This window comes from Clostridium sp. AF34-10BH, from assembly GCF_003478095.1.
In the GTDB taxonomy this organism is placed as follows: domain Bacteria; phylum Bacillota; class Clostridia; order Lachnospirales; family Lachnospiraceae; genus Acetatifactor; species Acetatifactor acetigignens.
The window spans coordinates 115344-173014 of sequence record NZ_QUEC01000003.1; the positions used below are offsets into that span (position 1 = coordinate 115344).

The window sequence follows — 57671 nt, forward strand, 5'->3', positions numbered from 1 at the left end:
GCTACCGCCGCAGACTTCCTACCGCACTGTTCCATATGCTGATATTTACTGAGACGGTCTGTGGATTGATCGTAGTCATGGAAGCTGCCATGAATACGACTTCTTTCCTGGCCACAACCTATTTTCTGCCGCTTCTGGTGGTATTGTACATGCTCCATGCCAACGCCTACGACCCGAAGACCGGTGCCCTGGGTTCCGCATCCTTGGATGAATATCTGCGCCAGCAGCGACAGACCGCTCAGGATACCTACTACCTGTGCCTGCGCTTTGACATGGATTTCGAATACGTCATGACAGAGGAAATGGGAAAGCTGTTCTACAGCTTCTGGACGGATTATTTTCGAAAGGGTATGTTGTTCAATCCTTCCACCAGCTTCTTCGTACTGGCAGTGGACAGCCACAATATCCCGGATGCCACAGAAAGGGCAGTATCCCTGATTAAAAAGGTGTTCCAGAAATATTATGAAGAATATAAGCTTCCCTACAAGCTGGTACTCTTCGACCATCTGGACTTTTGTGAGAATCTGGAACAGTTCTACGAGGTATTCAATTACTTTTCCGAAAAAGTAGCGCAGAATTCCTATCGTGTCTTCGGGGAAGAAGATTACCAGACTTATAAAGAAATGCATTATATCAAGTCCCAGTTGAAGGATATTGCGGAACACGGCTCCTTAGATGACGAACGCGTTCTGGTCTATTGTCAGCCGGTACGGAATGTCCACACGGGTACTTACGATACCGCAGAATCCCTGATGCGTTTGCGTCTGCCACAGACAGGACTGGTATTCCCGGATCGTTTTATTCCTCTGGCAGAAAAATACGGCTACATCCACCGCCTCAGCATGATCATTCTGAATAAGACCTGTAGGCAGATCAAGCAGATGCAAGATGAGGGCTATCAGATCTCCCGTGTATCCGTAAATCTTTCTGTGGAAGAGCTGGGCGAAAAGGACTTCATGGAAGAATTCAAATCCATCGTACGAGCCGCCGGAATCGACTTCCACACCATTGCCGTTGAGTTTACGGAGTCCCAGAACGATACGGAATACGAACTGGTACAGGAATGCGTCAGTGAGTTCAAACAGTTGGGGGTATGTACTTATCTGGATGATTTTGGAACCGGTTATTCCAATTTCGACCGGATCTTAAGCCTGAAACTGGATGTGGTCAAATTCGACAGAAGCCTTTTACTGATGGCGGATCAGGATGCCAATTCCCGCTTCATGCTGGATTACTTCTCTACCGCCTTTGAGCGTCTGGGTTACAAGGTACTGTACGAAGGTGTAGAGACCGATGCCCAGGAAGAACTGTGTATCATCAGTCATGCAGATTATTTACAGGGCTATAAGTTCTCCAAGCCGATTCCCATTGAAGAATTGCCCCGGTTCCTTACGCGGGGCTGATATTGCGATTGCCGCATCTATTATTATTCCGGACACCGCTTCTGCGGTCCCCGCATACACAATAAAAATCCCGAAGGCCTTTCACAGTCTCCGGGATTTCTCTTTGCTTAACTTTATTTATCTTTTGTATCTTGCGCTTATATTAAGCAGCCTTCTTAGCCTTCTTCTCTTTCATCTGCTTAGCGAAGGTCTGTGCACCTTCCACTACCAGGAAGATTGCCAGCACTGCCATTGCAGTTGCGAAGAACAGCTGGAACCAGTCACCCCATGCAGCGGTGCCGGCGCCGATAGCCTTACACTTGTTGATTACAGTGATCACCAGGCTGGTCAGGGTTGCAGCAAGCATGAATACCATAGGGAAGTAGAACATCTTGTTGTTCTTACCAACTTCACCCAGCCATGCAGCTACTGCCATCAGTGCGATACCTGCCAGCAACTGGTTGGCTGCACCGAACAGACCCCAGATCTGGCTCAGAGACAGACCACCCAGGATACAACCGATCAGTACCATAGAAACAGTACCGAACAGAGGATGAGCCAGCACTTTACGTGCGCCCTTGGCATCCTTGTAGGTAGCCTCGCCTTCCTTCAGGAACAGCTCGGAGAACATGAAACGGCTCAGACGGGTACCGGTATCCAGACTGGTCAGCGCGAATACGGATACAGACAGAGTTAATAGTGCGTAAATGGTGCCATATGCCTTGGAAGTCTCGGTACCGAACATGGATGCGATACCTGCAGCGAATGCAGCTGCGGGAGATCCGAACTCACCGTTTAAGTACTTCTGATATACTGCACCGACTGCTACCAGAGCGATGATACCCAGAGCAGACTCGATTAGCATGGAGCCGTAACCGATTGCCTTGGCATCCTTCTCGTTCGCTAACTGCTTGGAAGAAGTACCGGTAGCGATCAAGCTGTGGAAACCGGAACATGCACCACATGCTACAGTGATGAACAGCATAGGGAACAGGGTCTGTCCTGCCTTGGGCTCCCAGCTGGTGAAAGCTGGAATATCGAAAGCAACAGTACCGGTGAAAGCACCTGCAACCACACCGATGAATGCCAGACCGATCATAGCGTACAGCAGGAAGCTGGACAGATAGTCACGGGGCTGTAACAGGATCCATACGGGAACCAGGGAAGCTACAGCGATGTACACACCTACGAATACGATCCATGCGATACGGTTCATTGCAAAACCAACGTTCAAGCCAAGAACAGTGATCAGTACGATACCGATGATGCCACCGATGGTAGCGGGCAGAGTCTTGACACCCATTCTGTTGGTCACATAACCATAAATAACAGCCAGAACGATAAATAACAAAGAGATCATAGCGGTAGACTGGTTACCGGTAGGATTGGTCACAAAACCGAAAGCGGTCTTGCCGGCTTCGTCTGCCACAGTCAGGAAAGTACCTGCCACGATGTTAACGAAGGAAGCGATTACCAGAATCAATACCAGAAGTGCGAAGATGATGAAAAGCTTCTTTGCTCTGGATCCCATGGAATCCTCGATGATCTCACCTACAGATTTACCGTCATGTCTGATAGATGCGAATAAAGATCCGAAGTCCTGCAGACCGCCGAAGAAAATACCACCGATAATACACCACAGGAATACGGGAACCCATCCGAAGATGGAAGCCTGGATCGGTCCGTTGATCGGGCCTGCTCCGGCGATAGAGGAAAAATGATGTCCCATAAGTACGGCGGGCTTTGCTGCAACATAGTCTACACCATCCTCCTTCTCAATAGCAGGAGTCTTCTTGGTAGGATCAATGCCCCACTGTTTTGCCAGCCAGGAGCCATAGAACACATAGCCGATAAACAATAATACGATAGCGGCCAAAACAATTAATAATGCTGTCATTTGTGTTTCTCCTTTTCTTATACACAGATTTAATTTTTCGCAAATACACGAATTGCTCCGCTAAAATCCGCTCTCGCAATTCTAAAACTGTTCGGAATCCGTTAATTTACTTTGTAAATTACTGCTTCCTCACATGTCCCTTGTATTTACTGTATTGCCTTTTTCACGAGCTTCTTCAGAATCTGTCCGTGGCGGTTGTGGACGATCCGACCCGAAGATAACTCGGCGACAATCAAACGGTAATTACTCCAGCCATGAAATCCCCAGAGGTAACTCTGATAATGCTTGCACTTTTTCACCTGTGTAAGCGCATCCTCCTCCGCATGACCGGTCAGAATGATCAGGACAACATCGCTGTTCCGATGATTGGATGAGGGCTGCACGTTGGCAGTTCCCCGTTCCCAGGCGATGGAGTCCAGTTCCAGAAGGCGATCCTTTGATAAAGATTCCTCTGTGGCAAAATACACAGTCTCGTTGGTGTCAATATCTGCCACCTTAGCTTTCTTGATCAGAAAGTACTGCTCATTATGGGATCCGAAGATTGCTTCGGCTGCGAATGGCGGTTCTACAGCCTCTGTTTTGATATTGTAGTAGGTCTGATAAGATCGCAGGACGCGTTCCAGCGCTTCCCCGGGAGTAAGTGTCTTTTGTAATTCCATTCTGCTTTCCTTTTAAGCATGCGTAATCGATTACATTTACGTTCATGCTATCGATAGCTTTAGCACGTCGAAGTGTCAAATGCAACGGTTTTTTTAGCATTTCTTTACACTTTTTTATAAATACATACTTTATCGTTATATGTTAGTCCTCTGACAGCTTTTTTCCAAGGTGCAAATTTAACCTATATACCATTACAAATTTAATCTCTTTATCTGGATAAACTTATTGACTTTTGTTGGGTAACCGGAAATCATTCTAAAAAAAAAGCAGCCGATTTTCATCAGCTGCCGATTTTTAGGAATGATTCTTCTCTTCCTTGATCTCCCAATGGATCAGGAAAGTCAGTGCCGCACGAAGTCCGATGATACCGGCTACAGTAACGATCTCCTTCCAGTCTCTGACAATAACGGTCTTAAGGATCTCACTGCACAACTTGAACTCCAGCCCTACAGCAAGCCCCTGCGCCAGGGTGATCTTCATATCCGGCACCCGCCGCACATAATTATAAAACCCTTTCAGACCGGAGAGAATAATAACGATCACTCCGACAAATTCAAAGAACAGTATTGCCACCTGGACAATATTGTTCATCACGTTTTCCAGGAATTCAATGATAAGCTCTATGTGGAACATGCACAGCCCCCCGCTTTTCTTACACTTCTTTTTTTCATTGTAGCGTATCCAAAAAGGGCGTGCAAGATGTATCTTTATCTTTTTATCAGCTATTTTTCTTCTGTTTTCAATAATTCCTGCATAGTATGCCAGCCAAGCACCGCGCATTTTACCCTGGCAGGCATGTGGGCGATATCCTGCAATACGGAGGCTTCCTCCAGTTCGTCCCGCTCTTCCTCGGTAATACTTCCCTTGATCATCTTGAGGAACAGGTCTGCCAGATGCAACGCTTCCTCCTTGCTTCTGCCAATGACCAGCTCCAGCATCATGTCCGCGGAAGCCTGGGAAATGGCACAGCCGTCGCCTTCGAAGGCACCGTCAACTACCACACCATCCTCCACTTTCAGCTCCAGAAAAATGTCATCACCACAGCTGGGATTAACGCCCTCCAACACCAGATTCGCATCCTCCAGCTTGTGCTTGTGATACGGATGCAGATTGTGCTCCGTCAGGATTTCATTATAAAATGTCTTATTCTCCATAGCCCATCTGTCTCCTTATCTTTGCAAGGCTTTCTAAAAATGCCTGAATCTCTTCTTCCGTATTGTAGACACCCAGGCTTACTCTGGTGGTGGACAATACTTTCAAATGTTGCAATAACGGCTGGGCACAATGATGTCCCGCCCGGACCGCGATATGATCCGCATCCAAAATAGAAGCCACATCATGGGGATGCACACCGTCCAGTTTGAAGGTCACAATGCCGTGATGGTCTTCTGCTTTCTGTGAGCCCAGAATGTGTACTGCGGGAATCTCTTTCATGCCATCCATCAGCATGGCTGTCAGCTTCGCTTCTCTCTCTTCGATAAAGTCAAAACCGATCTTCTGCACATACCGGATTGCCTCTGCCAGTGCATAGGCTCCGGCACCGTTTACCGTTCCTGCTTCGAACTTATGTGGCACTTCCGCCCACACGGCTCCGGTACGGCTGACGGAATCGATCATTTCCCCGCCGCACAGGAAAGGAGGCATCTGCTCCAACAGTTCTCTCTTCGCATATAACGCACCAATTCCCATGGGAGCATACATCTTGTGTCCGGAAAATGCCAAAAAATCCACATCCAGATCCTGTACATCCACTGCCATATGGGGAACGCTCTGGGCTCCGTCTGCCACGAAATAAGCGCCTGCCTCATGTGCCAGCTGCGCAAAACGCTTGATATCATTTTTGCAGCCCAGCACATTGGATACCTGGGTCATAGCAACGATCTTCGTTCGTTCGCTCAGTGCCTCCTTAAAAGCTTCCTCGGTATATTTTCCGTCTTCGGTGCACTCCAGATACTTCACCACTGCTCCGGTTCTGGCTGCCGCCTGCTGCCAGGGCAAGAGATTGCTGTGGTGCTCCATAATGCTCACCAGGATCTCATCTCCCGGTTTCAGTACCAGTGAGCCGAAACTGTAGGCCACCAGATTCAAGCCTTCCGTGGCATTGCGGACGAAAACGATCTCCGCCGCCTCTCTGGCATTTAAAAACTCCCGGACCGTCTCTCTGGCTTCTTCGTATTTTTCGGTTGCCGCCTCTCCCAGCTCGTATAATCCGCGCAGGGGATTGGCATTGTATTTTTCATAAAATGTTCTCTCTGCCTCCAGAACACAGGACGGCTTCTGGGAAGTCGCCGCCGTGTCCAGATAAATCACATCGTTACTCATAAGCAGAGGAAAATCCTTACGGATCTCGCTGATTGAAGTCGTCATACTTCCTCCTGTTATCTTACTCTTCCGCTTCCTCTTCTTCCCCGGCTCTGCCAAGGAACTCCTGTACCTTAGCCCGTGTAGCTGCATCAGGAATCTTGCGGCAGACCGCATCCACCTTGGCCATAGCCATCATCTCATAGATCTGCTCTCTGTTCATGCTGCGGCTCTCCAGGTAGAACAGCAGCTCATCGTCCAGTTTGCCAATGGTGGCGCCGTGATTACCTTCCACATCTTCCTCCGCACAGAGGATCAGGGGAATGGTCTGGTTCACCACATCGTTGGATAATAACAGTACATCCTCTTTTTCATTGCCTACTGCGCCTTTAGCCCCCCATTTGAAATCAATGGTGCCACGATACAGCTTGAAAGCATGATCCCGCAGAACGCCGCCGGCCTGCATATTGCTCTGGGTCTTTTTGCCTTCATGCACAGCTACATAGTTCATATCCAGTCTTCCGTCACCGCCCACGATATAAGCGGTGTCGGCATTCAGGCTGCTCTCTCTGCCCTGTAAGGTAGTCTTGCATCCAAGGTAAGTATTCTTTCCGCCGAGGATCAGCTGGATCACTTCCAGGGAAGCCTTCTCTTCACACAGGGCTCCGATATCATTCATAAAGGTAAATCCATTGCCCAGTCTCTGAATCTGGATCAGGCGGATCTTCGCTCCCTCTTCCAGATGCAATCTGGTGGATACTGCCGCCTGCCCTGACGCCTCCCTGTCGGAAGCAAAGTCCTCGATCACGGTGATTTCACTGTTTTTCCGGGCTCTCACTGCTACGGCACCGGCCTGTAAACTATTTTGTACGTAGGTATAATCCAACAGCAACGGCTGTGCTTCTGTGGTTTCCTCAGACACCTCATAATGCTGTGCCTTCACTCCCGCTGCTGTCAGAAGACCGTCCATGTCCTCTCCCATGCCGGATGGGATGCCTGCAAAATCCGCATTCCAGGGCTGGGATCCCTCATTTTCTACTGTTGTTATTTTTTCCGGCAGGCTTACCTTTACCCCTCCTGCCGTAGGTACTTCTATCTTTTCCAACTGCGTCTCGTTCATGCGAAGCCAGTTCCAGGTCTTCGCCGGCAGTCTGTTAATGGTCATATTATATTCTTTTTCCATACTGATCTCCATTCCTCCTGCCACATTAACCGATGCTGCCCTTCATCTCCAGACGGATCAGATTGTTCATCTCCACCGCGTATTCCAACGGCAGCTCCTTCGATACATTGTCTGCGAATCCGCTGACGATCATGGCTCTGGCATCCTCTTCTGAGATACCGCGGGACATCAGATAGAACACTGCTTCATCGCTGATCCGGCCGATCTTCGCCTCGTGTCCAATATCGGCATCCTGGGTACGGATATCCATGGCCGGGATGGTGTCGGAACGAGACTTGTCATCCAGCATCAGGGACTGACAGGATACGGCGGATTTGCTCTTTGCCGCACTGTTCTTCACCACTACGGAACTTCGGAAAGTACTGATACCTCCATCCTTGGAGATGGACTTGGTATTGATATAGGAAGTGGTCTCCGGTGCATTGTGGACCACTTTGGTGCCGGTATCCAGATTCTGTCCGGCTCCCGCAAAGGTGATACCGGTGAATTCCGCTCTGGCCCCCTTACCGTTCAGCACGCTCATGGGGTACAGATAGGATACGTGGGATCCGAAGGAACCGGATACCCATTCTATGGTACCGCCTTCTTCCACCAACGCCCGCTTGGTATTCAGATTGTACATATTCTTGGACCAGTTCTCGATGGTGGAGTAACGCAGTTTTGCATTTTTCCCCACGAACAGCTCCACACAGCCGGCATGGAGGTTCGCCACGTTGTACTTCGGGGCGGAACAGCCTTCGATAAAATGCAGGTATGCACCCTCGTCCACAATGATCAGGGTATGCTCGAACTGTCCGGCTCCCGGTGCGTTCAGTCGAAAATAAGACTGCAAAGGGATCGTCACAGACACTCCGGGGGGAACATATACGAAGGAGCCGCCGGACCACACAGCACCGTGCAGCGCTGCGAATTTGTGGTCTCTGGGGGGCACCAGCTTCATAAAATGCTTCCGCACCATATCCGCATATTCCCCATTCAGGGCACTCTCCATATCGGTATAGACTACACCCTGGGCTGCCACTTCTTCCCTGACATTGTGATATACCAGCTCGGAATCGTACTGGGCGCCCACACCGGCGAGGGACTTCCGCTCCGCCTGCGGGATTCCCAGCTTCTCAAAGGTATCCTTGATATCCTCCGGTACCTCGGACCATTTGGCGCTCATATGGGTATTGGGTTTTACATAGGTTACGATATCTTCCATGTTCAGACCCTCAATAGAGGGACCCCAGTCGGGGACTTCCATCTCGTTATAGATCTGCAATGACTGCAGACGGAAATTCGCCATCCATGCGGGATCGTTCTTCTTCGCGGAGATCTCTTCCACAATGGCGGGCGTCAGTCCTTTCTGAATGCGGTAGACGTCTTTTTCTTCATTGCGAATATCATAAATGCTTCTGTTGACGTCCTCCACATAAGTCTTTTCTCTTTCACTCATTCGGATCGTCGACCTCCTTTACGCTTCCAGAAAACGTTCAAAACCATGCTCGTTGATCTCGTCTACGAGAGAAGCATCGCCGGATGCCACGATCTTACCATTCACCAGTACATGGGTCTTGTCCACATGGAGAGACTCTAAAATTCTGGTGCTGTGGGTAATGATCAACAGCGCACCCTTTTTGTCCTTCTGGTACTCTTCCACGCCCTTGGATACGGTACGCACTGCATCCACGTCCAGGCCGGAATCCGTCTCATCCAAGATTGCCAACGAGGGTTTTAACATAAGTAACTGTAAGATCTCCGCCTTTTTCTTCTCACCGCCGGAGAATCCCACGTTCAGATCACGGTCACCGTAGGAAGGATCCATCTGTAAGACTTCCATAGCTTTCTCCAGTTCCTTTTTAAATGTCCACAGCTTGATACGGGAACCGCTTCTCTGTTCCACGGCATTACGAATGAAATTCCGAAGCGATACTCCGGGTACCTCCAGGGGATTCTGGAAGGACAGGAAAATACCATCCTTGGCTCTCTGGTCTGTGGTCTCCTCCAATAATTGTTTTCCTTTGAACAGGATCTCACCACCGGTCACCTCATAACGGGGACTTCCCATGATGGTGTAACCCAACGTGGATTTGCCCGCACCGTTGGGTCCCATGAGGACATGGGTCTCTCCGGGACGAACCTCTAAATCTATTCCATGAAGGATGGGCTTGTCCTCTACACTTACGGACAAGTTACGCACCTGTAATAATTGTTCTGACATATACTTCCTCCTATCTCTAGCGTCCAACTAGGAATTACTATATCATTATATACATACATCTGCAAATATGCAACATATAATTCCTACAAAAGTACCGTACATTCCGTTCAAATTGTATTACATTTTTTTGTATTACATTTTTCAGTTAGCAGCAGCTTACTACAAAAGAAAACACAAGCCATTGCGAGGAATTCTCTTTTTCTCTCACAATGGCCTTTGCTTTTTCTCTTTTTATGCTTCTTCTCTTTTTATGCTTCTTCTCTATCCAAAAGGTTCTTCATGCTCTTGGTGCTGATCCACAGGGTAGATGTATTATGCAGAAGAGCGGACGTAGTGGGAGGAATGATACCTGCCACACCTAAAATGATCAGTCCGGTGTTGATACCTACGATCATGCGATAATTTTTATGGATCCGCTCCATCAGGGAGTTGCTCAATTCTTTCAGGGTCGCTACTTCATACAGATTGTCCGCACCGATGGTGACATCGGCGATCTCTCTGGCGATCTGTGCGCCCTCGCTGATGGCAATACCAACATCTGCCGCAGACAATGCCGGGGAATCGTTGATGCCATCACCGATCATAATGACCTTATGGCCTGCCTGCTTCTCCTGCTCCACGAACCTTGCCTTGTCTTCCGGCAACACCTCGGAATAATACTCATCCACACCGACGGTACCCGCAATTGCCCCGGCGATACGGTCGCTGTCTCCTGTCATCATGACTACCTTGTGGATTCCGAGACTCTTCAGCTGTCGGATGACCTCCGGGGCCTCTTCTCTGAGAGGATCCTCGATGCAGATCACTGCAGCCAGCTTGCCGTCAATTGCCATATACAGGCGGGAGTATTCCTCAGGCAGCTGATCGAACAGTTCCTGCCTGCCTTCCGGAATCTGTGCCTGTTCATCCTCGAATACGAAGTGATAACTTCCGATAATGATCTTCTTGCCATCCAGGGTAGAAGAAATACCGTGAGCCACGATATATTCCACTTTGGTATGCAGTTCTTCATGCACCAGCTCCTTGCGGGCTGCCTCACGTACCACTGCCTTTGCCATGGAATGAGGGAAATGCTCCTCCAGGCAGGCAGCAATCCGAAGCAGCTCATCCGCAGACTGCCCGTTAAAGGATATCACATCTGCCACCGTGGGCTGTGCCTTGGTCAGTGTTCCGGTCTTGTCAAATACAATGGTGGTGGCATCTGCCATAGCCTCTAAGTATTTGCCGCCCTTCACCGTGATCTCATAGGTGCTTGCCTCACGGATCGCAGACAATACCGCTAACGGCATAGACAGCTTCAATGCGCAGGAGAAATCCACCATCAGCACGGATAATGCCTTGGTCACATTCCGTGTGAACAGCCATACCAGACCGGTGCCTAAGAAAGTATAGGGTACCAGCTTATCTGCCAGGTGCTCTGCCTTACCCTCCAGAGAGGATTTCAGCTTCTCGGATTCCTCTATCATGGTCATGATCTTCTCATATTTGCTGGAGCCGCCGTTTTCTTTCACACAGATAGTCAGCTCACCTTCTTCTACCACAGTTCCGGCATAGACAGTTCCACCGGGAATTTTTCTCACCGGAACGGATTCTCCGGTCAGAGATGCCTGATTCACCATACCTTCTCCATCCGTCACTGTACCGTCGAAAGGAATCACATTGCCCATGTGGATCCTTACCAGATCTCCTGACTTAATGGATGTGGACGGCACCAGGATCTCCTGTCCGTCGCTCACAACCCATACCTTGTCAATGTTTAAGGACATGCTCCTCGCCAGATCACCGACAGACTTTTTGTGCGTCCACTCCTCCAAAATCTCACCGATGCCTAACAGGAACATCACAGAGGCTGCGGTGTTGTAATCACCGCGCAGCACAGATACACCGATAGCAGTGGCATCCAGTACCGGTACTTCGATCTTGCCCTTTGCCAGGGTCTTGATTCCATGCCAGAGATATTTGAAAGATTTTACCGTGGTGATCACGGAACGGATATCCATGGGTAAAAACAGCCTGATCCCATAATGCATTACCACTTTATTGATCAGCTGATCCTTATATTCCCGGTTCATCTCCCTGCCGGAATTAGCAAGATAATTCTCCGGTACTTCCGTACCCTGATACGTAAAATTCTCCAGTGTCTTCAGTGCCTCCTCCCTGGAACCGGTATAGACTACCGTGACATCCAGGGTGCGCTCCTGAATTTTGGCACTGACAATATTATTCTGTCCGTCCAGATAGTATTGCAGTGTATCTGCCTGCGCAAAGCTCATGCGGCTCTGCAGAATGTGAACCCTGAGTCTCCCCTTTATCTCATGTTTGATCACAAATCTCATAATTTATGCCTGCTTTCATGAAAACACCTGCGATGCCGGAGCATGCAGGTGTCATTTATTCTGTGTTGTAAGCTTCGATGGATTATTCAGCATCTGCTGCAGTCTCTGCTGCTTCTGCCTCAACCTCACCGTCAAACTCCTGAGCTGCCTGTGCTGCTCTCTCCTCGTTGATCTGCTGAGCTTCTGCGTAGATGTCCTCTGCGTTCTCCTGAATGGTGGTAGCCGTCTTCATTACGCACTCTTTTGCACGCAAAACAGCTGCGGTGCAGTTGGTGTACAGCTTCTTCGCATCCTTGCTGGACAGTACTTTGATACCTGCGGTTCCGAACAGAACGCCTGCTGCGAAGATACCGGTTTTAGCTTTATCAATCTTTTTCAAACATTTCAACATAATTCATTTCCTCCTGTGTGAAGTCTTTTGTTTATTCTATTTATGAATGAATATTATAAGCACCTGTTTTTCCTATTTCCAGCTTTTTTCGTTTAATGAAAAATTTTATCATTTATCAAAAAACACAAAAGGCCAGTGGATCAAAATCCACTGACCTTCTTGTATTCCTGTAATTTTTCTTTTGCTGCCGGGGTCAGATTCTTAGGCACCTGAATCTGGATCACGACATACTGATCGCCGTGGGCATTTTTATCCTTCATGGATACCACACCCTTGCCTTTCAGACGGATCTTACTTCCGGACTGCGTACCTTCCTTCACTTTGCACATGACATCGCCGTACAACGTGGGTACACGGATCTCGCCGCCCAGGGCTGCGGTAGTATAGGGGATATTGACCGTGGTATACAGATCCTGTCCTCTACGCTCCCAGCCCGGCTTCTCCTGTACCGTCACCTTCAGATACAGGTCACCGCTCTCACCGCCGGAGTAACCTTCACCACCCTTACCTTTCAGGCGGATACTTTTACCGGTATCGATACCTGCCGGAATGTGCACCTGCACGGATTCGGACTTGCCGGTAGCCGGATCTCTTAAAGTAAAGGTCTTGTCGCAGCCATGCATTGCTTCGTCAAAGCTGATGGTGATGCCGGATTCCACATCCTGACCTTTGCTGCGGTAGTTCGCCCGGCTGCCCCGTCCGGAGCCTTTCTGTCCCTTGAAATACTGACCGAACAGATTGTCAAAAATATCCTCATCCCCGCCGAAGCTGCCGAAATCACCGGTACCGAAACCGCTTCCTCCTGTACTGTAATGGAACGTGCCGTTGCCAAAGCCGCCGAATCCATCGGTGCCGAAGCCGCCGGTACCTCCATTGTAGTGGAAACCTCCTCCGTTCTTAAACTGCTCCTGATACTGTCTGGCTGCCTCCTCGTTAAATCCCTCCTGGAAAGCGGCAAAACCGTAAGTATCGTATAGTTTCTTCTTTTTTTCATCCCCCAGCACATCGTAAGCCTCGTTGACTTCCTTCAGCTTCTCCTCTGCCACAGGGTCTCCTGCATTGGTATCCGGATGGTATTTTTTCGCCAGTTTCCGGTATGCTTTTTTTATCGTTGCGGCGTCCGCTGTCTTGCTGACACCCAGTACTTCATAATAATCTCTTTTTGTTGTCTTCGTCATATTCCCTCCATTCTGCCCAACCGGTGAGCCACACAACCAAGACGTTCTCCATGTAAAAATCAGCCACACAGTTCCCTGCGCGGCTGACCACTTCACATCTCTTTTCAAACAATTGTCTGCTGCTGCAGTCGCTTGTTGCTTTTACAGAGATTATATTATCACTATAGATTAGCACTCGCAAGTCCAGAGTGCTAAAAAATATATTAAATAATCATAAAATCCATAAACCGGCTATTACAATTTACCACCCTTAGAACCGCCAAAGCTTGCGGAATTCAGGATATTGGTGTCAAAGGTAAAGGTCAGTCTCTCCTCGGTGCGGGCTCTCTTCAAAGACAGCTGGATCATACGGTCCAGAAGCTCTTTGTAAGGAACGCCCACCGGATCCCACAGATAGAATGCCAGTGATCCGGGGATGGTATTGATCTCGTTAAAATACAGCTTACCGTTGTCCTCATCGATCATAAAGTCGATACGGGACACACCGTTACAGCCCAGTGCTTTAAAGGATCTGACTGCCAGCTCCCGGACTTCCTCTCTCTTCTCCGGTGACAGCTCTGCGGGAATCTTGCGGGATACGCTCGCCATGCCCTTGGAACCACTGCCCTTGGCATTGCTGACATATTTGTCTTCATAGCTTAAGATATCTTTGGTATGCAGGGGTTCTTCACACTCAGAGGCGATGGCATCATTCTCATCTCCCAGTACGGAGCAGTTGATCTCCCGCAGATTCGTAATGGCATGCTCCACCAGTACCTTAGTGGCATACTTGAAAGCATCGTCCACGGAATGGGTCAGTTCCACGCGGTTCTTTGCCACGCTGATACCTACGCTGGAACCTAAGTTGACAGGCTTTACAATCACGGGATAACCCAGTCCCTTTTCCACTTTGTCAAGAAGTGTCTCCATCTCCGCATAATCTGCCAGAGTATACAGCTGTGCATCCAGTACCGGCACATCGCATTCCTTTAAGACAGCTTTCATAATGTATTTGTCCATGCCGATGGCAGATGCGGTCACATCACATCCCACGAAGGGGATACCCATGGTCTTCAGGTAACCCTGGAAAGCGCCGTCCTCTACGTTGGTACCGTGGACTACGGGGAAAGCCACGTCGATCTCTACCGGCTTCTTCCCGCCGAACATCTTCACCGGGAACGGAGTCAGGAATACCTTGCCGTCCTCGTTGGTCATGATGACTCTCTGGGACTTTTTCAACAGTTCATCGATATTTTTGTAGGATTCGATCTTGCCGATCTCCTCACCGATGTACATTTCATTGCGCTTGGTCATATAGACCGGGATCACTTCGTATTTGTCTGTGTCCATATTCATGACAGCCTGAATGCCGGAGATCACTGATACTTCGTGTTCTACACTCTTGCCGCCAAACAGCATTGCTACTCTTGTCTTCATTTATTTTCCCTCCTGAATTTTACTACTCTCTGTCAACTATCCGGAACCACTTTCGCGAAATCGCCTCTGAGTCGTCTAATAGTTATCCGTCAGGTCATTCTCTAATAAAATATACTTATGTCCCTGCCCTTTGATGGCATAGGCGTAAGATACAGCTTCCTCCAGCTTGTCGAATACAAGGCATTTCTCTTCCGGGAATCCCTTCTCCAGCACGCCCTCCCTGATGGGCTCGGTGTGCCGTCTGCCCACTAACAGGATGTAATCGCAGCAATCCGCTGCGTAGTTACCGAATTTATGATTGTATTCCGCTTCCTTGTCACCCAGCTCCACCATGCCCGGCGTGATCAGGATCCGGATACCGTCAAACATAGCCAGCGTCTCGACCGCTGCCCTGGAACCTACGGGGTTGGAATTGTAAGCATCATCGATGATCGTCACCAGACCGTGCTCCCGCATCTGCATACGATGGGGCACCGGCTCGATCCGGCGTACCGGGATCCGCAGTTCCTGCAGCGTCATGCCCATTCTATGAGCAACTGCGATAGCCCCCACCACATTGATGACATTGTGGGCCCCGATGAGACGCATCTGGAATCTCTCGCTCTCGCCGTCCGGGGTCACTACCGTGAACTCCGTACCTAACTGGGATACCTTCACATCTTTGGCACAGTATCCTGTCCCTTCCGTTTCGGAATAATAGAAGATCTTCTCCGGGGTCTGATCATACGCGGGAGAAGCTGCCTGCTGCTGAATATAATCGTTGTCACCGTTCAAGAACAGCATGCCGCCTTCCGGCAGGGCATCCGCCAGCTCGAACTTCGTCTTCTGAATATTCTCCATGTTAAAAAAGGTCTCTAAATGCTGCGGTCCGATAGATGTGATCACACCGTGATCGGGATGCACCATATCGCAGATCTCCTTGATATCGCCCACATGGCGGGCACCCATCTCACAGACGAAGATCTCCGTGGTGGGCTTCAGGGAACCGCGGATGGTCCGCACCACACCCATAGGCGTATTGAAACTCTCCGGCGTCACCAGTACGTTATATTTTTCCTGTAAAAGTGTCTGCAAATAGAACTTCACACTGGTCTTGCCGTAGCTGCCGGTCACACCGATGACGGTAAGTCCCGGGACGCTTTTCAGCTTTCTCACAGCGTCATTGATATAATGCTGATTGATCCCCGCCTCCATGGGATGATTGATGACATTAGCCACAATATCCAGAAACAGATTCACAGATACCAGGATCAGGCACAGCCCCGGGATCCGCTTCATTCCGCCAAATCCACACACCAGAGCGAATACCGCAGCCGTAAGGATCAGCTCCGTAGCGAGCAATCTCTTGACCCGGGCAGTATACACCAGCTTTTTCTTCGTATTCATCCGCTTCATGGCACGATATACCACGATGATCACGAACAGTACCAGATACTCGAAGATTTCAAGGGCAAGGTACGGAAACACACAGGTTACAATGCCCAGTGCCAGACCAAAATAGAGAATCCATTGCAGCCGGAACTTCTTCTTCAGCCAGTGAAGGTGTTCTTTATTCTTATAGCCGTTCTGCTGGAACATATGAATGTTATACCGCATGGTATAAAAATATGCCGGAACAGCAAGCACGACCGCTATCAGCACACGTATGATCATTGCAAATATGCCTCCATAATTCCCCGGAACTGTGCCGGCTTCTCAAGGAAAGAAAAATGACCGGTTCCCGGGATCACTGCCAGACCGCAGTTGGGTATCTTCTCTTCCATAATATGTGCATCCCGGATAGGAGTTGCCGTATCCTGATCTCCCCAGATCAGCAGCACTTCCTGACGGATCTTCGGAAGCAACTCCGTCAGATCCTCATTCACTGCCTTCACCATACACTGACGCATCATGGGTGTCGCATTGCGGTAGTCTGCCGATCCCTGTCGGCTCCTCCAGTCATCGATCACCTCCGGGAACATAGCATAGATCAGCTTCATGTTCAGGAATTTCTTCAGGATCTTGTACTTGCGGATCTTCCATTTCTGTGCAGTAGTACGCACCGGCAGGACACCTGCGCTGTCGATCAGGATAATGTTTGTGATCTCAAAAGGGATGCTCTCTCTGGCTGCCAGCTTGATGATCACGCGGCCACCGTAGGAATGCCCGATGAGGGTGGCCTGCTTTACCTGCATTACTTCCATAAATCTGCAGAAAAAATCCGCAAATCCGTCTACATCCCAGGGTTCCTTCGGTTCATCGCTGCCGCCGAAGCCCGGGAAATCGAACTGGATCACACGGTACCTGCTGCCGTCTATCACACCGGCTACGGAATCATACACTCCCAGATCCGTACCCCAGCCCTGTAAGATCACAACCGTCTTATCGCCGGTACCGGTTGTTTTATAACATATATTATATCCGTCTACTACTATATTCATGATAATCCCCAATTCCAAGCCGTTGCCGTTACAATCTTTTATTATAATCGGAATCTGCTACAATGGCAAGCCATATCCTAAGGATTCCGCATTCCGCTTTCCAATTTGACAACCGCTTTCATAATTCCATAAAATAATAAAACTACCGCTTTGAGCTGACGGTCTCATCAGTCAGCCCAAAGCGGTAGCTAGTTTATCCTTTATTTTATAATGAATTAGAATCGGGATTTCACACATTCTGCTTACTGCAGTTAGGGTATTCAATTTTCTGATGCAATAAAATATTTTGCGTTGAATTGCCTACACATATTTCAAAAATTCCGGGTTCCACACAAAAATCATGTTTCTTCTCATCATAAAATGAAAACGCCATACTATCCAAAGTAATCTCTACTCTGCATACACTCCCCGCTTTCAGCGTAATGCTTTTGAATGCCTTTAACTCTTTTTCTGGTCTGATTACTGTACACTCCTCATCCCTCACATAAATCTGTACAATCTCTCTTCCGTCTATTTGACCTACGTTTTCTATATCAAACGATATGCTCACTCTGTCTTTTGCATCATTATCTTGTTTCACCTGCAGATCGTGATACGCAAATTCTGTATAAGAGAGTCCATGTCCAAAGCAGAACATCGGCAAAATATCATTTTTCTCATAATGACGATATCCGACCATAATTTCTTCTTCATAACAGACCATATTATCTCTCCCAAATTGTCCGTTATGACCTGTCGGTGTATCTTCATAAACACGAGGAAAAGTTTCTGCCAGTTTTCCACTGGGATTGATTCTTCCGGTGAGGATTCCCGCTAGGGCTGTGCCACTCTCCATTCCGGCATAATAAGACCACAAAATTGTACCTGCTTTTTCTTCCCATGGCATCTCCACCGGAGATCCTCCTATCATAGTTACAATTGTGTCCGGTCTTACCTTTAATAATTTTGTAATCAATTCATCCTGATGATACGGAAGTTTCATGCAGGGACGATCCTCTCCCTCAATGTCATATTCATGATCCAACCCTCCTACAAACAGAACAATATCGCTCTCTTCAGCAAGCTTCAGAGCTCTTCTGTGATATTCTTCCTCAATTTCCGATAGGTCTGAATAAAATGCCTCCTTTTTTAATCTTCTTTTTTCTTCTCTCATCCTGCGGATCTGTTGTTGTATTTTTTCTTTGTCATCCACACTGGAAGCCTGCCAGTTTTCTCCGTTAAGCTCCTTTTTTTCCGGAATATAATACCCCGGTTCATATACTATTTCTGCATTACCTCCAAATTCCATTTTGATTCCAAGAAGCGGTGATATTTCATACAAAGCCTTAATTTCTGCACTACCTCCACCGCCCGAGTGAATTCGGTCTGCGTTACAACCTATGACTGCAATTTTCTTATGATATGTATTTCCAAGTGGCAATAATTTACTATCATTTTTCAATAAAATAACAGATTTTTCCGCTGCTTTTTTCAACACCTGCCGGTGCGCCATAGTATTATAGGAGCCGTTTTTTCGATGTACCGCTTCCTTTCCAATCATTTTTAACTTAAACATTACTCGCAAGATGTTACGTACCTTTGCATCCAGACACGCCATATCTACTGATTCATCCAAGATCCTTTGTTTCAAAGGTTCTGCCAGACAATATTCGTCGAAATTATCAAATACTGACATTTCAATATCAAGTGCTGCCTGCCCCGCATCTAACGTATTATGCACTGCTCCCCAGTCACTGATTACAATTCCTTCAAATCCCCATTGATCACGCAATACTTCCTTCAGCAACAGATTATTTTCACAGCAATAGGTACCGTTTAATCTGTTATAGGCTCCCATAACCGAATAAACATCTGCCCTCTGCACAGACTGTCGAAACGCCGGGTAATATATTTCCTGCAAGGTTCTCTCATTTACTTTAGTGTCCACATGCAGTCGATTAGTTTCCTGATTGTTTGCCACAAAATGTTTTACACAGGCTGCCACATCATTCTGCTGTATTCCCTTTATCAAAGCAACTGCCATCTCTGCTGTCAGCACGGGGTCTTCACTCAAATATTCATAGTTTCTCCCACATAAGGGACTTCGTTTGATATTAATTCCCGGCGCCAAAATCATGTCTTTTCCTCTGCCTCTGGCTTCCGCTCCCAGGACCTTGCCAACTTCATATGCAACATCGACATCCCATGTAGATGCTATAGCACTATTACTTGGAAGATAAGATACATAATCATCAGTATTGCCCAGGGGAATCCATTTATCATTTTGAAACTCATTCCGAACACCCATAGGTCCATCTGAAAATTTCATAGAAGGTATTCCCAGTCTTTCTACCCCTTTATTCTGAAACAATCCATTTCCATGAACCATCCCGATCTTTTCATCCAAGGTCATCTGTTCCAATAATTCAGTTATTATTTTTTCTGTCTTCAATGTAAAAATACGCCTTTCTCTTCTGCTTCTTTTTGAGTTTTCTGCAACATTTTTCTCCTTTCTTTTATAGAAAATGGAGATTTCATGCCACTGTCCGCTACCTGTTTCACTAATTCGTAATCAAACTTCTCTCTTACCTGCCATTTATCATTGTCGATAACCATATAATTTTCTGTCTCTTCTGTACAGGCCGGCCAAGCAATCGTTTCATCAATGAATGGAATTCCTGTTTTAGCAAAATTCACCCATGCCTTGCACATTTTTTCTTCTAGTTTATCCGTGACTCCCGGCATATTAGCCACGGGAACCTTATCTGTATTATGAAATACAAAAGCCAGATCAGAACAATGCCATGCCGGCTTTCCATCATCCAGAGGAAATTCAACAGCAAAGACATATGCATATATATTAGATTGTTTGTATGTCTTTCTCTTTTTCACAAAATCAATTACCGGTTTTCTGAAAAAAATATCATATGTAGTTAAGTCTGCAATGCTTCTTCCCGGGTATGCCTGCGCGTATGCCTGAATCACAGACTGAGTATGTTCACCAAATCGTTTTTCGACAATCCTGATCAATTCCTCTTGTGTCATTTGATTCCTTCCGATCAGCCCGGGTGCAAATCCCATCTCTCCGAACACACTTCCTATTAACACCGGCACCTTTTGAGCATATTCCGAAAATCCAATTTTTAAGGGATCCCCCATGTAATAAGAGTTCCGAATCGGATGTCCTCCTATATAACCACCTTCAGCCAGTACTTTATCGGATACTTTATTATAAGCATCTGCCAGCTCTCTGTAAGGCATATCCTCCCATTTCTCAATATCCGATTCTTCCATATTAAGCTCCTGCAGCATTGCCCGGATCAGTGGTTTGGCATCTGTATTCTCTTCATCAATAAAATCTTCCAATACGCCGCTCTGAATAATCGCTTTATGATACAAGCCATCAGCCTCCGGTGTCTGCATCAGCGTCCATATTTTCATGCCTCCTCCGGATTGCCCGAATAACGTTACATTTTGAGGATCCCCGCCAAACGCTTCAATATTGTCTCTAATCCAGCGCAATGCCGCTACAATATCAGCATTTCCAACATTTCCCGAGTTCCAATATTTTTCTCCATATTCTGACAAATTCAAATATCCCAAAAGATTTAATCTATGATTCAATGATACTACAACCACATCCCCAAATTGGCTTAAATTTGTACCGTCATATGCTATCTGTTCGATAGAAGATCCTGCATAGAATCCACCTCCATGAAGCCATACCATAACCGGTTTTTTTGCCAAAGTATCCAACGTCTGCGTCCAAACGTTCAAATACTGACAGTGTTCATCCATAGGCCAGTATCTATGAGGAACCATAATTTCACCGTTGGGAACATCCTGGGTTAACAATGGACATACATAGCCATAAGAAGTAGCATCTTTTATCCCATCCCACGGCTGAATTTCCTCCGGCATCTGAAATCTTTTTGCATTTGCATACTTAATCCCCTGAAATGTATATGTTGTATTCCACAAATATCCCCTTATTTTTCCTGCTTTTGTTGTCACAATCGGTCCATTTCCCGAACATTCAAAATAACTACTCATTTAATTTCTCCTTTGCTTTTTTTCTATAATCTTTCGGACTACATCCCAACACTTTTTTACATAATCTGGAAAAATATGAAAAGTTATCATATCCCACTTTCATAGCAATTTCATTAATAGAGATGTCACTGTATTGTAACAGTTCAGACGCCTTCTTTATCCTCATACGAATAACATAATCGGTAATAGAGATTCCTTCTTCTTTTTTAAAAAGTCTTGCCAGATAATCTGCATTTAAATATACAATTCCTGCCAGCTCATTTCTGGAAATTTCCTCATTATAATGTTCTTCAATATATTTTTTAACTACCTCTACAATAGATGTATTTTCTCTTACGTAGGCAATATAGCTATATGCTTTTTGCAATAAATATTTACAAAATTCCATATAGTTATCATAATTCTTCAATGACATTTTCCGATAAGTTTCATATTCCGTATTTACAAATAGCTCATGGGCTTCGATATTGTTTTTCATCAACACAGTATTCACCATCTGAATCAGATTCACCTGCATAGCTTTTAATTCATACGCTGTTAACCCATGATGTCTCTTTTTCTCTGAGAAATAGTGATCGATTTCATCTAAAATCTTATTCACCGCACCTGTGTTCAGATAAATCTCCCATTCTCCAATAGCACCGAATGAATATGTATTTTCTTCCCTTTGGTATGTCCGCGCCCAGAATATCTGTACATCGTTGCTGATATTTTCATTCCAAATATGAATCAACCTTTCAAAACATTCCTTTACGGCGGGCAGAGGACATTCAAGATCATAAAATACACGCATTCGACAATTAAGATGGATATCACACTGCATAATCAATTTCTTCAGTACCATCTCCGCATTTTCTTTTAGATTACGGGTTACAATCACATAGGTATCCTCTCCATACTTCACTATGGTCTCCATATTGCACATATCGCTAAAAATTTCTGTAACGACATTTTTAATAATAAATTCGCTCATTGTTGAAGTCAGATTCTGAAAACGTTCCTCTTCTTCATATGTATGTAGCAAAAAAACATCAAACAACTGCTCAGTGTCATATTCCAAACGATTGTCTTCAATCAATGCATTTAAAAGTTCTTCATCCGGAATTGCCAGCGGAAACATGATATGCTCCCAAAAATGTGCTTTTCTGTTTTTTACATCATCCAACCAATACACGCCATACTGATAATATGTTTTCTTCCTGCTCTCTTGTCTGACTTTTTCTACAGCCCTAGATATTATTTTTTCAAAATCGTCAAAAGAAATCGGTTTCAGATAATAGTCAAAACATTGAAGTTCCACAGCCTTTTTGGCATAATTAAAATCTGCATAACACGTGCAGAATATAGTAACCACGTCTAAATTCTGTGTTTTTGTCCATTTTAACAATTCAATTCCCGATTCGTTTGGCATTTCTATATCTGTTACCATAATATGGATCGGTACATTCTTAAGTATCTTTTTGGCATCCGCAGCATTTTCAGCAACGTAAATCTTTTCTATTCCCAGTGACGAATATGCAACCCCAAACTGCAGACTTTCCAGCACATTCACATCATCATCTACTAATAGAATATTCACTCTTTTCATCTCCGTTTTGATACGGAATTATTATTATAACTTCCGTTCCCAGGTTTTCACCGTTACCTATCATGAGACTTGCTTCCGCCCCATAGAGCAGTTGAAGCCGATCTTTTGTATTGCGTATTCCAATTTGGAATCTGTCATCATTTGCTCCAAATTCATTCTTTCGAAATTTTTCTAACACATTCTCAGGAAAACCCGGACCATTATCCGCTATACGAATTCGTATTTTTTTCTGTTCCTCATCCAGAAAGCTTCCTTCAATGCTAATTTCTATCTTTCTTTTGCTTCCTACCGTGTACTTCACGCAGTTTTCCACAAAGACTATCATTATCAACGGTGGAATCATTGCCTGTTTCACACGCTCATCTACGCAGATATGACACTTGCAATCATAGCGGTATAAAATATTATGGATTTTTACATAATTTACAATCTGCTGTAATTCTTCATCCATTAAGATAGGCTTCGTTCCTTTGCGGAAAATAGATCTCATATATCCGGATACATACAATGCCAGTTGCTGGATTTCTTCTGTATGTTTCAACTGCGCCATACTGTATATGCTATTAAGACAGTTAATATAAAAATGGGGCCTGATCTGTAATTGTAAATAATCTATTTTAGTTTTCTGTTTTTCCAGCTGTTCTTCATATACCTGAACTTTTAATTCCTGAATTTCTTTTTCCAGATTTCTCCAGATTTCACCTACATTTTCGAATTCTTCATAATAATTATTTTGCTCTAATTCTCCAGTTTCCTGAAATTTTCGTAGATTCTCTTCAAAAATGTATAACGGTTTTTGTACATAGTGCCTGAAATAATAAAAAGCTCCAATACACATAAAGCAAATCAATACTGTGGTAATTCCCATCAGTATTTCATAGGTTCCAGCACTTTTCTTTATTTTGTCGCTGACATCTATTCCTATAGATACATTTGCATTTTCAAATTCGTATTCCCAATAATGCGCGCTACTTATTTCCTGAATGTTTTCATTTTTCTGAAACATACTTCCGGATGCACTGCTATTCTCCAAATAATGTACTCCGGTGCTCAAATCCCGAATAAAAAAGGAAAGTGTATCTTCCTGTGTTTCTCGAAAAGAAGCGCATATTTTCTCAGGCCGTATCCAACAACCCACATAATTATTTTTCAGGCAAAAGGTAGTTGTAAGAAACAACGTTCCTTGAACATCCTGCACAAACCATTTTCTCTTTTCTGTTATAGGAATCCGTTCTTCGGAAGCCACTGTCCTAATATATCCTTTAAAAAGTTCCTTTTGAAGGTATTCATCGTCTCCCGTAATCAGAAAAATATCTTTGTCTTTGTTATAAAACCAAAAATGGTATTCGTCCCCATAATTAATTGCCATTGCCTGAAAATATTGTTTCAATTCATTTTGCTCCGCAATGCTGTAAACCACAGAGTTATCCTCTGTGTTTAAATCCATCTCTTCTATTTCTCTGATAGATTTATTATTCAACAACGTGTTTACAAGCTGCGTATTAATGCCATTCATTTTTTGATCCAATTCATTCCCGTAGAAATCAAATGTCCGGCTGGCTATATTTGCTATCTCTTTGACATATCCACGGAATAATATCATACCAACACCGTATACAACAACAATTGTCCCGATTAATGCGCACATGATCAGAGTAATATTTTTTCTCAAGACCTTCTTATGTTTTCTCGACATTAATCGGGACCTCCTATATTTATTTATTCCTGTTATTCACAGCCACATTATAACACATTACTTTTGATTTTCCAGCCACTCGTTCAATTGTTTCTGCTTCTCGTCCATTACAGTCTGAAGACCGGCTGCGTATAACTTCTCATTAAACTCCGGAATGGCCGTGGCAGGATCAGCTGCGCCACAATCGATAGAAGCCGAATACTCACTAACCACATTGTTTAGTGCTGCAATCTCATTGCTGACAGATGTACTATCAAACATGAAACCTAATGCTTTTGACTTATTTGCAGTGGCATTCATCTCTTTCTGCGCATCCATAATCTTTCTGGAGCTTCCCTCCCATACATGGATCTTGTACTGGTTCGGAAGTTCCCATCCCATATTCAGATTGTATTTTGCATTAGAAGCATCTACCCCATCCGGGAATCCAATCACATCATTTTCAGCATCTTTTACGACATAATGAACACCTTCAATACCCCAGTTAAACAGATTCATTAATTCCGGATCACCGTACATGTAGTCCAGCACTTTCATTGTCATCTCCGGATTTTCACAATTCTGACCAATTCCCCATGTAATTGCGGCAACAGCATTGGTATAGCAAAACGCAGGAGTAGGGTTGATTCTTACAGCCACCAGTTCATAACCGGTATTCAGACTTTCCTGTTCCGCAACGCCCGGTTTATAAGGAGTGGCAAAGCAGAATGCATTTCCGGCCTTCAGGATTGTGGTTCCGGCATCTGTAGATGTTGCCATATCCTTGTCGATATAACCTTTTTCATAATAATCATGAACCGTAGCAGCCAGATTCTTGTAGTTATCCGTCTCATAGTAATTCACAATCGTAGTATCAGCACCGCCATTATCCAATACTCCAAAGCGATCGGAAAGTACATCGGCAAAATATATGTTACCGATCAAACCATCTTTAGCGCCTACAATAATTTTCATATCAGGTTCATTTTCATGAATCGTTTCGAAAATAGGTGCACAATCAGCCAAAGATTTCACATTAGACACATCCAAATTATATTTGTCCAAAATGTCTTTTCTCATTACCAGACAGCTGTCTGCATACCATTCTTTTTCCACCGGCACACCATACACATAGCCATTCATATTAGCAATTTTGAGAATATCTTCACCCAAAGCTTCTTTCATATTAACGCCATACTGGTCAATCAAATCAGACATATCCAATACCTGACCGCTGTTTACATAGGTACTCACGTTATTATACATTATAGGGACCAAATCCAGTTTTTCCGCACCGGATAACATAAGTTGTAACTGCTGCTGATATACTCCCCATCCCAATGTGATTACATCAATTTGTGCACCAACCTTTTCCGCCAGGATTTTATTCATTTCTGCTTCTACAAGATCCATGTCCTCCTGATCATTTCCAATCACAGCCATTGTGACCGTATACATATCTTCCGGATTTTTAGGTGTTTCTGTAGAAGCTGCTCCACCGGTTTCTCCACCACTACTTGGGTTACTCCCGCATCCCGTAAAGCAAGCTACCGTCAACACCATACTGAGTAACATTGATAAAATTTTTTTCTTCATTTGTTATCCTCCCATATATTTATTTTATCTTGTAAGGGCAATGTATTAACCCTTTACTGCTCCTAATGCAATTCCTTTTTGGAAATATTTCTGTAAAAACGGAAATAATACAAATATCGGCAGCATTGCTACAACCGCAATCGCCATACGTACACCTACTGTAGGTAATTTTGCCATTTCCGAAGAGGCTTGTGAAGCCATGGACGAATTAGAAGACAATACCTGTATATCTGTAATCATTTTATTCAACAGATTCTGGATACTATAATATTTAGTATCCGTAAGGTAATATAAACCATTTGTCCAGTCATTCCAGTAACCCAGACCGGCAAAAGTTCCCATCGTTACAATAATGGGTTTAGACAAAGGAATCACCAGTTTAAAAAATACTGTAAATTCTCCTGCCCCATCTACCTTTGCAGCCTCAAACAATGCTGATGGTATACTTGTTGATATATATGTACGTATTAATAGCACACTCATTGCCGACAGCAACAGGTTAGGAACAATTAAAGCCCAAATTGTATTTTTTATATGAAAATAATTACTGTACAACAAATAGGATGGTACCAATCCACCGCTAAAAAGCATCGTAAAGAAAAGGTAAAAAGTTATTGCTCTTCTTCCAGGCAATTGTTCAAGAGATAACGGATAGGCAATCATTGTTGACAGCATAACATTGACAGCTGTTCCAACTACTGTGACCAAAATTGTAATTCCATAGGCCCTCATTATCTTAGACGCATTTTTCCATATGTAAGCATAGGCTCCCAAACTGAATTTTTCCGGAAAAAATGAATATCCGTTTCTTATCAGTGTACTTTCCTCCGTAAAGGAAGACATAATCAAAAGAATAAAAGGGGTAATTACAAATATGGTAAACAGAATCAGTATAAAATTCGCTAAAATCTGAAACCGCATATTCGATTTTGAACGGATCATTTTTCTCCTCCTAAAACAGTGCGTTTTCCTTACTTACTTTCCTAACGATCAAATTAGCGGTGAGAACTAAAACAAATCCTACAACCGACTGATATAGGCAAGCAGCAGAAGACATTCCAACATTTCCCAGTTTAATCAGTGCTCTATATACATAAGTATCAATTACATTTGTCGTAGAATACAATGTTCCGGAGTCCAACGGTACCTGATAAAACAATCCGAAATCAGAATAGAAAATTCTTCCAATCGATAACAAAGTAAGCGTAATCACCGAAGGGACTAAGGATGGAAGCGTAATACATCGAATCTGTTTCCACTTACCTGCTCCATCTAAATTTGCAGCTTCATAGTAATCTTTGGGAATACCATTGATCGCCGAGATATAAATCAAGCAACCATATCCGACTCCCTTCCATACATTCACAAGTGTCAAAATAAACGGCCAGTATTTTGGTTCCGCATACCACGAAATCGGATTTTTCCCGAATGGAATCAGCAGTGAATTATTCACCATTCCGTTTTCTGTTGAAAGAAATGCGAAAACAATATAGCTAATAATTACAATTGACATCAGATAGGGGAGCAATACCGCACTTTGATAAAGCTTTTTTAATTTTTTGCTCACAACGTCGCATATAAAAATTGCAAGAATAATTCCAACCACTGTATTAATCACTATAAAAGCAAGATTATACAATAACGTATTCCTTGTAATTACCCAGGCATCGTTTGTGGCAAACAAAAATTTGAAATTTTTCAGTCCTACCCAATCACTCCCCAAAATGCCTTTCTGGTAATTGATATGTTTAAAGGCAATAATTGTACCAAACATAGGAATATAATTATTGATAAAAATATAGATTAATCCAGGTGCCATCATCAAGTAGAGCGGTAGCCATCTTTTCCAATTGTGTTTTTTTGTTTTCATCTCTCCACCACCTTTTCTATGTATTTCCATTATATCAGTTTTCAAGATTCTTTCTTGCATTCAGGCGACTTCATAATGGCACTGAATGGTATATCTTCCATCATATAATGTTATGTTTCCTCCATTCCTTAATCTGTTCCTCGGAATGTTTCAGTAACCCACAGAATATTTCCTCATTATGTTGTCCGAGTGTTGGTGCCGGTTTACTGATCTCAGGCATATTATCCATCAACTTAATAGGATTGCCATTTACTTTCATTTTCCCAATCACAGGGTGTTCTATCTCCACAAACATTTCACGTTCTATGGCGATATGTTTATCTTCTGTGATCTGCCTTACATTATAGATGGGGCCTGCCGGAATTCCTTTTGCCAATACATTTTCTACAATTTCATTCACAGTATATTGCGTTGTCCACTCTTCAATATATTTCTTTTGTATTTCGTTATTCTGTACTCTCAAAGAAACCGTAAGAAAACGTTCATCCGTTATCATCCATGGCATATGAAGAACTTCGTTGCAAAGCTTCTCATATAGCTTTTGATTTCCACATGCTATAATAACCTGACCATCCTTCGCCTGATAACTATCATAGGGTGCAATAGATGCATACGCATTTCCATTTCTTACAGGAAGTTGCCCCGACTCAAAATATCTTGTATATGCATTCTCCAGGCTGGCCACTACAGAATCTACCAATGATACATCTACCTTTTGTCCTTTTCCGGTGAGTGTTCTTACGTTCAAAGCCATTAAAACACCAATCACAAGATTCATACCGCCCAGTATATCACCCATGGCATTTCCGGAACGCGTAGGATCTCCGTTTTTTGCACCGGTAACGCTCATAAGACCTCCCATTGCCTGTGAAATAATATCATAACCCGGTCTGTCAGAGTACGATCCATAGCAGCCAAAGCCTGACACTGCTCCGTAAATAAGGCGTGGGTTTTTTTCTCTCAAAACTTCATATCCCAATCCCAATCGTTCCATAACCCCAGGTCGATAATTTTCCAAGAGAATATCTGCCTTATTCACCAGTTCCAGGAAGATTTTTTTCCCTTCTTCCGTCTTCAAATTCAATGTAATTCCTTTTTTATTGCGATTCAGGTTCGCATAGTAAACACTTTCTCCATTTCTGTAAGGACCATAGCTTCTGGCATCATCACCTTTTTCCGGCACTTCGATTTTTATTACTTCAGCACCGAAGTCTCCCAATATAGAGCCTGCATAGGGTCCTGCTACTACCCGGGTCAAGTCAAGAACTACCAAATTCTGTAGTGCTTCCACTTTTTCTAATCCCATAAGGTCTCACCTCCGATCCCCTTATAATTCCTCATCTTTTACGTGAATCTTTAATCTCATAATGGCACTCCCCATAGATTTTCCAAGGCTGTCCAACCGCAAGCTCATGGTTGCACCACCTCCAAGTGCATGTTTGAGTACAAAATTAAATCCACCAAGGCTGGGAACTTCATATCTTATAATTTCGCCCTTTACCATGTCGCCGAAAAAATTGTGTAGTCTTTCGGGCGTTACTTCTCTTTTAATAATTTCATAATATTCAGGTTTTCTGGCAAATACACAGATATTGCTGGTATCTCCCTTGTCACCGCTTCTTCCATGAGCGATATCATTCAATAATATTTCTCTCATAATCTTGTCCTCTCTATGCAAAACTATATTGTAATAATATGGCTCTTGATCTCTACTGCCTCTCGTGGAACAGATGTCGGCCACAGTGCCATAACTTCCTGCACACGAGCCCTTCCTCCGAAGAAAGATGCTCCGGGAGGTCCGTTTAACTGCATAGGGCTGATTTCCGGGATGATCTTCGCACATTCATTCTTATCCTCTGAAAATACAGCAATGCGCATTACACACTCGTTCAGATTTTTCAATGCTTCTTCACTCATATCAGCCACATTAAGATGAAGGCTGTTCAGACCAATAAAACTGATATGAACATCATCCGCTTTCATTCCCTTTTGCTTCATTTTCTTCATGATAATGTCTGCACAATATCGGGCTTTTTCATAAGCATCAGGCCATGCAAAGCTCAACATTGAAACCGTCTTCCACCCTTTATGATACCCAACACACAATTTCAAAGTATCCGGTTTCTCTTTACCATGAATATGATCAATTCTGACGCGATTATCACCAACCTGTGTAATAGTAGCATTACTAATATCCACATTTACATCAGGAGTCAGATAATTTGCCGGATCTAGCACTTCATATAAAAATTGTTCCTTACAACTTTGCTCGCAAATGACTCCTCCACAATCAGGGGCCTTAGTAATTTCAAATGTTTTATCTGTCAACTCTGCAATAGGAAATCCGAGATTTTCCATCTGAGGTACGCTACGCCAATCATACATATAATTGCCGCCTGCTCCCTGTCCACCACATTCCAGTAAATGTCCTGCCATAATTCCTCTTGCAAGGTTATCCCAGTCATTGTCTTTCCAACCAAATTCATAAGCCAACGGAGCCAGGAAAAGTGCGCTATCAGCTGCTCTTCCGGTGACTACAACATCTGCTCCGTCTTCAATTGCACTTTGAATGCCTTCATGACCAATGTAGGCATTGCAATTATATATTTTATCAACAATATCCATGAAATCGCCTTCGTAGTCAAAATTCGGAAATGTCCATCCATCCTTTAACAGCTGCGGGATTTTTGATTTAATGTCGTCCCCTGTTACATAACCGATTTTATACCCTTTCATATTTTCTTCAGTTGCATACTGTCGAATAGCATCTACACATCCTGAAATATTCATGCCACCTGCATTTGTCAAAATTTTAATATTTCTTTCCCAAGCAGTTTTTCCTGCTGCTTTCAACAATCTTGTCACAAAATCAGGAGCATAACCTTTTGATGGATCTTTTAGTTGTTGCTTTGCCATAATGGACAGCGTCAGTTCTGCCAGATAGTCACATGCAAGATATTGAATATCTGCATTGTGAATCATATGGATAGCAGCATCTGGAGAATCTCCCCAAAATCCCTGTCCTCCGCCAATTGCTATTTTTTTCATCCGTTTCCTCCTTAACGTGCCTTGGTAATGCGGCTTTCTATGTCTGTTTATTTTTCATATTCTAATTATAACAATTCTCCACATTCTTTCTTGCATTCATCCGACTTAAAAATGTCACTCAGCGGTATATATAAAAATCCCTAAAAGTTAGTTTTTGCCTAACTTTTAGGGATTGCTATATATAAACAGTTAATTATTCTTCCATGGCATTCAGGCGGTCCACCAACTTCTGTACATCTGCCATGCTGACTCCGCCGCCGAAACTGACCGGTCCGCGCAGGGGCATATACTGAAGCATCGCTGCATTCATCTCATCGCTGATGGCTTCCTTCGCGGCATCGCCGCCTTCGCTGACCTCGCTGTCATGACCGAACATTCCTTTGCTCAGAACACTCTGTACCAGTTTCCAGGCCTCCGGGCGGCTCATGATGTCGCCCATTGTCGTATCTGTGGTATAGTGGAAGGGAATCTTCACGGTGGATTCTACAGTCACGGTATCTCTGAGAGCAATGTCTCTGGAAGATGCTCCTATAAGGATCTCGAACTCTCCGGTCTCCACCTGCCAGTCATGGATCTGTACATCATAGTAAGCAAAGGCTCGCTTTCCAAGCGTAAAAGTTACTGTCTTTGTCTCTCCGGGTGCCAGTTCGATCTTGACAAAATCCCGCAGCTCTTTCACCGGTCGGATCACAGTGCTATCTTTATCCGCCACATAGAGCTGTACAACTTCCTTACCTGTTCTGTCTCCGGTATTGGTCACATCCACAGACACCGTCAGTTCTTCTGTGTCTTTCATTGTCTTTTTGTCCAAACACAGATTGCTGTAGGCAAATGTGGTATAGGACAATCCGTAGCCGAAGGGGAACAATACATCCATTTTCTTCTTATCATAATAGCGGTATCCCACGAAAATGCCTTCCCGGTATTCCACGTGGTCGCCCTCACCGAAGCCGGCAAGATAAGAAGGATTATCTTCCAACTGCTTCGGGAATGTCTCCGGAAGCTTCGCACTGGGATTCACCTTGCCGAAGAGGATGTCATACTCGGCACCTCCCACAGCCTGTCCTCCAAGATAGGCTTCCAGAATACCTTTCACACGATCTGCCCAGGGCATCTCCACCGGTGCACCGTTGTGCAATACGACTATGGTGTTAGGCTGTACCGCTTCCACTCTTTCGATCAATTCGTTCTGGCAATCCGGCATCCGCATATGTTTACGATCAAAGCCTTCGGATTCAAATGCATCCGGCAGTCCTGCGAAAATCACGGCTGCCTTTGCCTTTTTAGCTGTCTCCACGGCTTCTGCCAGTAGTACCTCATCCGTCTTGTCTTCTTTGTCATCAAATCCCTGGGCATACACAATATGTGTATTGCCTGCTGCCTCTGCCGCATCCAGGGCTCCTGTGATCTTATGACTGTTGATATGGGAACTGCCGCCGCCCTGATATCTGGGCTTTTTCGCATATTTTCCGATAAAGGCGATCTCTTCGCCCTCTGTCAGCGGCAGCACATTCTCATTCTTCAACAATACAATGGTCTCTTCCGCCACTTTCTTCGCCGCCTCATGGTCGTGATCCAGATTAAACACCGCTTCGGTATCTCGGTTCTCGGTATAACGATATACGATGTTCAGAATACGTTCCACTGCGGTATCCAGTACCTGTTCCTCCAGTGTTCCGTTCTGTACCGCTTCTACGATCAGCTTATCATTGACTCCCATAGAGGAAGGCATCTCCAGATCGAGACCTGCTTTTAAGTCTTCCACACGGTCATTGACTGCGCCCCAGTCACTCATGACATAACCGTCAAATCCCCACTTATCTCTCAGGGTCTCTGTGAGATATTTGTGATGAGCCGCGGCATAAGTACCGTTGATCCTGTTATAAGAGCACATAACTGTCCAGGGTTTTGCCTTCTTCACCGCTCCCTCAAATGCTGCCAGATAGATCTCGTTCAGTGTTCTCTCGTCAATGATCTCATTCACGGACATTCTGCGGGTCTCCTGATTATTCGCCAGAAAATGCTTTAAACTGGTTCCCACATGCTTGCTCTGCACACCGCGGATCAGAGAGCCTGCAGTCTCACTCGCCACCAGGGGATCCTCTGAATAGTATTCAAAATTACGACCGCACAGAGGAGATCGTTTGATGTTCACAGCCGGCCCCAGAATGACACTGACGCCTTCTGCCTGACACTCATTGCCCAGTGTCTCGCCCATATGATACAACAGATCTCTGTTAAAGGATGCAGCGGTTCCGCATCCTGCCGGGAAACATACTGCTTTAATACTCTCATTTACTCCAAGATGATCCGCCTTGTCATCCTGCTTGCGCAGACCGTGAGGACCGTCGGATACCATACTTGCGGGAATCCCCAGTCGCTCGCAGCTTTCAGTATGCCAGAAATCTGCTCCGGAACACATTGCCGCCTTTTCCTCCAATGTCATTTTTGCTATCAGATCTTTGATTTTTTTCTTTGTCATGTTGCTATAACCTCCTGTCATTCAACCTTGTCCACTTGCTCTTTCTGTTTACCAGTTTAGCAATTTTTCACATTGATTCCTATATCTGATTATGACTTCTTTTTAGGTCAATATTGACTTTTTCCTTCTTTTTATTCTATGATATAAATATATCGCGGGAAATAATATAATTTCAGAAGGAGGCTTTGCGATGCCGCAATTTCCACACGAAGAGGTTGCTTTTGAAAGCGGAATCAACGTCCGTTTTGCAATCTATAACAGCAATAACGATTACATACCGGAACACTGGCATCGAAGCATGGAAGTTATCTATATCTATGAGGGTTCCATGGAACTCATTGAGGGACAGCGGGTTCTGTTGCTGCATGCCGGAGATTATCATGTGGTAAATTCCGCCGCCGTCCATGCTACCCGGACCACGACACCGTCCCGGGTTCTGTTATTACAGATTCCTTATGCGTTTCTCATAGGTGCCATCCCAGAATATGAAAGCATCCGTTTTCTGTTCTCCCGCAGGGATTTTTCTGCCGATGCGCAGATTCAGGAGATTCTGACTTCCATGGGCGATCTCTATACAAAAAAACCGCAAAGCTATACTTTGCGGTTTTCCGGTCTGCTTTATGATTTTTTATACATCCTTATGACCCACTATAAGGTCACCGTCGACAATACTTCCCGGATTCAGAGTCAGAAAAATCTGCATCGCCTCGAACCGGTGATTCAGTACATCCAATCCCATTACGCCGAAGCCATTTCTCTGGAAAATGCAGCCTCCCTGGCTCATCTGAACCCAGAATATTTCTGCCGTTTTTTCCGACGGAACATGGGAACCACCCTCACTTCCTATATCAACAGCGTGCGTCTGACGCATGTCTGCAAGGATTTAAAAGACACCGATCTGAGCATCAGCGAAATACTGGATCGGCACGGAGTCACGAACTATAAATTATTCCTGCGCACCTTTAAGCAGGTATACGGCTGTGCTCCGAGGGATTTCCGGAAGCAGTGAGGAATGCTTCGTCTCTTGTAATGTATTCCATGTTATTACCTCCCTGTCCGGGCAAGCGTTCCTCGCAGCCGTAATCACCGTCAAAAATCTGTCGGATCTACCATGTCGCCATCATCCTCTTCTGTATCAATCCCCAGTCCCTGCATCAGAATACGATTCCACTCTGCATTATTGCTTTCCAGTTCTTTCTTCTGCATAATGCGATTGCGGTCACTTAAGATCGACAGCATTTCGTCCGCGATCTCCTCCGGCGGCAGATCAGAATAATGACACAGATAACCGATCATACGGCTCGCCGTAAAATCCGTATTCAGATTCTTCGTCACCAGATCACAGAACGATTCCGGGTAGCCGCGGGATAGGAGCATTTTATATAATTGCATACTTTGGGGAGATCTTGGTTTCATTCTGCCTTTACCCTTTGCATCCTATACTTAATATCAATTTCATAACAATTCATTAATCATTTTTTCAACTGCTGCGATATAATCGTCCATTTGTTTTCTCTTATAGACACATATATATGATGGATGATGAATTGGAACATAATAGGTTCCATTACATTCTGTATAATGATATTCGAAATCATTCCACTTTTCAAAATCTAAATGTAAATGCCTTGCGACAGAAGAATAAACTTTTTCTCCCAACAAAAATACAATTTTAGGTGACATCGCATTAATTTCACTTACTAAATTGTCAAAACATTTATCCATTTCTTTTTTGCTGGGATAACGCAATTTCTGTTGTTCCGTAAGCGGAAGACACTTTACCAGATTGGTTTTATAAGTACTCACTTCATTACACATCTCTTCTATCTTTTGTATCAGTTTTCCAGTATTTGTCTGCTCTGATAAAGGTGTTTCCTCTTCAGATGTAATTTTTTTAGCAGACAGTCCAACCCAAAAAACCTGACACGGTCTTTCCGAATCCAACAATGGTCTTTGATTATTGCATAATCCGCATTTACTACACATCCGTATATCTTCAAGCATTTCCTTCCCCTATCTCTTGTGTTTTGATAATATATTGGTTCAAAATTTCATCTGAAACTTCGCTATAGTTACCAAAATCAAAGTTAAATTGGTTTCTTCCCTTGAATTTACTTATTATGTCATTAAATTCACATTCATGGACAATTCCCTTCTCAGACACAATGTCATTATACAACTTTGTTCCATGATATGGTCTGAATTGAAAAACACTCGTCCTAAAATTGCCCTCTGTTGTCTGTGAAATATTGCTAATTTTTCTTGCCAGTTCAAATGTTTGTTGGAAATCACATTCCGTCTCTTGTGGAAAACCATAAATGAAATATCCTTTTAAGTCAATACCCTCCTGCAAAATTTTTTGAGCCACTTCTATAACATCTCCAATACTTCCTACTTTGTTGATCTTTTTTCTCATGGATTCTGATCCGGATTCTATTCCCATAAATAGTTCTCTGCAATTAGCCCCTTTCAGTTTTTCTATATCATCTAAATTTGGCTTTAAAGAAAGCACATGCGCCATTCCTCTCCAACTCAACTGCGGATATTTTGAAAATACATGTATTGCCTGTTTAATACGCTGTTTATTACTCAGAAATAAATCATCCAAAACCCTGATACTTTTCACCTCCGGATACATCTTTAATATATCGTTGATTTCATTCACAATGCTTTGTTCTGATCTAATTCTGACAGGAATCCCTCCGTTCACACTTCTTGCCCCTCCGCAAAAAGCACAGTTGTAAATGCATCCTCTCGATGTTACCATTGCTATTTCTCTTTCGCCATAATGATTTTTTATTATTTCATCGTGGAAAAATTTTCTATTCAATACAATATCTGAAATATCTCTTGGAAAAAATTCTGATTCTGCATCTACTCTAAAAACTTTTATATTTTCAATTTTTTTAATTGGTTCTACCTTTTTGTTATCTAAAATAATTGTTGGAATAATATATTCGCCATCACCTATAATAATATTCATTCTGTTCTTAAGATTCCATTTTACAATTTCCTCATAAATGCTGCCCACTACCAGTCCACCAATAAACCACTCACATTTCACCTTGGTCTGCTCGCAAATAGCCTTTACCAATTTATAGTTTTGGGTAAAAATATTTATTCCGACATAATCCGGCTGTTTCTCCTCTATATATTTAACAATATCTTCTACCGACTTTCTTTGTTTCACAGCATCCAGTATTTCAACCTGAATCCCGGCCTTCTCTACATATGTAGCTATATATCCAAGTCCAAGCGGTGAAAGATAGTTTTCTCCTTCTGCGGCAGCATCCCAAAATATAGGCGAATTAATAAGAATACATTTTTTCATTTCCTTTTCACCTCTTTTACAATATGTTCAACGATAGTATCTACATTTTTATCCAATTCGGTACAGTTATTTATTTCTAAAACCGATATTCCATTTTTCTTCAATATTTCTATTCCTTTTTCCATATAATACAGTTCTTCATCCGATCGATTATTCTTTTCAAACCTTGTTAGTTCAGCACGATCAGATAATCTTTTCTGAAGAGTCCCCACATCAGCCATAATCGTAACTTGAAGATCCGGACGTATTATCAGTGCGTTTAAATCCATTATATAATCAGCATTCACTCCATCCATTCTTTGCAATATCAATGATGATAAAATATAACGGTCTGTAATGACAATGTTGCCATCATAAAGCATAGGTTCAATTTCATTTTTAATATGTTCGTATCGATCTGCCGTTACCATACATGCAGTGCTTAATCCCTTGTGTCCTTCTGCATATTTTCGCACAAATTCTCCCAATATAGAATTTGTCGGTTCCCTCGTCACTTTTACTTTATACCCCATCAAACCCAGTTTTTCTGCTATTGCATTAATTACTGTGGTCTTTCCACTTCCATTAGGTCCATCTACTGCCACAAAATAACCAGTATTGTTCATTCTGCTTTGCATTAAATTTTCCTCCTTCGTTAATGTACTTATATAATATTTATGGCTGAATATCTGTAATTCTTACAAATATTGCTTCCGGTCAAATAAGGTCATTTTTCAATAAAAGTTGGGATTAAAAACTCGAATCATACATATATAAGAATTAATTAGATGCATAAAAAAACTTCTATGCTTTATATCCACAATAGCATAGAAGTTCTTTGATTGCAATTACATTTATTGGCAAATTATGCCTTTTTAATATGAAAGATCACGCCGCTCTTGGGGTAGATCCACTCGTCCTTGATCGCAATGTCATAGAGTCCGGCTCTCTGGATGCAGGCTCCGACATTGGCAGTGCTTTCCTTATTGAGATAGGAATACATAGTGACATCCATTCCATTCTTGTATTTCAGCTTGATATGGGGCTCCTTGGTCGGATCCACCAGAGTCACCTCGAAAATAGAGTTCCATACCCGGGGCATCTTGAAATAGATGCTGACCAGATGCTCCCCGCTTGCCTCATTCCGGTCAAAATCCAACTTGAATTTCAGGATAAATCCGTTGCTCTTTCGCTCTACTTCGAACTGCGCTTCGTCGTCATTATCTCCGCTGTTGTCAATTCGCAAAATCGGCATGAACAGGTCATTGATCACATCCCGGACCTTGTCCGCGGGAATACTGTTGATGAAGTCCACGGCTTCCGGTTCCACCACCAGATCCTCATTGAAAATGCTCTTGGTGAAATCCGCATCCTGTCCGGTCTCCAGCAATCCACCATCCAGACTCTTTTTATCATAGGCGAAACCGAGTCTGATCACATCGCCCGTGTAGTTCTCGTCTGTTCCTCCCAGACACTTTACGCTGAACTTCAATTCCTCATCGATCAGGTAATACTTTCCGTCTATGGCTCCGGGGAAACCGGCTTTTACATATTCCTCTGTCAGATTCGGCTCCAGATTGATCGTGTAATCGAACATTTTCCGAATCCTGGCGCCTCTTGCCCTGTCAAAATATTTCTCCATATTGGTAGATAGCATATCCACCGCATCTTCATCCTTTATCATGGAGGTAATGGTGGATTTCAGGAAAGTCTTTTTATCTTCATCGCTGAAAGAATCCAGGATCTCCGGCTCTCCCATCAGCGTCTTGGTGATCTGCTGGGAGGTCTCTCTGGCGTAGGCATCCTGGGTCAGCTTGTTGTTCAGTATATCGAATAACAGAAATGCCGCCAGCACACCGATGAGATTCCCCACGATATTGTCGATCAGGTCATCCAGCGTGTAACCGTTCTTCAGTGCCAGATACGTATATCCAACAAACACCAGCAACAGTGCGATCAGCACCAGTACCATAGTGGCGGACAGCGTGTCCATCACACTTTTTTTCTTCTTTTGTTTCTGATTATCCATGAATTTCCTCCCTCGTAAATACGCCCTCATAGATTGCGGGCTTCCGCATGTAATATGCCCAGAACCGGTCACCGTAATCATAATGCCACCATTCCGACGGCAGATTGGTAAATCCCGCATCTATCATAGCATAATAAAGCAGACGGCGGTTTTCACGAACCTGCTCGTCCAAAGCACTCTGTACATGCTCCGGTGCCTCAAAATACGCTGCACAGGTCTTATCCGTAAAAGCATCGAATCCACATCCCATAGGAAGCTCTCTGCCCTCCGGATCCAGAAGCGTCAGATCAATGGCTCCTCCGGTGGTATGGGCGGGAGGCACCTTTGTATCCGGTACCGGGTCCGAGACAAATTTGCAGATCGCAGCTCTCCTTTTTGCCTCCGGCAACTCTTCTAAATGAAAATCCCGGATGATGTCCACAGAATACTTTTCAAACAATTCATGCTGCAGCGCAAAGGGGCGCCAGGCATCCCAGATGCGGAACCGGTAACCATCCGGCAGATTCCCCGCCGCCTTCACCAGCCTCTCATACATCTCCTTACGGACGAAGCACTTCTCTTCCGCATGGTCCATATGCAGGATCGGATACAGCATTTTCACATCCCACAGATCACAACTTTTCAATTCTATAAACGCGGAATCCACAAACGCACTGTCTATATAGCGCTCCGGATCCCCGATCACCGGTATCGGCCTCATGGGATCAGCCTCCTTATTATTTATATTTATCATAATACCCCTTTTCCAATAAATATGGCAAGTGTCTGGTGCATCAAAAAAGAGACTGCATATCAAAATAGCAGTCTCTTTTTTATGTTCGTTTACAGATTTTCACCGTTCGATTCAATCACCTCGCGGTACCAGTATGCGGAGTCCTTAAGGATCCTCTTTTGAGTGGTGTAATCCACATAGATTAGTCCGAATCTCTCCGTATAACCGTTGTTCCACTCCATGTTATCGATAGCTGACCAGGCAAAATAACCCCAGATATCAGTTCCCTCCTCTGCCGCTTTTTTCAGACAGCTTAAATAGCGGTGCATAAAGTCGATTCGCATAGGATCATGAACCTTACCGTCCAGGAATACCCAGTCGGGACAGGACAGTCCGTTCTCCGTAATTACGATGGGAAGTTTGTATTTTTCCTGCAGGAACTTCGGTACATAATACAGACTCTCCGGTGTCACCTGCCACTTCATTGCAGTCACCGGTGCTCCGCAGGGATTCTTCGCCTCGCGATATCCCCCCTGACCATCCGATTCCACTCGTCCGCTCTGGTAGACATTGATTCCCAGGAAATCCAACGGTTCCGAGATCAGTTTCAGGTCTTCCGGATTCCGTAACTCCTCCGGGCAATTCTCGCCATAGGCTTCCATGCCTTTCTCCGGATAATGTCCTAAAATGACGGGATCCAGCCACCAGGAGACTGCCCACAGGTCCTTCGTATCTTCCCGCAGGGTGGCAATTCTTGCTGCTTTCACATCCTCAGGTTGGTTGCTTACAGGCACCGAACTTCCGAAGCAGAATGCCACACCGATCTCGGGCTTTTTCTTCGCGTATTTTCGGATGACCTGCACCGCTCTGCCGTGGGCTTTCAGGTGATTATGGATTGCCAGCAGATACTCCGGCTCGGTGAGCCGTAACTTCGGAGCACAGCTTCCCTGCACGTGTCCGATAATCAGATGGCACTGGGGCTCATTTAACGTCATCCAGTGGGACACTCTGTCGGAGAGTCTGTCCACGATTACCTTCGTATATTCTGCAAACCACTCGGGGCTCTCGGGATTCTGCCATCCCCCGCGAATCTGTAATTGCTGGGGAAAATCCCAGTGAAATAAAGTAACCCAGGGTTCAATTTCCGCCTCTAGCAAAGCATCCACCAAATCACTGTAAAACTGCAGTCCTTTTTCATTCACCCGTCCCGTACCGTCTGGCAATACTCTGGACCAGCTGATGGAAAAGCGGAATGCTTTCAGTCCCATATTCTTCATTCTCTGAATGTCTTCCTCATAATGATGGTAAAAATCACAAGACACATCACCTGTCTCTCCGTCTAAAATATTCTGTTTTCCTTCTGGGTTCTTACGCGTGTCATGGCAATGCACATCCCAAACGGATTCTCCTCTGCCGTCCTCATAAGCGGCTCCTTCAATCTGGTAAGCTGCTGTTGCCGCGCCCCAAACAAAATCTTTGCGAAAGCTCATTCCGTTTCCTCCTTATTTATCCTTTTACTGCTCCGATGACAATACCTTTGACAAAGTACTTCTGGAAGAATGGGTAGACACACATGATAGGCAGTGCTCCCATAACCGCCACTGCCATACGAATGGAAATGGAGGGCATCTTCATGGTACTTGCTCCGGCTGCGGAAGCCTTTTTTATCATCTCAATATCATCCATCATCTTCTTCAGCAATACCTGAATACTGTACAGATTATCCCGGTTCACATAGTACAGACCATTCAGCCAGTCATTCCAGTAAGACAGTCCGATCAGCAGTACCAACGTCACGATAATGGGTTTTGACATAGGAAGCACTACTTTAGTGAGGATGTAGAGTTCTCCGCCACCGTCGATCCTTGCCGCTTCGAGGACTTCCTCCGGGATGTTTGTCGTAAAGTATGTACGCATCATAATGACATTAAATGCGTTTAACAACAAACCGGGAACGATCAGAGCAAATATCGTATTTTTAATATGGAACATCTGTGTCCACATCATGTAGCCAGGCACTAGTCCACCGTTGAACAACATGGTAAAGAAAATATAAAAGGCAAAAATATTTCTTCCTGGCAGATTTTTTCTGGACAACGGGTAAGCGTATAAAGTAGTCAGCATCAGGCTCGTCAGTGTTCCCACAATTGTCACGAAAAAGGATATTGCGTAGCCTCTGACAATGGAGGTACTGTCCATCAGCAAATATTTATAGGCGGACAGGTCGATCTCCGTGGGCCAGAACCGGTAGCCTGTCTTCACCAGTGCTGTCTCTGAAGTGATGGAAGAACTGAGCAACAGTATAAACGGCATGACACACATCAGAGACAATATAATTAATACGGTATTGATCACGACCTGGTATTTGGTATCTTTTATAACCATAATCTCATCTCCTTAAAACAGTGCATTTTCACGGCTGACCTTGCGGACGATCATATTGGCGGTCAGTACCAGAATGAATCCAACGATGGACTGATAGAAGCCTGCTGCCGCCGACATACCCACGTTGTTCAGTGTTGTTAGTCCACGATATACATAAGTGTCGATCGTATTAGTCACATCGATCAAGGCTCCGCTGTTCATGGGTACCTGATAAAACAGGCCGAAGTCTGAATAGAAAATACGTCCGATGGACATCAGCACCAGCGTGATGATTGTGGGTTTCAGACTGGATAGTGTCACATATCTGACCTGCTGCCATCTGGTAGCTCCGTCAATCACCGCCGCTTCATAATAGGTCTTGTCGATTCCCACCACCGTTGCGAAATAGATGATGCTGCTGTAGCCGAAATTTTTCCATAGATAGACAAATGTAATAATAAAAGGCCAATACTTTGGCTGTGAATACCAGGCGATACCATTCTTGCCCAAAGGCTCCAAAATAGAGTTATTAATGAATCCGTTCTGTGTATTTAAAAAGCCATATACAATATAGCTGACGATGACTGTGGAGATCAGATAAGGGATCAGAATCAGCGTCTGATATATTTTTTTCTTCGTCTTGGATCTCACGTCATTTAACAGAACTGCTACCGTAATGGCCAAGATATTCCCCAGGATAATAAATACTGCATTATATAATAATGTGTTTCTGGTAATATTCAGTGCATCTTTTGTGGCAAATAGATAAGTAAAGTTGTCAAGTCCGATCTTCGGGCTCTTAAACATTCCCAGTTTGTAATCATATTTTTCAAATGCCATGATTAGTCCCGCCATGGGGATATAGTTGTTGATAAAAATGTATACAACACCGGGGATCAACATGAGATATAAAGGAAGATAACGTCTCCATTTTACGAAAGTACTCTTCTTATTCATGAGTATTACCTGTTCCTTTCTTTTGAAAGAGGTCCCACTAAAGAACTGGCGGGACCTCTTTTGGCTTCAAAGCTTATATTTTAGGTTTGGACGATTATTTTTATGATTTGTAGTGCTTTAGTTCTGCTCTGCAAGCCATGCATCCAGCTGTGCCTGTTTTGCTTCAATGATGGTGTTGATGCCTGCTGCTTCCAGTTCCTGATTCATCTGGGGGATAGCTGTCTCAGGATCCAGACATCCGGTCAGCAGACCTGCACGATATTTCTCTACTACGTTGTTGCATGCGGTTACTTCATTCAGTACTCCGGAGTTATCCCATACAAATCCTTTTGCAGGAGAGGACTGTGCGTTTTTGTTGAACTCACCCAGCTGTTCCCATACATCGGGCTCATCACCTTCCCATACATAGGTAATCTGTTCATTAGGCCAAGCCCAACCTACGGAAGAGTATGAAGTATTGGAAGAATCCACACCTTCTGGATAGGTGATCACACCCTTGCTCTCATCTGCAAATACCCAGTTGTCGCCTTCGATACCGTTGACTAACAGGTTGGATACTTCGGGGTTGGTGTACATCAGATTCAGCATCTGCATTGCTTTTTCGGGGTTCTTGCTGTTATTAGCAATACACCAGCTTGCATTTACCATGCTTGTGGTAGAATGGGGTGCACCGTTCTCCATCTGTACTACTACGATGTCTTTACCGCATTTTCTGGTCTCTTCTGCTTCAAATCCTGCCTTGAAGGAAGTGAAAGTACCAAAACCGACACCTGAGTTGAAGAATTCCTGATACCCTTCTGTGGTATTGACTGCATCCGGCATCATCAGACCTTCCTGTGCCCATTGGTATACCCACTTGCAATATTCCTTGAAGGAATCTGTATCGTAGAAATTCACTACCTGGGTACTGTCGGAAAGTGCATTTTCCAGTACGCCCAGATCATCGCTCAGCACGTCACATGCCCATGCCGGATAGATCATTGTTCCGCCGTTGGGAACCAGGGGATACATATCCGGATATGCTTCTTTTACTTTTCTCAGGTTGGCATCCAGATCTTCGTAGGTCCAGGGAGTGGAGTAGTCGATTCCCAGTTCATCCGCAATGGATTTTACCATTTCAAAACCACGGCCCTGTGCCTTATCCTTATTCATTGGCACTCCGTAGATACTTCCGGATACGGTAGAACACCGCCAGTCATCCTCGGAGATACCGGACAATACATCCGGTGCATATTCTGCTAACAGGTCGTCCAGTGCAATGATCTGGTTCGTAGCTGCCATGGTGGACATTGATACCTGCCAAGGCATTGCAAAGAACAGATCCAGGTCTTCTCCGGAAGCCAGTGCCAGATTCAGTTGCTCTGAGCTTACGCCGGTCAGAAGGTTTACTTTTACGCCAATGGCGGGCTCTGTGATCTCGCTTACCGCTGCTGCAACCTTTTCCGCAGCCTCCGTGGTGGAATTGTTGTACGCATAAATGGTAATGGTGGTCACATCGTCATTTGACGCTGCTACCTGTGTGCTTCCTGCCGCACTGTCTGTGCCTGCGCTCTGTGAAGCGTTGTTATCTGCGGCAGATCCGCATCCTGCAAGAGTCGTTACTGCCATCGCGGTAGCAAATCCTGTTGCCAATAACTTTTTCATTTTCATAAATTTCCTCTCCTTTCGTAGGTCTTCGTTGATGATGAATTCATTATAAAAAAATCCCACGATCGTATCTATCTGTTAAAAATGTTGTTTGTGTCAAAAAAATATGTTTTTTTACTTTCCGCCTTCCAGAATATCAAAAATGTCACATTCTATTGTAAAAAATGTGACATTTTGAAAAACTATTCGGTTGTGTGCCCAGTCTCTTCCCGATCCTCCGTAGGTGAGACCCCGTTGATCTTCTTATAGCTCTGGGAAAAATGGGAAAAGTTGGTATATCCCACTTTCATGGCGATCACACTGATGGGTAACGCCGTCTCCCGGACCATGTTCCGGGCAAGCGTCATTTTCTCTGAGATAATATATTCTTTTAATGACATTCCCGTTTTGTTTTTAAACAACGCAGAAATATAATTGGCATTCAGGTGCACCGCATCGGCAATATCATCCCTCTTGATATCCTCATCCATGTGGCTGCGGATGTATTGGAATATCTCATCGATCTGAGTCTCCTTCCCCGACTCCGTATTCCGCAGTTCATGTAGTCTCGCCGTTACATATTTTACCAGCCATAACGTATCTTCCGTGTATGTATAGGCGGACATGACACGCTGCATGGTCTCTTCCTCCGGAAACAACTGCTCCATATCCATATTTAATTTCTGGAGTACCAGATAGATCACACCCATGATCTTCTGGTAAAACCGCATTAGATTTTTGGAATTCAGCTGATCCTCCGCCGCCAGTCTCTGTAAGGTATCCGAAGCATCCTTTACCACGGTATCGTACAGTTCATTTTCCAGAAGTTGTACCCAGTTCCCGCAGTAGTGTTCCTCGGCTTCCCGTTCCTTCTGCTTACTCTCCTGCACATTGTAGATTCCTTCTTTGCGTCCCACATTGTTCTGGTCGGCTTTTTTCAGGGCCCGCACTAGCTCCCGGACCGCCTGCCGATTCTCCAATGCGCCGTAATATATGGCAAAGCCACAATCGAAAAATTTCTGAAACATGATCTGAAAACGCTCCATCTGATGATACATGGATTCTTCATTCAACTCTGCCGCACTGTCAGTGCACAGAAGCACATAATAGATTCCCTTTTCCTGCTGACAAAGGAGTGCTTTCCATGCGTAAGGGTAGAACAGTTCCTCCAGCACATTGGAGATCGTATCATATAACAACGTCTGATCCCAGTTCTCCAGTCCCTTTCCCCAACGAACCACATCCATCAGGCACAGTCTGGAATTTTCCGCCACACGGATCCCCATTTCTCCAAGGTTCCGCATTGCTATTTCCACGTCATCCTTCTCCTCCGAGAACAGATCCGCTAACATTGCCCCCAGGACAAATCCCTTTTTGTTCTTCAGCAGCTGTCCGTAGCGGGAGTCCTCGTTGACCCGCTGTTTCATCCGGATCTTCTCCACCGCTCTTCCGACGGCATCCTCGATCTCTTCATATCTCGCTGGCTGTAAAATATAGTCAAAGCTCCCCAGCGCCACGGCCTCCTTGGCATACAGGAAGTCCGCATGTGCCGTCAGAAAAATGGTCTCCACATCCATTTCCTGCTTTCTGCACCAAGCCAACAGGCTCAGCCCGTTTTCCACCGGCATTTCAATGTCGCACAGCATGATATCCACCTGCTTCTCCAGCAGTACCTGTTTTGCTTCATAGGCATTATATGCCTTGTATACCTGCGAAATCCCCAGACGGTCCCAATGCACCCCAAACATGACACCGCTTACCACATTGATCTGGTCATCTACTATTAATACATTCATCTTTTCCATAGGGTAAATACATCTCCACGCAAGCTCCGTTCGAGTTGCTGTATAATATTGTTGCTTTTTCCTCATAACGTATTTTCATACGTTTCCAGACATTCTGAATACCGATCCCCGAGCTCTTCTCTTCCGCGAATTCTCCCTTGTTCAGAACATGCAGCACATCTTCCGGGAAACCGGGACCGTTGTCCAGAATCGTAATACACACATACGTATCCTCCGGCGTCTCTCCAGGGAGTAGCGATACCCGGATACTGATGAGCAGTGTTTTTTGGGACTGTACACCATATTTCACTGCATTCTCCACGAAAGTCAGCACCGACAACGGCAGGATCTGAAATTCTTCCAGTTTTTCGTCCACGGCGATGCTGTAATTCACCGGTACGGACAATCCCAGCTGTGACAGTTTCAGGTAGGATTCCACGCTCTCCATCTCTTTCCGGACACTGATGGTATCTTCCTCATAAGCGATCACTTTTCTGAGATAAGAAGACAGCGCCAGAGTCAGTTCCTGAATGGAGCGGTATTCCTTCTGCTCCGCCAGCGCATAGAAATTCTTCAGGCAGTTCAGGAAAAAGTGTGGGCGGATCTGAATCTGTAAATACTGAATCGTAGCATTCTGAATCCTGCGCTCCTGCTCATAGGCATCGATCTTCAGCTTCTGGATCTGATCCATCATGTGATTAAAGGTGGTCGCCATCAGGCGGAATTCCTCCACATCGCTGTTTTCCTCCGCATGAGCGTTCAGGTCACCCTCGGCGATTTCTTCCATAGTAGCCTTCAGTCCCTCTAAGGGTGCTACGAAGAAACGGTACATATAAAAATACAAGATCGGGATCAGCAGAATAAAAATAAAGCTGCAAAAAAGCAGGAACCACTGCAAAGCTCCCATATAACTCCAGAAGCTTCCATAGGGACTGATGTAATACTGCAGCAGGTCTCCATAAGGCAGCTGCTCATACACCACAAGGTATCGTTCCATTCCTTTTCCCGTAATGTAATAGCCCTTGGAATTCTGTTTCAGATCGATCTGTTTTTCTTCCAGCAGATTTTCCTGATTCAACGCCTGTCCGTCCTGCGTTGCATAGACCAGATAAGACGTGCTTCCCCCATCTTCCGCGGAGGGCTTCATAAACTGGTCAAAATCCATGACCGCACCGACATACACAGAACCGTATTTCAGAATCCGGATCAGGAAATAATCATCCCCCACCGGAATCACATACCAGTCATTATTCAGTTCCCCCTGCTTCATCTCCTCATATACGGCCCGGCGTATTCTGGACTGTTTGGTCTGCTCATAGCGAGTACCTGTGGCATGCTTGATCCGGACCAGATCATTACTCTCCGAATAGAATTCCAATGCCACCAGTCCATCCACATCCGAAGTCAGATATTTTGTAAAATCTTCCAGAATGCTCTGCCCACACAGATAGGCCTGTAATGACTCCAACGGATAATTGAGTCTCCGGAAATCATTTCCCACCATTTCCGAAATCATATAAGACTCGACCGTTTTAATATCTTTCTCATAAAACTGTTCGTAAATATAGCCGGTACCGGCTGCGCTCTGGGCAGCCTGCCGGTTCAGCGCTGTCATAGAATAAATATTATATATGATCAGCGTCACCGCAAGAGGCAGTACCATAGCGCATACGGTCAGCATTAAACGTTTTCTTACTCTTTTCATTTCTTTATAATTTTATACTTTTATCTTCTCATCACGGTCTGACCGGCGTGCCATCCGGCAGACGGCTGAACAGCCAGCCAAAATTCACATTTTCGTTTGCAGGATATTTTTTTGCTAATTTCTCATCAAATCCGGTTCCGATTCCAGGCGCACCGCTTAAATAAGCGTAACCGTTCCGGACTTCGGGACAGCCGGGGAATACTTCCCGCTCCGCATCCTCAAAGCCGGAGAATTCCTGAATACCAAAATTAGGCATCGCAAGATCCAAGTGCATCTGCGCCGCCATTCCGATCGGCGACAGATCATTGGGACCATGCCATGCAGTACGCACCTGATATACATCTGCAAAATGAGCCAGTCTGACAGCAGGAGTGATGCCTCCGATATCACTTAAGTGTACCCGGATAAAGTCGATCCACTGGTTCTGAATGATCGTCCGCCATTCCGTCTGGTTAGTGAACAGTTCCCCGATTGCCAGCGGTACACTTGTCTGTTCTCTCAGATATCTAAGATATTCTCCCTGATCTGGTCTCACGCAATCCTCCAGGAAGAACAATTTGAATGCTTCCATCTCTCTGGCAAATGTCAGAGTATCTGCCAGAGATAGTCTCTCATGGACATCATGCATGATCTCCAGATTCCATCCGAATTCCGTTCGAACCTTGTCCATAAGCTCTACAACGCTCTGCATATACAGTCTCGGGTTATAATAGGCGCCTTCCGGTGCATTTTCCGGCTTTACCAGCACCTGTCTGCTGTCAAGGTTACCACCATAGAGCCCCATGTGACAACGAATATATCGATATCCCTCTTCCACATAACCATAAATACATTCTCTGACTTCTTCCCAGTTTTTTCCGTCGGCATGCCGGTACAGGGCAATTCCTTCTCTGCATTTTCCCCCGAGCAGATCATAGACCGGCATTCCCGCCAGTTTGCCCTTGATGTCCCACAATGCCTCATCTACTCCGGACATAGCGTTGTTCAATACCGCACTGTTTCTCCAATAGGAGCTGCCCATCATAGACTGCCAGATTTCCTGGATGTTCTGTACGTTTTTTCCCACAAACAGAGGCTTCAGATACTCCTCCACTGCGGTTACCACCGCTTTGTGTCTCCACGTAAAAGTGGCACAGCCATAGCCGTACAGCTCCGGCTCCGATGTTTCTACCTTCACAACCACCAGGTTGATCCCCCTGGGGGCGGTGACAAAAGTTTTCACATCTCTGATTACAATTTCACTCATAAAATTCCTCCTTCTGTATCTTTCCGATACGAAATGATTCCTTTTATAAGCTTTGATGCCAAATATCGTCCAGCATCAGTTTAGCATAAGACCACACAAATAACAAATAAAATATTCCTATTTGCCATTTTCTGAAAGGCTTGTTAAAATCCCATCTTTGACACTTTATAGAGCCAAAAACAGCCATGCCCCCCAGTGTTTATCTGTGGTATGGCTGTTTTGGTTTTTGCATCGATATGTACTATTTTTGAAATTGTGCTATTTTTTTCTGTTTCGTTTCTTTGATAATCGCCCGCATATCTGCCTTTGAGATGAATTCGTAATCCGTTCGGAACCCGAAGGCTGTGTGCAGGGCGTCTGTCAGTTTCGTGCGTTTGTAGGAGGGAATGTAGCCACTGTCTTTGGACAGCAGGGTTACATTCATTTCCCGGAGGGCTTTCAAAATTTCGCTGCAGGTGAATCCTTCTCCCAGTTTCTTTTCCAGCAGACGGTAAACCAGAAGGCTAATGTAACAGGTTATAAAGTGGGCTTTTATACTGTCTTCCCGCCTTACAAAAACAGGTCTTGCTTCGAATTCTGTTTTCATGATCCGGAAGTTTTCTTCAATCTCCCAGCGGCGTTTGTTGATGTTGATAATCTCTCGGACATCACCGTCCAGGTTTGTTACAACAGCATAGAAACCATCATACATGGCCTCTTCACGAATGCGTTCCTCATCCAACTGGTAAACCTGCTTCTGTGCGATTTCACCATCGTTGGTAACTGCTGTTTTTTGAATGAAACGGGAAGGATCGTTTGGATTTTTCCCTTTTCTGGCTTTATCCGGGGACTGCATGATCCTGATGGCGCGTTCAATCTGACCGGCCCGGATTCTCTGCTGGTATGCTTTGTATTTCGGAGAGTAGGTGATGATAACAGTTTCGTCCATATCTCCCGTGACAATGGGGTATTCTTTGTAATAAACGGTGTTATATACTTCGGGGTCGGTTTCATCCAGCGTGGATATGTCTATGAACTTGTCTGATCCCGGAACCTTGAACTGTGTTGGAAGGAGCGCCAGTTCACGTTCTTCCTTTTTCATTTTTTTCAGGGAATACGTGATCACATAAGACCTGTTTCCAAAGCTGTTAAAAAAGCGGTTGCCCTTACTGCCAAGCCCGGCATCGGAGCAGAAGATAAACTCGCTGCAGTTAAAATCCCGGATCACTTTCGTCTCCAGAGGCTTCAGGGTAAGCTGCTCGTTCTGGTTTCCGGGATATAGGTCAACGGAAAGGGGGATGCCGTCTGCATCCATGAAAAGTCCCATGGTCACGATAGGATTTGGTCTGTGTTCCTTGCTTTTTCCATACTTTTTCATGCCATCTTCCGCTTCAATCTCAAAATAATAGTTGGTGCAGTCGTAGTAAAGAATTTTTGAGTTACGCGGATGGACAAAGTTGGAGTTCTGGTAAAGCTCTTCCTGAATGTAATCCGATTCTTCTGCGAGAACGGAAAGGGAACGGTAAAGATTCTGCAGGGAATACTTTGGCGCTTCCAGAAGGGACTGGCAGTAAGAGAAACTGCTGAGCTTGCTGGAAGGGGAAAGGATCCTTGCATAGATCAGATCCGTAAGGATAGCATGGAAATCGTAAGTAAACCTGTGATGGTTACGGATATTTCTGCAGATGTTGTCGAGCCGCAGTTCGGTGCAGAGCTGCTGCAGGAACAGATAGCCGACGTTGAAGAGCCGCTCTTCGTCCAGTGGGATACGGGCAAGCGCGGAAAAGGAAACCGTAACTTTTTCCCTGCGTTGGTTGTAGAGCAGAGTTTTTTTCGCTTCTTTTTTCGCCCAGTCCATCATGGCGGCTTCGTTTCCGGAAAACCGTGCCAGAAGATCATTGTATTTTCCGAGTTTTTTGTAGATGCGGGAAGAAGTTTTACCGTTGTCTTTGCAGTAGGACTGTGTAATGTAAACATCCTTGTTATCTTTACTGCCTGTAATATTGATATACATAAGTGAACCTCCCAGTTAATTCTAACTAACTATAACCAGTACAAAAAAGCACGTATAAAATCATAAAATTTGACAAAAAAATAAGCCATAAATGGCTTAAATAAAGGATTTACATCAGAACGCTAAAAAAAAGAAGTGTCAAACTCCCGATAACTATATCAAACATTACTAAACATTACAACAACATTACAATTACATCATAGGTGAAAATTTATTTGCATTTCTGCCTATGATACACTAGGATAAGGACTTTAAATAATATATGACATTATATAAACATTATTACAACATTACTGAAACATTATTCACTATAATGACAGGTACAAGTCCCATTCGTATATTAAATGCAAAAACAGCATGCGAGTGCCTATTTCTCATAGAAATTTTAACATTTGCCATTTCCCGCAAGGCTTGTTAAAATAAGGATATGAAAAAGAAAAATTTATGTAAAACGTTATTAAAAACCATGTGTATCGTGCTGGGGATCCTCATCCTCGCACTGTTGGCTTACATCGTCTACCTCTATGCCAGTTATTACAGGATCGAGGACAATCAGGAACTGGTGGTGGAGGCACCGGTCGACGATACCACCACAGGTGCGGCTGCGGTGCTGGCTACGGATACGGAATATTCCGCAGTGACCTACAACATCGGTTTCGGTGCTTATCTGCCGGATTATAGCTTCTTCATGGACGGCGGTACCTCCTCCTGGGCGGAGAGCCCTGAGACCGTACAGTATGCCATAAACGGTGCGGGAGAGCTGGTGAAGTCATTAGACCCGGATTTTGCACTGATCCAGGAGATCGATCTGGATGCCACCAGAAGCTATCATACGGATGAGTACGAGATGCTGCGCAACATTCTGCCGGAATATACTACTGTATTTGCGCAGAATTATGATTCCGCCTTCCTGTTCTATCCGTTTACACAGCCCCACGGCAGCAGCAGGGCAGGACTCGGACTGTTCTCGAAATATCCGGTGTCTTCCGCCCTGCGCAGAAGCTTCCCCATATCCACTTCCTTCAGCAAGTTCTTCGATCTGGACCGTTGCTACAGTGTCTCCCGGATCCCGGTGGACAACGGGAAAAAGCTGGTGATCTTCAATCTGCATATGTCCGCTTACGGCAACAGCGATGAGATCCGCAAGGGACAGATTGAGATGCTGTGCAATGATATGGCAAAAGAATACGAAGCCGGCAATTATGTGCTCTGCGGCGGCGACTTTAACCACGACCTGAAGGCTTCCGAAGAGGATGCGGAGAGCTGTGAGTCCTGGGCATTTCCTTTTCCCAGAAGTGATCTTCCAGAACATTTTACCTTCTGTCTGGATCTGTTGACCGAAGAGGAGCAGGCAGCCCTTTGGAACAGCGCCCGTAATGCAGATATGGAATATGTTCCGGGTGTTACTTATACTGTGACACTGGACGGATTCATTATCTCCGACAATATCGAGTGCCTGTCCTACGAGAATGTAAACACCGGCTATTCCTACTCCGACCATGATCCCGTGAAGGTGGAGTTCATGTTAAAATAGTGTCAAGATTTACAAAGTCTGTTGACAGTGCTTGTCCTTTTTTGTAGAATGAGGGCACAGTTAAGAGGGAGTAGTTCCCGGATGGTTTCTGATAGAATGGTAGCCTGGAATGGTAATCGAATGATACAGGCAGCTGTCCGGAATGATAATCGTCATCACGTCCGTCGGACCGGTTATTATTGTAAGCAACGAGACTTTTATCGATCATTTTTGATGCGGTAAAAGTCTCTATTTTTATACTTTTTTCTAAGAATACAGACGCTTGCTGCAGGAAAGGACAGCTTATGGAATACATATTGTTACTCGTAGGATTTATACTTCTGATCAAAGGTGCAGACTTTTTCGTGGAGGGAAGCTCCTCCCTGGCGGGGATCCTGAAGGTCCCCAGCGTCATCATCGGACTGACCATCGTGGCCATGGGCACCAGCGCGCCGGAGGCTTCCGTCAGCATCAATGCTGCCCTGGCTGGCAGTAATGATATCGCCATCAGTAATGTCGTCGGCTCGAATATCTTCAACGGGCTGGTGGTGGTAGGTATCTGCGCATTCCTGCACAGCTTTATGCCCCACGGAGAGATCCTGAAGCGGGATATGCCGTTAAATATCCTGGTAACCGTCGTATTATGTCTGATGTTTTTAGATGGCAGCTTAAGCCGCATTGAGGGTGCAGTCCTGCTGCTTGGCATGATCGTATATCTGGGATTTATGATCTATTCTGCCCGGAAAAACAGAGAAGAGGGCGAACCCGGCAAGATCCTCTCTCTTCCCCGCAGCCTTTTGTATATTGCCGGAGGTCTCGCTGCCGTTATCTTCGGTGGGGATCTGGTAGTAGATAAAGCCTGCATCATAGCTACGAATTTTGGTGTCAGCCAGAATTTCATCGGACTGACCATTATCGCCATCGGCACCTCCCTGCCTGAGCTGGTGACCTCCATCGTTGCCACGAAAAAGGGAGACAGCGGGCTGGCGCTGGGCAATGCCATCGGCTCCAACCTGTTCAACATCCTGTTTATCCTCGGAATGTCCGCGGTGATCAGCCCTCTGCATGTCCTCGGAGAGTCCGTCATCGACACCGTACTGCTCCTTGGCAGTGCCATTCTGCTCTTCGTATTCGCCCGTACCGGCAGACGCATGACCCGCAGTGAGGGGGCTGCGTGCGTGCTTCTGTATGTTGCATATACGGCTTACCTCTTCGTGAGGTAACAGTGCGGCTATAGACGCACACAAAAAGCGCACCTGGGGGAGGTGCGCTTTTTCGTGCTAATATCCTCTTCCGCCTTGGGAAGAATTTGCACTTTATACATTATTTTCCGTTATACCTGCTTTCCAACTCTGCGAAAAAAACTTTGTAATCTCTACCTTTTCCGCTCAACATATCTTGATAGCTATCCATTACTTTTTGGCGAACTACATTATTATCTACTTTGCTATCCGAATCGACAATATGTCTGTTCCCTTGAGCCAATACTTCCATAGCCTACATCCTCCTTACCTTAAAATCAAATCCGGTCTAATATGTTCAACGGTATTCTCACACATTCCGATTTTATTATATCCGACTCTTCACGTTTAATCAACATATAATCACTGAATTCAGATCTCATGTAATACAAAAGAGCACTCCCGCATGGGAATGCTCTTCATTATTTGTGGCAGATATCTCTCCACTGGCAGTCGCCACAGATGACCTTGCCATATCCCGGCTGCAGAATCTTCTCTTCCACAATCCGCTCAAATTCCGCAAAAGTCATTTCCTGCCCTGCCTTTAATCCGGTGTATTTCAATACACCCGCATCATACCGGTCTACCTTCTCCGCAGACTCGCAGCTGCCACCCTTATTATGGGGGCAGGCGCTGCAGATCTCATCCGTCGCTCCGACCAGCTGCAGGGATGCCGGTCCGTTTTTCCCCAGAAGCCATTCCTTCACCTCCGCCATATGCTTAGTGAACCCTTCACTGTATCCCTTCCCTTCGAAAAAATACAGGCACATGCCGTGGTGCGGACGGATCCGGTAAGTTGTTGTTACTTCCATATCCGGTGTATCCTTTATTCCTGTCCGTTCAGCTTCAGAGCCTTAGACAGTCTCTTGCTCAGTGTCAGTGCCAGTGCGATCTTCACCAGATCCGGAATGATGAAAGGAATTACACACCAGCCCAGTACGGTAGCCAGACCGACAGCTCCGGAATTCTGCGCATATACAACCATGAACCACACCGTTCCGATAGCATAGCACACGATCAGACCCAGTACCATGGAGATACCCAGCACCCATGTCTTACGTCCGAACAGCTTCTCGATCAGCCACATCAGCAGTGCAGAGAATAAAAATCCGATAATGTAACCGCCTGTGTTGCCCAGTAACTGACCGATACCACCGGAGAAACCGGCAAATACGGGAATTCCTACTGCACCCAGTAAAATATAGATCAATACCGCAAGGCTTCCTCTCTTACCGCCCAGTACGCCGACTGCCAGGAATACCGCAAAAGTCTGTAACGTAAAAGGAACCGTCATCGGGATGGAGATCCAGGAGCAGATCGCGATCAGAACCGCAAATACCGCAATGTACACCATGTCATAAGTCTTGCTACGAGTTGTTGTCTGTGTTGTCATAATAAAAAACCATGCCTTTCTGTCAGATGTCTTTTGTAAAAACCTCTGTTAGAATAGCATGGTGTTTTTCAATTGTCAACCTTTTTATAATATGGTTAACAATCGAGTAGATTCTCTGGTCAGGACTGCTTCATCGCCTTCTTATTCCGGTACATATCCTCATCTGCACGCTCACGCACCTTCTCCGGATCCGTATCATCCGCCGTGAATACAGCATACCCATAGGCAATTCCCACAGGAACGGGAATGATGTTCTTATGATTCAAGATCTCTACATCCTGATCGATCTTATGCATCACACGTTCTATCTTAAAATATCTTCCCTTCGGAATGATACAGCAGAATTCATCTCCGCCAATGCGATAACATTTCCCATAGCGTTCAAAATTGTCCTCTATGATATGTGCCGCGTTGATAATATACTCATCCCCTACCCTATGGCCATATTGATCGTTACACTGCTTAAGATTATTCAGGTCAAAGGTCACTATGACATACCCTTCAAAATCCTTCTCATTTTTCACAAAATAATCATAAGCATTTCGATTGTACATGCCGGTCATGGAATCATTCAGGGCAAACTGTTCCAGCTCCTCCACCCTGCGACCTTTTTTCAGCCGGGCAACCGTCTGTCTGGCGGATTCTATTCCCAGCACCACAATAAAGATCAAGAAAGAGATTCTGCCAAAGACACCTACATCATTGCTGGTTTTATAATAACCACTCACATCTACAATGGTAGCAAAAAATACAAGCAGCAGTGCCCCTACACATGCCTTCAGCCTCTGATCCAGCTGCCTTCTGGCAATTTTGCTACAGATGACCACCAGCAGGTATAGAATCATCAGAATAATCAACGCATGCGTCATCCACAGGCTTCTCCGGAACTCATATATCTCTGTTGCATTCAGTATATGCGTCAGGACGATCAATGCCAGATTAGCATTACAGATAATTCTACAAAACCGGTCATCCCTGATCTCCAGAAAGCTCTTCACAAACAGGATAAAGGACATCGGCAACAGCATGAGCGTAGCAAATGCCAGATAAGAGCATCCCTGCCTGTTGGTCAGGAGCAGCGTTGCCACATCCGTCTCATTGGCCGACCATGTTCCCAGCAGGATCGAAAAAATACCCAGATACAATAAGGTTCCGTCGATCCGGCTTCCGCAGCGGATAACGATCCAATAAATACTAATATACAATCCTACCAGTATCACCATCATGCTGACGAGAAAGGCAGGCATTGCCCGGCGCATCACCCAACGATAGCTATTATAGCCGCCACCGATATAAAACGTCTTCTGCTAGCCTGCCGTTTCCGGATAACAAGGGGTGAACTGTACCTGCAAGCTGCTCACATTACTTGAAAACCTGACAATATTCCAGGTCCAGCCCGGAGTATTTCCCCATATGCCGGGTACAGCATTCAGCTGATAGATCAGCTTCCCATCTGCATACACCACAATCTCCTGATGTGTCGAATAAAACACGATCGAGTTCGTCTCATCATCGTTTTGATCCAATTTAAAATCGTACAGCTCCCTGCCGTCATCCAAGACGCTGACTGCGTCCGGCGTACACTCCTGTAATGACTTTACCTCCGGCACACTGTCTGAGGTGCAGATCATGCACAGAAGCACCATGGCAAATACGACTGATACAATTATAATAAGCTTTCCCTGTTCCTTCTCCATTACTTCCCTCAATATCCAACGTACTATCTAGTACCATAGTACTAGTTTTCTTGTCATTTGTCAACACAGTCTCGTGGATATCTCATGTTTGAAAATATTGTAATTTTGCTCATCCCGGGGGGAACAATAAATGGCCAGCTCTATCGTCTTGAAACACCTTCTGTAACGAGCGATCACATTGGAAAACGCAGCTGCCACAGCCTCCGGATCATTCTCAAAAGCTCCGCATCCGAACGCTCCCAGAATAACCACTTCATTGCCTCCCGCCACAGCCACATCCAGGATCCTGGTCAGACGTTTCTCATGCAGAGCCTGTTGCTGCGCTCTCGTCATCTTCACGGTCTTATTACCGTCTCCGGGATTCATCCCATTGGCCGGGAGCAGACGCAGATTCGGTGCTGCACAGGTGATCACATTAACGGAGTACCAGTCTTTTTCCGGAA

Annotated in this window: 49 protein-coding genes (2 of these 49 cut by a window edge); 4 read left to right on the top strand and 45 right to left on the bottom strand. The window is 44.8% G+C overall.

Annotated features, from left to right (window positions below):
- Window positions 1-1403: the 3' portion of an EAL domain-containing protein gene (locus tag DWZ61_RS03645; protein ID WP_118502181.1), read on the top strand. The gene continues 523 nt to the left of window position 1, outside the view; only the last 1403 of its 1926 coding nucleotides appear in the window; the start codon falls outside the window, past its left edge; its stop codon occupies window positions 1401-1403.
- A 142-nt stretch (window positions 1404-1545) separates the two neighbouring features.
- On the opposite strand, the gene DWZ61_RS03650 is transcribed toward DWZ61_RS03645, so the two are convergent.
- The 25 genes from DWZ61_RS03650 to DWZ61_RS03770 form a co-directional block, all read right to left on the bottom strand.
- Window positions 1546-3279: a carbon starvation CstA family protein gene (locus DWZ61_RS03650; RefSeq protein ID WP_118537423.1), complete on the bottom strand. Its 1734-nt coding sequence runs from the start codon at window positions 3277-3279 to the stop codon at window positions 1546-1548.
- Between the two features lie 146 nt (window positions 3280-3425).
- Window positions 3426-3938, bottom strand: coding sequence for a hypothetical protein (locus DWZ61_RS03655; protein WP_022311781.1), 513 nt, complete (start codon window positions 3936-3938; stop codon window positions 3426-3428).
- 295 nt (window positions 3939-4233) lie between these two features.
- Window positions 4234-4572 carry a DUF1622 domain-containing protein gene (locus tag DWZ61_RS03660; RefSeq protein ID WP_022152741.1) on the bottom strand — a complete coding sequence of 113 codons (339 nt, stop codon included), beginning with the start codon at window positions 4570-4572 and terminating at the stop codon, window positions 4234-4236.
- Window positions 4573-4661: 89 nt separating this feature from the next.
- A complete protein-coding gene (gene sufU / locus DWZ61_RS03665; RefSeq protein WP_022311782.1) occupies window positions 4662-5093 on the bottom strand; it encodes a Fe-S cluster assembly sulfur transfer protein SufU in 432 nt (143 codons plus the stop codon).
- Complete coding sequence (locus DWZ61_RS03670) at window positions 5083-6306, bottom strand: cysteine desulfurase (protein ID WP_022311783.1); 1224 nt, start codon at window positions 6304-6306, stop codon at window positions 5083-5085. Before DWZ61_RS03670 ends, sufU begins: the two co-directional genes overlap by 11 nt.
- 16 nt (window positions 6307-6322) lie before the next feature.
- Window positions 6323-7423 carry a SufD family Fe-S cluster assembly protein gene (locus tag DWZ61_RS03675; protein WP_118537511.1) on the bottom strand — a complete coding sequence of 367 codons (1101 nt, stop codon included), beginning with the start codon at window positions 7421-7423 and terminating at the stop codon, window positions 6323-6325.
- A 25-nt stretch (window positions 7424-7448) separates the two neighbouring features.
- Entirely contained in the window at window positions 7449-8861 is a 1413-nt protein-coding gene (gene sufB / locus DWZ61_RS03680) for a Fe-S cluster assembly protein SufB (RefSeq protein ID WP_118537424.1), read from the bottom strand.
- Window positions 8862-8879: 18 nt separating this feature from the next.
- Entirely contained in the window at window positions 8880-9626 is a 747-nt protein-coding gene (gene sufC / locus DWZ61_RS03685) for a Fe-S cluster assembly ATPase SufC (protein WP_117464643.1), read from the bottom strand.
- Between the two features lie 248 nt (window positions 9627-9874).
- Complete coding sequence (locus DWZ61_RS03690; protein ID WP_118537425.1) at window positions 9875-11962, bottom strand: heavy metal translocating P-type ATPase; 2088 nt, start codon at window positions 11960-11962, stop codon at window positions 9875-9877.
- 82 nt (window positions 11963-12044) lie between these two features.
- The gene (locus DWZ61_RS03695) at window positions 12045-12353 is read right to left on the bottom strand and encodes a DUF6110 family protein (RefSeq protein WP_118537426.1); all 309 of its coding nucleotides are present in this window, start codon (window positions 12351-12353) and stop codon (window positions 12045-12047) included.
- Window positions 12354-12493: 140 nt separating this feature from the next.
- Entirely contained in the window at window positions 12494-13531 is a 1038-nt protein-coding gene (locus tag DWZ61_RS03700; RefSeq protein ID WP_118537427.1) for a J domain-containing protein, read from the bottom strand.
- A 234-nt stretch (window positions 13532-13765) separates the two neighbouring features.
- A complete protein-coding gene (locus tag DWZ61_RS03705) occupies window positions 13766-14947 on the bottom strand; it encodes a D-alanine--D-alanine ligase family protein (protein WP_118537428.1) in 1182 nt (393 codons plus the stop codon).
- A gap of 75 nt (window positions 14948-15022) precedes the next feature.
- On the bottom strand, window positions 15023-16600 hold the full coding sequence (gene murF, locus DWZ61_RS03710; protein ID WP_118537429.1) for a UDP-N-acetylmuramoyl-tripeptide--D-alanyl-D-alanine ligase: 1578 nt from the start codon (window positions 16598-16600) through the stop codon (window positions 15023-15025).
- The gene (locus DWZ61_RS03715) at window positions 16597-17367 is read right to left on the bottom strand and encodes an alpha/beta hydrolase (RefSeq protein ID WP_118502165.1); all 771 of its coding nucleotides are present in this window, start codon (window positions 17365-17367) and stop codon (window positions 16597-16599) included. The genes murF and DWZ61_RS03715 overlap by 4 nt, the downstream gene beginning before the upstream one ends.
- Before the next feature lie 229 nt (window positions 17368-17596).
- Entirely contained in the window at window positions 17597-19798 is a 2202-nt protein-coding gene (locus tag DWZ61_RS03720) for a glycoside hydrolase family 3 C-terminal domain-containing protein (RefSeq protein WP_347475408.1), read from the bottom strand.
- Entirely contained in the window at window positions 19795-21399 is a 1605-nt protein-coding gene (locus tag DWZ61_RS03725) for a carboxylesterase family protein (RefSeq protein WP_118537430.1), read from the bottom strand. The genes DWZ61_RS03720 and DWZ61_RS03725 overlap by 4 nt, the downstream gene beginning before the upstream one ends.
- Window positions 21392-22978 (bottom strand): helix-turn-helix domain-containing protein, encoded by a 1587-nt coding sequence (locus DWZ61_RS03730; protein WP_172594700.1) that lies wholly within the window; start codon window positions 22976-22978, stop codon window positions 21392-21394. The genes DWZ61_RS03725 and DWZ61_RS03730 overlap by 8 nt, the downstream gene beginning before the upstream one ends.
- Window positions 22956-24683, bottom strand: coding sequence for a histidine kinase (locus DWZ61_RS03735; protein WP_118537432.1), 1728 nt, complete (start codon window positions 24681-24683; stop codon window positions 22956-22958). The genes DWZ61_RS03730 and DWZ61_RS03735 overlap by 23 nt, the downstream gene beginning before the upstream one ends.
- A gap of 57 nt (window positions 24684-24740) precedes the next feature.
- Window positions 24741-26258, bottom strand: a complete 1518-nt coding sequence (locus tag DWZ61_RS03740) for an ABC transporter substrate-binding protein (protein WP_118537433.1) — start codon at window positions 26256-26258, stop codon at window positions 24741-24743.
- 45 nt (window positions 26259-26303) lie between these two features.
- Window positions 26304-27200: a carbohydrate ABC transporter permease gene (locus DWZ61_RS03745; protein WP_118537434.1), complete on the bottom strand. Its 897-nt coding sequence runs from the start codon at window positions 27198-27200 to the stop codon at window positions 26304-26306.
- Window positions 27201-27210: 10 nt separating this feature from the next.
- On the bottom strand, window positions 27211-28188 hold the full coding sequence (locus DWZ61_RS03750) for an ABC transporter permease subunit (protein WP_347475409.1): 978 nt from the start codon (window positions 28186-28188) through the stop codon (window positions 27211-27213).
- A gap of 40 nt (window positions 28189-28228) precedes the next feature.
- Window positions 28229-29434: a CoA transferase gene (locus tag DWZ61_RS03755; RefSeq protein ID WP_118537435.1), complete on the bottom strand. Its 1206-nt coding sequence runs from the start codon at window positions 29432-29434 to the stop codon at window positions 28229-28231.
- A gap of 21 nt (window positions 29435-29455) precedes the next feature.
- Complete coding sequence (locus tag DWZ61_RS03760; RefSeq protein WP_118537436.1) at window positions 29456-29785, bottom strand: hypothetical protein; 330 nt, start codon at window positions 29783-29785, stop codon at window positions 29456-29458.
- A gap of 23 nt (window positions 29786-29808) precedes the next feature.
- Entirely contained in the window at window positions 29809-31176 is a 1368-nt protein-coding gene (locus DWZ61_RS03765; protein WP_118537437.1) for an acyclic terpene utilization AtuA family protein, read from the bottom strand.
- A gap of 193 nt (window positions 31177-31369) precedes the next feature.
- Window positions 31370-33658 carry a glycoside hydrolase family 3 C-terminal domain-containing protein gene (locus tag DWZ61_RS03770; RefSeq protein ID WP_118537438.1) on the bottom strand — a complete coding sequence of 763 codons (2289 nt, stop codon included), beginning with the start codon at window positions 33656-33658 and terminating at the stop codon, window positions 31370-31372.
- 190 nt (window positions 33659-33848) lie between these two features.
- Here DWZ61_RS03770 and DWZ61_RS03775 point away from each other — a divergent pair, with 190 nt between their 5' ends.
- Window positions 33849-34667: an AraC family transcriptional regulator gene (locus DWZ61_RS03775; protein ID WP_118537439.1), complete on the top strand. Its 819-nt coding sequence runs from the start codon at window positions 33849-33851 to the stop codon at window positions 34665-34667.
- 80 nt (window positions 34668-34747) lie between these two features.
- On the opposite strand, the gene DWZ61_RS03780 is transcribed toward DWZ61_RS03775, so the two are convergent.
- From DWZ61_RS03780 to DWZ61_RS03845, 14 genes are all read right to left on the bottom strand, one after another.
- Window positions 34748-35050, bottom strand: coding sequence for a hypothetical protein (locus tag DWZ61_RS03780; RefSeq protein WP_118537440.1), 303 nt, complete (start codon window positions 35048-35050; stop codon window positions 34748-34750).
- A gap of 63 nt (window positions 35051-35113) precedes the next feature.
- Entirely contained in the window at window positions 35114-35662 is a 549-nt protein-coding gene (locus tag DWZ61_RS03785) for a uracil-DNA glycosylase family protein (RefSeq protein WP_118537441.1), read from the bottom strand.
- Window positions 35655-36989, bottom strand: coding sequence for a radical SAM protein (locus tag DWZ61_RS03790; RefSeq protein WP_118537442.1), 1335 nt, complete (start codon window positions 36987-36989; stop codon window positions 35655-35657). Before DWZ61_RS03790 ends, DWZ61_RS03785 begins: the two co-directional genes overlap by 8 nt.
- Window positions 36986-37606, bottom strand: a complete 621-nt coding sequence (tmk, locus tag DWZ61_RS03795) for a dTMP kinase (protein ID WP_118537443.1) — start codon at window positions 37604-37606, stop codon at window positions 36986-36988. The genes DWZ61_RS03790 and tmk overlap by 4 nt, the downstream gene beginning before the upstream one ends.
- 227 nt (window positions 37607-37833) lie before the next feature.
- The gene (locus tag DWZ61_RS03800; protein ID WP_118537444.1) at window positions 37834-38997 is read right to left on the bottom strand and encodes a hypothetical protein; all 1164 of its coding nucleotides are present in this window, start codon (window positions 38995-38997) and stop codon (window positions 37834-37836) included.
- Entirely contained in the window at window positions 38990-39697 is a 708-nt protein-coding gene (locus DWZ61_RS03805; protein WP_172594698.1) for a M15 family metallopeptidase, read from the bottom strand. The genes DWZ61_RS03800 and DWZ61_RS03805 overlap by 8 nt, the downstream gene beginning before the upstream one ends.
- 122 nt (window positions 39698-39819) lie before the next feature.
- Window positions 39820-41199, bottom strand: coding sequence for a GH1 family beta-glucosidase (locus DWZ61_RS03810; RefSeq protein WP_118537446.1), 1380 nt, complete (start codon window positions 41197-41199; stop codon window positions 39820-39822).
- Between the two features lie 16 nt (window positions 41200-41215).
- Complete coding sequence (locus DWZ61_RS03815) at window positions 41216-42094, bottom strand: carbohydrate ABC transporter permease (RefSeq protein WP_118537447.1); 879 nt, start codon at window positions 42092-42094, stop codon at window positions 41216-41218.
- Between the two features lie 12 nt (window positions 42095-42106).
- Window positions 42107-43030 (bottom strand): ABC transporter permease subunit, encoded by a 924-nt coding sequence (locus tag DWZ61_RS03820; protein WP_118537448.1) that lies wholly within the window; start codon window positions 43028-43030, stop codon window positions 42107-42109.
- 117 nt (window positions 43031-43147) lie between these two features.
- Complete coding sequence (locus tag DWZ61_RS03825; protein ID WP_118537449.1) at window positions 43148-44680, bottom strand: ABC transporter substrate-binding protein; 1533 nt, start codon at window positions 44678-44680, stop codon at window positions 43148-43150.
- Window positions 44681-44859: 179 nt separating this feature from the next.
- Complete coding sequence (locus tag DWZ61_RS03830) at window positions 44860-46461, bottom strand: helix-turn-helix domain-containing protein (RefSeq protein WP_172594697.1); 1602 nt, start codon at window positions 46459-46461, stop codon at window positions 44860-44862.
- On the bottom strand, window positions 46430-48145 hold the full coding sequence (locus DWZ61_RS03835; RefSeq protein ID WP_118537451.1) for a histidine kinase: 1716 nt from the start codon (window positions 48143-48145) through the stop codon (window positions 46430-46432). The genes DWZ61_RS03830 and DWZ61_RS03835 overlap by 32 nt, the downstream gene beginning before the upstream one ends.
- A gap of 31 nt (window positions 48146-48176) precedes the next feature.
- Window positions 48177-49391: an enolase C-terminal domain-like protein gene (locus DWZ61_RS03840; RefSeq protein ID WP_118537452.1), complete on the bottom strand. Its 1215-nt coding sequence runs from the start codon at window positions 49389-49391 to the stop codon at window positions 48177-48179.
- Between the two features lie 241 nt (window positions 49392-49632).
- A complete protein-coding gene (locus DWZ61_RS03845; protein ID WP_118537453.1) occupies window positions 49633-51384 on the bottom strand; it encodes an IS1634 family transposase in 1752 nt (583 codons plus the stop codon).
- A gap of 427 nt (window positions 51385-51811) precedes the next feature.
- On the opposite strand from DWZ61_RS03845, the gene DWZ61_RS03850 reads away from it, so the two are divergent.
- Window positions 51812-52918, top strand: a complete 1107-nt coding sequence (locus tag DWZ61_RS03850) for an endonuclease/exonuclease/phosphatase family protein (RefSeq protein WP_118537454.1) — start codon at window positions 51812-51814, stop codon at window positions 52916-52918.
- A gap of 284 nt (window positions 52919-53202) precedes the next feature.
- A complete protein-coding gene (locus DWZ61_RS03855) occupies window positions 53203-54120 on the top strand; it encodes a calcium/sodium antiporter (protein WP_118537455.1) in 918 nt (305 codons plus the stop codon).
- Window positions 54121-54220: 100 nt separating this feature from the next.
- Here DWZ61_RS03855 and DWZ61_RS19570 read toward each other — a convergent pair whose 3' ends face one another.
- The 6 genes from DWZ61_RS19570 to DWZ61_RS03875 form a co-directional block, all read right to left on the bottom strand.
- The gene (locus DWZ61_RS19570; protein WP_022312954.1) at window positions 54221-54391 is read right to left on the bottom strand and encodes a hypothetical protein; all 171 of its coding nucleotides are present in this window, start codon (window positions 54389-54391) and stop codon (window positions 54221-54223) included.
- 169 nt (window positions 54392-54560) lie between these two features.
- Window positions 54561-54950: a DUF1284 domain-containing protein gene (locus DWZ61_RS03860; protein ID WP_022312953.1), complete on the bottom strand. Its 390-nt coding sequence runs from the start codon at window positions 54948-54950 to the stop codon at window positions 54561-54563.
- Window positions 54951-54964: 14 nt separating this feature from the next.
- Window positions 54965-55531 carry a biotin transporter BioY gene (locus DWZ61_RS03865; protein ID WP_022152695.1) on the bottom strand — a complete coding sequence of 189 codons (567 nt, stop codon included), beginning with the start codon at window positions 55529-55531 and terminating at the stop codon, window positions 54965-54967.
- A gap of 119 nt (window positions 55532-55650) precedes the next feature.
- A complete protein-coding gene (locus DWZ61_RS03870) occupies window positions 55651-56778 on the bottom strand; it encodes a GGDEF domain-containing protein (protein WP_243026341.1) in 1128 nt (375 codons plus the stop codon).
- A 60-nt stretch (window positions 56779-56838) separates the two neighbouring features.
- Entirely contained in the window at window positions 56839-57228 is a 390-nt protein-coding gene (locus tag DWZ61_RS20075) for a hypothetical protein (RefSeq protein WP_243026342.1), read from the bottom strand.
- A gap of 60 nt (window positions 57229-57288) precedes the next feature.
- Window positions 57289-57671, bottom strand: partial view of a TIGR02452 family protein gene (locus DWZ61_RS03875; protein WP_118537456.1) — the end only. Its footprint extends 484 nt past the window's final position; the window shows 383 of its 867 coding nt (coding positions 485-867); its start codon lies beyond the right edge, outside the window — the gene reads right to left on this strand; the stop codon is at window positions 57289-57291.

Bases quoted from the DNA above. Each gene is read 5' to 3' on its own strand.
- DWZ61_RS03650 (WP_118537423.1), bottom strand. From the start codon at position 3,279: ATGACAGCATTATTAATTGTTTTGGCCGCTATCGTATTATTGTTTATC.
- DWZ61_RS03655 (WP_022311781.1), bottom strand. From the start codon at position 3,938: ATGGAATTACAAAAGACACTTACTCCCGGGGAAGCGCTGGAACGCGTC.
- DWZ61_RS03660 (WP_022152741.1), bottom strand. From the start codon at position 4,572: ATGTTCCACATAGAGCTTATCATTGAATTCCTGGAAAACGTGATGAAC.
- sufU (WP_022311782.1), bottom strand. From the start codon at position 5,093: ATGGAGAATAAGACATTTTATAATGAAATCCTGACGGAGCACAATCTG.
- DWZ61_RS03670 (WP_022311783.1), bottom strand. From the start codon at position 6,306: ATGACGACTTCAATCAGCGAGATCCGTAAGGATTTTCCTCTGCTTATG.
- DWZ61_RS03675 (WP_118537511.1), bottom strand. From the start codon at position 7,423: ATGGAAAAAGAATATAATATGACCATTAACAGACTGCCGGCGAAGACC.
- sufB (WP_118537424.1), bottom strand. From the start codon at position 8,861: ATGAGTGAAAGAGAAAAGACTTATGTGGAGGACGTCAACAGAAGCATT.
- sufC (WP_117464643.1), bottom strand. From the start codon at position 9,626: ATGTCAGAACAATTATTACAGGTGCGTAACTTGTCCGTAAGTGTAGAG.
- DWZ61_RS03690 (WP_118537425.1), bottom strand. From the start codon at position 11,962: ATGAGATTTGTGATCAAACATGAGATAAAGGGGAGACTCAGGGTTCAC.
- DWZ61_RS03695 (WP_118537426.1), bottom strand. From the start codon at position 12,353: ATGTTGAAATGTTTGAAAAAGATTGATAAAGCTAAAACCGGTATCTTC.
- DWZ61_RS03700 (WP_118537427.1), bottom strand. From the start codon at position 13,531: ATGACGAAGACAACAAAAAGAGATTATTATGAAGTACTGGGTGTCAGC.
- DWZ61_RS03705 (WP_118537428.1), bottom strand. From the start codon at position 14,947: ATGAAGACAAGAGTAGCAATGCTGTTTGGCGGCAAGAGTGTAGAACAC.
- murF (WP_118537429.1), bottom strand. From the start codon at position 16,600: ATGATCATACGTGTGCTGATAGCGGTCGTGCTTGCTGTTCCGGCATAT.
- DWZ61_RS03715 (WP_118502165.1), bottom strand. From the start codon at position 17,367: ATGAATATAGTAGTAGACGGATATAATATATGTTATAAAACAACCGGT.
- DWZ61_RS03725 (WP_118537430.1), bottom strand. From the start codon at position 21,399: ATGAGTAGTTATTTTGAATGTTCGGGAAATGGACCGATTGTGACAACA.
- DWZ61_RS03735 (WP_118537432.1), bottom strand. From the start codon at position 24,683: ATGTCGAGAAAACATAAGAAGGTCTTGAGAAAAAATATTACTCTGATC.
- DWZ61_RS03740 (WP_118537433.1), bottom strand. From the start codon at position 26,258: ATGAAGAAAAAAATTTTATCAATGTTACTCAGTATGGTGTTGACGGTA.
- DWZ61_RS03745 (WP_118537434.1), bottom strand. From the start codon at position 27,200: ATGATCCGTTCAAAATCGAATATGCGGTTTCAGATTTTAGCGAATTTT.
- DWZ61_RS03750 (WP_347475409.1), bottom strand. From the start codon at position 28,188: ATGCAAGAAAGAATCTTGAAAACTGATATAATGGAAATACATAGAAAA.
- DWZ61_RS03755 (WP_118537435.1), bottom strand. From the start codon at position 29,434: ATGGGATTAGAAAAAGTGGAAGCACTACAGAATTTGGTAGTTCTTGAC.
- DWZ61_RS03760 (WP_118537436.1), bottom strand. From the start codon at position 29,785: ATGAGAGAAATATTATTGAATGATATCGCTCATGGAAGAAGCGGTGAC.
- DWZ61_RS03765 (WP_118537437.1), bottom strand. From the start codon at position 31,176: ATGAAAAAAATAGCAATTGGCGGAGGACAGGGATTTTGGGGAGATTCT.
- DWZ61_RS03770 (WP_118537438.1), bottom strand. From the start codon at position 33,658: ATGACAAAGAAAAAAATCAAAGATCTGATAGCAAAAATGACATTGGAG.
- DWZ61_RS03775 (WP_118537439.1), top strand. From the start codon at position 33,849: ATGCCGCAATTTCCACACGAAGAGGTTGCTTTTGAAAGCGGAATCAAC.
- DWZ61_RS03780 (WP_118537440.1), bottom strand. From the start codon at position 35,050: ATGCAATTATATAAAATGCTCCTATCCCGCGGCTACCCGGAATCGTTC.
- DWZ61_RS03785 (WP_118537441.1), bottom strand. From the start codon at position 35,662: ATGCTTGAAGATATACGGATGTGTAGTAAATGCGGATTATGCAATAAT.
- DWZ61_RS03790 (WP_118537442.1), bottom strand. From the start codon at position 36,989: ATGAAAAAATGTATTCTTATTAATTCGCCTATATTTTGGGATGCTGCC.
- tmk (WP_118537443.1), bottom strand. From the start codon at position 37,606: ATGCAAAGCAGAATGAACAATACTGGTTATTTTGTGGCAGTAGATGGA.
- DWZ61_RS03800 (WP_118537444.1), bottom strand. From the start codon at position 38,997: ATGGATAATCAGAAACAAAAGAAGAAAAAAAGTGTGATGGACACGCTG.
- DWZ61_RS03805 (WP_172594698.1), bottom strand. From the start codon at position 39,697: ATGAGGCCGATACCGGTGATCGGGGATCCGGAGCGCTATATAGACAGT.
- DWZ61_RS03810 (WP_118537446.1), bottom strand. From the start codon at position 41,199: ATGAGCTTTCGCAAAGATTTTGTTTGGGGCGCGGCAACAGCAGCTTAC.
- DWZ61_RS03815 (WP_118537447.1), bottom strand. From the start codon at position 42,094: ATGGTTATAAAAGATACCAAATACCAGGTCGTGATCAATACCGTATTA.
- DWZ61_RS03820 (WP_118537448.1), bottom strand. From the start codon at position 43,030: ATGAATAAGAAGAGTACTTTCGTAAAATGGAGACGTTATCTTCCTTTA.
- DWZ61_RS03825 (WP_118537449.1), bottom strand. From the start codon at position 44,680: ATGAAAATGAAAAAGTTATTGGCAACAGGATTTGCTACCGCGATGGCA.
- DWZ61_RS03830 (WP_172594697.1), bottom strand. From the start codon at position 46,461: ATGGAAAAGATGAATGTATTAATAGTAGATGACCAGATCAATGTGGTA.
- DWZ61_RS03835 (WP_118537451.1), bottom strand. From the start codon at position 48,145: ATGAAAAGAGTAAGAAAACGTTTAATGCTGACCGTATGCGCTATGGTA.
- DWZ61_RS03840 (WP_118537452.1), bottom strand. From the start codon at position 49,391: ATGAGTGAAATTGTAATCAGAGATGTGAAAACTTTTGTCACCGCCCCC.
- DWZ61_RS03845 (WP_118537453.1), bottom strand. From the start codon at position 51,384: ATGTATATCAATATTACAGGCAGTAAAGATAACAAGGATGTTTACATT.
- DWZ61_RS03850 (WP_118537454.1), top strand. From the start codon at position 51,812: ATGAAAAAGAAAAATTTATGTAAAACGTTATTAAAAACCATGTGTATC.
- DWZ61_RS03855 (WP_118537455.1), top strand. From the start codon at position 53,203: ATGGAATACATATTGTTACTCGTAGGATTTATACTTCTGATCAAAGGT.
- DWZ61_RS19570 (WP_022312954.1), bottom strand. From the start codon at position 54,391: ATGGAAGTATTGGCTCAAGGGAACAGACATATTGTCGATTCGGATAGC.
- DWZ61_RS03860 (WP_022312953.1), bottom strand. From the start codon at position 54,950: ATGGAAGTAACAACAACTTACCGGATCCGTCCGCACCACGGCATGTGC.
- DWZ61_RS03865 (WP_022152695.1), bottom strand. From the start codon at position 55,531: ATGACAACACAGACAACAACTCGTAGCAAGACTTATGACATGGTGTAC.
- DWZ61_RS03870 (WP_243026341.1), bottom strand. From the start codon at position 56,778: ATGCCTGCCTTTCTCGTCAGCATGATGGTGATACTGGTAGGATTGTAT.
- DWZ61_RS20075 (WP_243026342.1), bottom strand. From the start codon at position 57,228: ATGGAGAAGGAACAGGGAAAGCTTATTATAATTGTATCAGTCGTATTT.